At 32.0% G+C, this 57,671-nt stretch carries 50 protein-coding genes and 2 other RNA genes (1 of these 52 running past the window's edge); 19 read left to right on the forward strand and 33 right to left on the reverse strand.

Annotated elements, in window-relative coordinates:
* Positions 1-426: 426 nt before the first annotated feature.
* The 7 genes from rpmH to ffs form a co-directional block, all read right to left on the reverse strand.
* Positions 427-582, reverse strand: coding sequence for a 50S ribosomal protein L34 (gene rpmH, locus J3U20_RS09245; protein ID WP_055425699.1), 156 nt, complete (start codon positions 580-582; stop codon positions 427-429).
* 381 nt (positions 583-963) lie between these two features.
* Positions 964-1,974: a type I glyceraldehyde-3-phosphate dehydrogenase gene (gene gap, locus J3U20_RS09250; RefSeq protein WP_160543085.1), complete on the reverse strand. Its 1,011-nt coding sequence runs from the start codon at positions 1,972-1,974 to the stop codon at positions 964-966.
* 49 nt (positions 1,975-2,023) lie between these two features.
* Positions 2,024-3,016, reverse strand: a complete 993-nt coding sequence (gene pfkA, locus J3U20_RS09255) for a 6-phosphofructokinase (protein WP_160543084.1) — start codon at positions 3,014-3,016, stop codon at positions 2,024-2,026.
* Between the two features lie 361 nt (positions 3,017-3,377).
* The gene (gene fumC, locus J3U20_RS09260) at positions 3,378-4,772 is read right to left on the reverse strand and encodes a class II fumarate hydratase (RefSeq protein ID WP_160543083.1); all 1,395 of its coding nucleotides are present in this window, start codon (positions 4,770-4,772) and stop codon (positions 3,378-3,380) included.
* A 99-nt stretch (positions 4,773-4,871) separates the two neighbouring features.
* Complete coding sequence (gene yidC, locus J3U20_RS09265) at positions 4,872-6,725, reverse strand: membrane protein insertase YidC (RefSeq protein WP_160543082.1); 1,854 nt, start codon at positions 6,723-6,725, stop codon at positions 4,872-4,874.
* Positions 6,703-8,355 (reverse strand): CTP synthase, encoded by a 1,653-nt coding sequence (locus J3U20_RS09270; RefSeq protein WP_160543081.1) that lies wholly within the window; start codon positions 8,353-8,355, stop codon positions 6,703-6,705. The genes yidC and J3U20_RS09270 overlap by 23 nt, the downstream gene beginning before the upstream one ends.
* Before the next feature lie 64 nt (positions 8,356-8,419).
* An RNA gene (gene ffs / locus J3U20_RS09275) (signal recognition particle sRNA small type) lies at positions 8,420-8,517 on the reverse strand.
* A gap of 1,306 nt (positions 8,518-9,823) precedes the next feature.
* On the opposite strand from ffs, the gene J3U20_RS09280 reads away from it, so the two are divergent.
* Together J3U20_RS09280 and J3U20_RS09285 are read left to right on the forward strand one after the other, a co-directional pair.
* The gene (locus J3U20_RS09280) at positions 9,824-10,066 is read left to right on the forward strand and encodes a hypothetical protein (protein WP_160543080.1); all 243 of its coding nucleotides are present in this window, start codon (positions 9,824-9,826) and stop codon (positions 10,064-10,066) included.
* A gap of 1,140 nt (positions 10,067-11,206) precedes the next feature.
* Complete coding sequence (locus J3U20_RS09285; protein ID WP_160543079.1) at positions 11,207-12,439, forward strand: nucleoside permease; 1,233 nt, start codon at positions 11,207-11,209, stop codon at positions 12,437-12,439.
* A gap of 41 nt (positions 12,440-12,480) precedes the next feature.
* On the opposite strand, the gene J3U20_RS09290 is transcribed toward J3U20_RS09285, so the two are convergent.
* The 3 genes from J3U20_RS09290 to secD form a co-directional block, all read right to left on the reverse strand.
* Positions 12,481-13,032, reverse strand: a complete 552-nt coding sequence (locus J3U20_RS09290; protein ID WP_160543078.1) for a phosphatase PAP2 family protein — start codon at positions 13,030-13,032, stop codon at positions 12,481-12,483.
* A complete protein-coding gene (locus tag J3U20_RS09295) occupies positions 13,032-13,325 on the reverse strand; it encodes a Sec-independent protein translocase subunit TatA/TatB (protein ID WP_160543077.1) in 294 nt (97 codons plus the stop codon). The genes J3U20_RS09290 and J3U20_RS09295 overlap by 1 nt, the downstream gene beginning before the upstream one ends.
* Before the next feature lie 263 nt (positions 13,326-13,588).
* Positions 13,589-16,456 (reverse strand): protein translocase subunit SecD, encoded by a 2,868-nt coding sequence (secD, locus tag J3U20_RS09300; protein ID WP_160543076.1) that lies wholly within the window; start codon positions 16,454-16,456, stop codon positions 13,589-13,591.
* 226 nt (positions 16,457-16,682) lie between these two features.
* Between secD and J3U20_RS09305 the strand changes: the two genes are divergently transcribed.
* From J3U20_RS09305 to J3U20_RS09315, 3 genes are read left to right on the forward strand one after another with little or no spacing between them, the layout of a single operon-like run.
* On the forward strand, positions 16,683-17,231 hold the full coding sequence (locus tag J3U20_RS09305; RefSeq protein ID WP_160543093.1) for an L-threonylcarbamoyladenylate synthase: 549 nt from the start codon (positions 16,683-16,685) through the stop codon (positions 17,229-17,231).
* Positions 17,232-17,238: 7 nt separating this feature from the next.
* The gene (locus J3U20_RS09310; RefSeq protein WP_160543075.1) at positions 17,239-18,657 is read left to right on the forward strand and encodes a CCA tRNA nucleotidyltransferase; all 1,419 of its coding nucleotides are present in this window, start codon (positions 17,239-17,241) and stop codon (positions 18,655-18,657) included.
* A 5-nt stretch (positions 18,658-18,662) separates the two neighbouring features.
* Positions 18,663-19,220 carry an IS1096 element passenger TnpR family protein gene (locus J3U20_RS09315; protein WP_105296984.1) on the forward strand — a complete coding sequence of 186 codons (558 nt, stop codon included), beginning with the start codon at positions 18,663-18,665 and terminating at the stop codon, positions 19,218-19,220.
* A 103-nt stretch (positions 19,221-19,323) separates the two neighbouring features.
* On the opposite strand, the gene accC is transcribed toward J3U20_RS09315, so the two are convergent.
* The 4 genes from accC to J3U20_RS09335 all read right to left on the reverse strand — a co-directional run bounded on the left by accC (position 19,324) and on the right by J3U20_RS09335 (position 22,019).
* Complete coding sequence (gene accC / locus J3U20_RS09320) at positions 19,324-20,682, reverse strand: acetyl-CoA carboxylase biotin carboxylase subunit (protein ID WP_105296983.1); 1,359 nt, start codon at positions 20,680-20,682, stop codon at positions 19,324-19,326.
* A 26-nt stretch (positions 20,683-20,708) separates the two neighbouring features.
* Complete coding sequence (gene accB, locus J3U20_RS09325; RefSeq protein WP_160543074.1) at positions 20,709-21,182, reverse strand: acetyl-CoA carboxylase biotin carboxyl carrier protein; 474 nt, start codon at positions 21,180-21,182, stop codon at positions 20,709-20,711.
* A gap of 123 nt (positions 21,183-21,305) precedes the next feature.
* Positions 21,306-21,506: a 50S ribosomal protein L32 gene (rpmF, locus tag J3U20_RS09330; protein WP_055425712.1), complete on the reverse strand. Its 201-nt coding sequence runs from the start codon at positions 21,504-21,506 to the stop codon at positions 21,306-21,308.
* 33 nt (positions 21,507-21,539) lie between these two features.
* On the reverse strand, positions 21,540-22,019 hold the full coding sequence (locus J3U20_RS09335; protein ID WP_160543073.1) for a YceD family protein: 480 nt from the start codon (positions 22,017-22,019) through the stop codon (positions 21,540-21,542).
* Positions 22,020-22,213: 194 nt separating this feature from the next.
* On the opposite strand from J3U20_RS09335, the gene J3U20_RS09340 reads away from it, so the two are divergent.
* The 8 genes from J3U20_RS09340 (at position 22,214) to J3U20_RS09375 (ending at position 28,781) form a co-directional block, all read left to right on the forward strand.
* On the forward strand, positions 22,214-22,408 hold the full coding sequence (locus J3U20_RS09340; protein ID WP_105296980.1) for an AtpZ/AtpI family protein: 195 nt from the start codon (positions 22,214-22,216) through the stop codon (positions 22,406-22,408).
* Between the two features lie 108 nt (positions 22,409-22,516).
* The gene (gene atpB / locus J3U20_RS09345) at positions 22,517-23,623 is read left to right on the forward strand and encodes a F0F1 ATP synthase subunit A (RefSeq protein WP_160557888.1); all 1,107 of its coding nucleotides are present in this window, start codon (positions 22,517-22,519) and stop codon (positions 23,621-23,623) included.
* Positions 23,624-23,642: 19 nt separating this feature from the next.
* On the forward strand, positions 23,643-23,840 hold the full coding sequence (atpE, locus tag J3U20_RS09350; protein ID WP_055425716.1) for an ATP synthase F0 subunit C: 198 nt from the start codon (positions 23,643-23,645) through the stop codon (positions 23,838-23,840).
* A gap of 114 nt (positions 23,841-23,954) precedes the next feature.
* Positions 23,955-24,449 carry a F0F1 ATP synthase subunit B gene (locus tag J3U20_RS09355; RefSeq protein ID WP_160543071.1) on the forward strand — a complete coding sequence of 165 codons (495 nt, stop codon included), beginning with the start codon at positions 23,955-23,957 and terminating at the stop codon, positions 24,447-24,449.
* Between the two features lies 1 nt (position 24,450).
* Entirely contained in the window at positions 24,451-24,993 is a 543-nt protein-coding gene (atpH, locus tag J3U20_RS09360; protein WP_160543070.1) for an ATP synthase F1 subunit delta, read from the forward strand.
* 35 nt (positions 24,994-25,028) lie between these two features.
* Positions 25,029-26,606, forward strand: a complete 1,578-nt coding sequence (atpA, locus tag J3U20_RS09365) for a F0F1 ATP synthase subunit alpha (protein ID WP_160543069.1) — start codon at positions 25,029-25,031, stop codon at positions 26,604-26,606.
* 22 nt (positions 26,607-26,628) lie between these two features.
* Positions 26,629-27,498 (forward strand): ATP synthase F1 subunit gamma, encoded by an 870-nt coding sequence (atpG, locus tag J3U20_RS09370; protein WP_160543068.1) that lies wholly within the window; start codon positions 26,629-26,631, stop codon positions 27,496-27,498.
* Positions 27,499-27,623: 125 nt separating this feature from the next.
* On the forward strand, positions 27,624-28,781 hold the full coding sequence (locus tag J3U20_RS09375) for an iron-containing alcohol dehydrogenase (RefSeq protein ID WP_160543067.1): 1,158 nt from the start codon (positions 27,624-27,626) through the stop codon (positions 28,779-28,781).
* 103 nt (positions 28,782-28,884) lie between these two features.
* On the opposite strand, the gene miaA is transcribed toward J3U20_RS09375, so the two are convergent.
* Together miaA and J3U20_RS09385 are read right to left on the reverse strand one after the other, a co-directional pair.
* Positions 28,885-29,802: a tRNA (adenosine(37)-N6)-dimethylallyltransferase MiaA gene (gene miaA, locus J3U20_RS09380; protein WP_255448193.1), complete on the reverse strand. Its 918-nt coding sequence runs from the start codon at positions 29,800-29,802 to the stop codon at positions 28,885-28,887.
* Positions 29,789-30,100, reverse strand: a complete 312-nt coding sequence (locus J3U20_RS09385; RefSeq protein WP_160543066.1) for a YkvA family protein — start codon at positions 30,098-30,100, stop codon at positions 29,789-29,791. The genes miaA and J3U20_RS09385 overlap by 14 nt, the downstream gene beginning before the upstream one ends.
* A 340-nt stretch (positions 30,101-30,440) precedes the next feature.
* Between J3U20_RS09385 and folE the strand changes: the two genes are divergently transcribed.
* The 4 genes from folE to J3U20_RS09405 all read left to right on the forward strand — a co-directional run bounded on the left by folE (position 30,441) and on the right by J3U20_RS09405 (position 33,546).
* Positions 30,441-31,109: a GTP cyclohydrolase I FolE gene (gene folE / locus J3U20_RS09390; RefSeq protein WP_160543065.1), complete on the forward strand. Its 669-nt coding sequence runs from the start codon at positions 30,441-30,443 to the stop codon at positions 31,107-31,109.
* 2 nt (positions 31,110-31,111) lie between these two features.
* The gene (gene cysS / locus J3U20_RS09395; RefSeq protein WP_160543064.1) at positions 31,112-32,590 is read left to right on the forward strand and encodes a cysteine--tRNA ligase; all 1,479 of its coding nucleotides are present in this window, start codon (positions 31,112-31,114) and stop codon (positions 32,588-32,590) included.
* A gap of 17 nt (positions 32,591-32,607) precedes the next feature.
* Entirely contained in the window at positions 32,608-32,970 is a 363-nt protein-coding gene (locus J3U20_RS09400) for a hypothetical protein (protein WP_105296969.1), read from the forward strand.
* A gap of 66 nt (positions 32,971-33,036) precedes the next feature.
* Complete coding sequence (locus J3U20_RS09405) at positions 33,037-33,546, forward strand: TlpA disulfide reductase family protein (protein ID WP_160543063.1); 510 nt, start codon at positions 33,037-33,039, stop codon at positions 33,544-33,546.
* 229 nt (positions 33,547-33,775) lie between these two features.
* Here the strand turns inward: J3U20_RS09405 and J3U20_RS09410 are convergent, their stop codons facing one another.
* The 13 genes from J3U20_RS09410 to J3U20_RS09470 form a co-directional block, all read right to left on the reverse strand.
* Complete coding sequence (locus tag J3U20_RS09410) at positions 33,776-34,966, reverse strand: OprO/OprP family phosphate-selective porin (RefSeq protein WP_160543062.1); 1,191 nt, start codon at positions 34,964-34,966, stop codon at positions 33,776-33,778.
* Positions 34,967-35,046: 80 nt separating this feature from the next.
* Positions 35,047-36,720, reverse strand: a complete 1,674-nt coding sequence (pafA, locus tag J3U20_RS09415; protein ID WP_160543061.1) for an alkaline phosphatase PafA — start codon at positions 36,718-36,720, stop codon at positions 35,047-35,049.
* A gap of 589 nt (positions 36,721-37,309) precedes the next feature.
* Complete coding sequence (locus J3U20_RS09420) at positions 37,310-38,455, reverse strand: thiol-activated cytolysin family protein (RefSeq protein ID WP_160550024.1); 1,146 nt, start codon at positions 38,453-38,455, stop codon at positions 37,310-37,312.
* A gap of 26 nt (positions 38,456-38,481) precedes the next feature.
* Positions 38,482-39,339, reverse strand: coding sequence for a hypothetical protein (locus tag J3U20_RS09425; RefSeq protein ID WP_160543059.1), 858 nt, complete (start codon positions 39,337-39,339; stop codon positions 38,482-38,484).
* 351 nt (positions 39,340-39,690) lie between these two features.
* Positions 39,691-40,836, reverse strand: coding sequence for a thiol-activated cytolysin family protein (locus J3U20_RS09430; protein ID WP_160543058.1), 1,146 nt, complete (start codon positions 40,834-40,836; stop codon positions 39,691-39,693).
* A 382-nt stretch (positions 40,837-41,218) separates the two neighbouring features.
* Entirely contained in the window at positions 41,219-43,246 is a 2,028-nt protein-coding gene (locus J3U20_RS09435; protein WP_160543057.1) for a transketolase family protein, read from the reverse strand.
* Between the two features lie 184 nt (positions 43,247-43,430).
* Complete coding sequence (locus tag J3U20_RS09440) at positions 43,431-45,143, reverse strand: ribulokinase (RefSeq protein ID WP_221410894.1); 1,713 nt, start codon at positions 45,141-45,143, stop codon at positions 43,431-43,433.
* Between the two features lie 32 nt (positions 45,144-45,175).
* A complete protein-coding gene (locus tag J3U20_RS09445; protein ID WP_160543056.1) occupies positions 45,176-46,855 on the reverse strand; it encodes a ribulokinase in 1,680 nt (559 codons plus the stop codon).
* Positions 46,856-46,888: 33 nt separating this feature from the next.
* Entirely contained in the window at positions 46,889-47,599 is a 711-nt protein-coding gene (locus J3U20_RS09450) for an L-ribulose-5-phosphate 4-epimerase (RefSeq protein WP_160543055.1), read from the reverse strand.
* 4 nt (positions 47,600-47,603) lie between these two features.
* Positions 47,604-48,467, reverse strand: coding sequence for an HAD-IIA family hydrolase (locus J3U20_RS09455; RefSeq protein ID WP_160543054.1), 864 nt, complete (start codon positions 48,465-48,467; stop codon positions 47,604-47,606).
* Between the two features lie 68 nt (positions 48,468-48,535).
* A complete protein-coding gene (locus tag J3U20_RS09460) occupies positions 48,536-49,957 on the reverse strand; it encodes a sn-glycerol-1-phosphate dehydrogenase (protein ID WP_160543053.1) in 1,422 nt (473 codons plus the stop codon).
* Positions 49,958-50,008: 51 nt separating this feature from the next.
* Positions 50,009-50,659 carry a fructose-6-phosphate aldolase gene (gene fsa / locus J3U20_RS09465; protein WP_160543052.1) on the reverse strand — a complete coding sequence of 217 codons (651 nt, stop codon included), beginning with the start codon at positions 50,657-50,659 and terminating at the stop codon, positions 50,009-50,011.
* 65 nt (positions 50,660-50,724) lie between these two features.
* A complete protein-coding gene (locus J3U20_RS09470; protein WP_185150295.1) occupies positions 50,725-51,531 on the reverse strand; it encodes an MIP/aquaporin family protein in 807 nt (268 codons plus the stop codon).
* Positions 51,532-51,865: 334 nt separating this feature from the next.
* Between J3U20_RS09470 and J3U20_RS09475 the strand changes: the two genes are divergently transcribed.
* A complete protein-coding gene (locus J3U20_RS09475; protein ID WP_105296954.1) occupies positions 51,866-52,645 on the forward strand; it encodes a DeoR/GlpR family DNA-binding transcription regulator in 780 nt (259 codons plus the stop codon).
* 31 nt (positions 52,646-52,676) lie between these two features.
* On the opposite strand, the gene truB is transcribed toward J3U20_RS09475, so the two are convergent.
* Positions 52,677-53,351, reverse strand: a complete 675-nt coding sequence (gene truB, locus J3U20_RS09480) for a tRNA pseudouridine(55) synthase TruB (protein WP_160543051.1) — start codon at positions 53,349-53,351, stop codon at positions 52,677-52,679.
* Positions 53,352-53,434: 83 nt separating this feature from the next.
* Between truB and rnpB the strand changes: the two genes are divergently transcribed.
* Positions 53,435-53,747, forward strand: an RNA gene (rnpB, locus tag J3U20_RS09485) — RNase P RNA component class A.
* Between the two features lie 30 nt (positions 53,748-53,777).
* Here the strand turns inward: rnpB and tssD are convergent.
* The 3 genes from tssD to glmS form a co-directional block, all read right to left on the reverse strand.
* A complete protein-coding gene (gene tssD / locus J3U20_RS09490; protein ID WP_160543050.1) occupies positions 53,778-54,173 on the reverse strand; it encodes a type VI secretion system tube protein TssD in 396 nt (131 codons plus the stop codon).
* A gap of 249 nt (positions 54,174-54,422) precedes the next feature.
* Positions 54,423-55,946 (reverse strand): 2,3-bisphosphoglycerate-independent phosphoglycerate mutase, encoded by a 1,524-nt coding sequence (gene gpmI / locus J3U20_RS09495; RefSeq protein WP_160543049.1) that lies wholly within the window; start codon positions 55,944-55,946, stop codon positions 54,423-54,425.
* A gap of 171 nt (positions 55,947-56,117) precedes the next feature.
* On the reverse strand, positions 56,118-57,671 hold the 3' portion of the coding sequence (glmS, locus tag J3U20_RS09500) for a glutamine--fructose-6-phosphate transaminase (isomerizing) (RefSeq protein ID WP_160543048.1). 291 nt of this gene lie beyond the right edge of the window; 1,554 of the gene's 1,845 nt are visible here — the last part of the coding sequence; its start codon lies beyond the right edge, outside the window; the stop codon is at positions 56,118-56,120.

Genomic DNA, 57,671 nt, shown 5'->3' on the forward strand with positions numbered 1-57,671 from the left:
ATTGAATATCACCTATTTAACTTCCAAAAAAAATTTTAATTTTTTTTCTATTTATTCCTGCTTCTCTCCTGATCATTCGTATTGGACCTTATGGGCTCGTTCTTATTCTTTTCTATTTTATAATCTTTATAGGTATACCCTATATTTATATTGTTAGTTTTGTATTCCTATACTCTAATGTTTTTATTCAAGTACTTTTTTTATATATATGTATTGTTAGTACGCTTTACTGTTACTTTTACTGAATAGCTTTTTGTTTTGTAATTTATAATAATATATATCGAACAAGTTATTAAAGTCTTTTGCTAAATAAACTAATATATAAAATTAAACCTAAAAAGATATATAAACTATATATAATATAACAAAAAAGACTGCTTATTTATCATAGCAGTCTTTTTAATTTTTCAGATATGTTCTAGCAGATTATCTTTTAGCTCTGTATTCGCTAACAGTTAATTGCTTTCTTCCTTTTGCTCTACGTCTTGCTAAGACTTTTCTTCCGTTAGCTGATGCCATTCTTTCACGAAAACCATGCTTGTTTCTTTTCTTTCTTTCTGAAGGTTGAAATGTACGTTTCATCGGTTGTTATCTTATATCTTTATATTCGTTAATCTTTTTCGAGGTTGCAAAGATAGCATTTATTTTTTATATTCCTACTTTTAATTGTTTTTTTGTGTAAAAAATTTTAGGTGTAACCGTAAGGTAGTTATAGGTTTATAGTCATAAACAAGGTTATTGTAGGTTATTTCTTCACTTTACATGACAAATGTACTATATAATAAACTTCTTCTTAGTTGATATTTTTATATGTTCTGTCAAGAAAGAATAAATTTTGATTGATTATTTTATATTAAGGTAATTTATATTTAGTTTTCGTGAAATCAATTTTATATTTATCAATAAAAAAAGCTATCATTAATGATAGCTTTTTCAATTCATTATAAAGTAGTAATATGAATATTACCCGTTAATTTTAGCAATTCTTTGAATCAATTCAACAACTTTGTTAGAATATCCCCACTCATTATCATACCAGCTTACTACTTTAACAAATTTAGGGCTTAATTGTATCCCTGCTTTAGCATCAAATATTGATGTACGTGGGTCTGTAATAAAGTCAGAAGAAACAACTTCTTCATCGGTATATCCTAAAATTCCTTTTAATTCACCTTCTGATGCTTCTTTCATTGCTTTACAGATTTCATCATAAGTTGTTTCTTTAGCTAAATTTACTGTTAAGTCAACTACTGAAACGTCTAAGGTTGGTACACGGAATGCCATACCTGTTAATTTTCCGTTCAAAGAAGGAATTACTTTGCCAACTGCTTTAGCTGCTCCGGTTGAAGATGGAATTATATTTCCTGCTGCTGCTCTACCTCCTCTCCAATCTTTTGCTGATGGTCCGTCAACAGTTTTTTGAGTAGCAGTAGTAGCATGTACTGTAGTCATTAATCCTTCTAAAATACCAAATTTTTCATGTAATACTTTAACTACCGGAGATATACAGTTTGTTGTACAAGATGCATTAGAAATAAATTGAGTACCTTTTACATAGGTATTATCGTTTACTCCGCATACAAACATAGGGGTATCATCTTTAGATGGAGCAGACATAACTACATATTTTGCTCCGGCGTCGATATGACCTTGTGCTTTATCTTTTGTAAGGAATAAACCTGTTGATTCTACTATATATTCTGCTCCGATATCACCCCATTTAAGATCTGCAGGATTTTTTTCAGCAGTTACTCTAATTGCATTTCCATTTACTACTAATTTACCATCTTTAATTTCAATCGTTCCATCGAATTTACCATGAACAGTATCATATTTTAGCATATAAGCCATATATTCAACATCAATAAGGTCATTGATTCCTACAACTTCAATATTTTCATTATGTTGAGCCGCACGAAATACTAATCGTCCTATACGACCAAAACCATTGATACCAATTTTAATTTTTGACATAATACTTTACTTTTTTAAGTTTGTTTCTAAATTAATTTTTTTATTTTATCTATGTAGATAAGATATCTGCTACTTTTATAAGATCCTTATCTATTTCATTGTGTTTTTTAATTGCTTCTTCTATAGGAGTAAAAACGATCTTGCTTGATTGCATTCCTGCCATTACATTAGATTTACCCGCCATTAATCCTTCAACTGCAGCAACACCCAATCTTGATGCCAGCACTCTGTCGGCAACGGTAGGAGATCCTCCTCTTTGAATATGACCTAAAACAGTAACTTTAACGTCAAATTCAGGGTATTTCATTTTTGTAAATTTAGCCAAATCATATACTCCTCCTAATTTTTCTCCTTCAGCTACTACTACAATACTGGATGTTTTTCCTTTTTGTTTTGCATTGTCAAAAGAAGAAAATAAATCTTCAATACTATCTTTTTGTTCAGGTATAAGTATATCCAATGCTCCGGTAGCTATGCCGCTGTTTAAAGCAATAAATCCGGCATCCCTTCCCATAACTTCTACAAAGAAAACTCTATTATGCGAAGTTGCTGTATCTCGGATTTTATCGATTGCATCAACGACGGTATTTAATGCGGTATCATAACCTAAGGTAAAATCTGTACCGAATATATCGTTATCGATAGTTCCGGGAATTCCAATAAAGGGTACTCCTTGTTCTTTTTGGAAAATAGCTCCACCCGTAAATGATCCATCTCCTCCGATTACTACTAATGCATCTATATTATGTTTTTTTACTGTTTCTGCTGCTTTTTTTCTTCCTTCAATAGTTCTAAATTCATCGGAACGTGCAGATTTGAGCTCAGTTCCTCCTCTATTTATTAAATTTCTTACTGAACGAGGACCTAAATCAACAACCATATCATTAATCAACCCATCATATCCCATTCGTATTCCACAGCATTCTATTCCATAATAATTAGCTGCTCTTACAACTGATCTTATGGCAGCATTCATCCCCGGAGAATCTCCTCCTGAGGTTAAGACACCTATTTTCTTAATTTTATTTGTGTTTTTAGACATGTTTTTTTATATAGATTTTTACATTCTAAGATCATACAAATATACTAATCATTTGTGGATTATGCATTAAGAAAAGGACATATATAATAAAATATATATCATGTGATTTTATATTGATTTAAAATTAATTTTTTCTTAATTTTGTAGCTATCACCTTTAATTTTAAGGTAACCTATTTATTTTATATCCACATTTTAAATTAGATATATTAGGAAGTTTTTAGTATAATAAATTGTATTGATAATTTACAATTTTATACATCAAAAATAATACCATATTCCTTTATAATACAACATTTATACAGCTTCGTAGTCGTAAAATAAAAAATCATTTATGTTGATTTTCATAAATTTTTAATTTATTATTTTAAACTTCCTACCATGTCCTCCGGTCTAACCCATTGATCAAATTGTTCGGCAGTTACTAAACCTAAATTAATCGCTTCTTCTTTTAGTGTTGTTCCGTTTTTATGTGCGGTTTTTGCAATTTTAGCAGCATTTTCATACCCTATATGTGTATTTAAGGCTGTCACTAACATTAGGGAATTATTAACGAGTTCTTTTATTCTTGTATAATTAGGCTCAATTCCGATGGCACAATGATCGTTGAATGATTTACAAGCATCTCCCAATAGTTGGGCAGATTGTAAAAAATTATAGGCCATAACCGGTTTAAAAACATTGAGTTCATAGTTTCCTTGTGTACCGGAAAAAGAGATAGTTGTATCATTACCCAATACTTGAGCACATACCATCGTCATTGCTTCATTTTGTGTAGGGTTTACTTTGCCCGGCATAATGGAAGATCCGGGTTCATTTTCCGGTATAAACAATTCTCCTATTCCGCTTCTAGGTCCGGATGCTAATAGTCGTATGTCTTGAGCTATTTTAAACAGTGAAACGGCTAATTGTTTTAGTGCTCCGTGTGTTTCAACTATTGCATCATGAGCTGCTAATGCTTCAAATTTGTTGGGTGCAGTAACAAATGGCAATCCGGTAAATTTAGATATGTATTCTGCAACTTTGAAATCATAACCTTTAGGAGTGTTTAATCCTGTCCCTACAGCTGTTCCTCCTAAAGCTAATTCTGATAAATGCGTCAGGGTATTTTTTATAGCTTTAATAGCATGATTCAATTGAGCAACGTAACCGGAAAACTCTTGTCCTAAAGTTAAGGGGGTGGCATCCATTAAATGGGTCCTTCCTATTTTTACTACATCTTTAAATTTCTCTGATTTTTTTAACAACGTATCTCTTAATTTTTCAACTGCCGGTAAGGTATGTGTTACTACCTTTTTATAGGCTGCAATATGCATTGCTGTTGGGAAGGTATCGTTAGATGATTGGGATTTATTTACATCGTCATTAGGATGAATGGGACTCTTTTCACCTAGTTTACCTCCATCTAATACCAATGCTCGATTAGATATTACTTCATTGACATTCATATTGGATTGAGTTCCTGAACCGGTTTGCCATATAACAAGCGGGAATTGGTCATTTAATTCTCCTTTACTGATTTCATCACATACTTTGGCTATTAAATCTCTTTTTTCTGAAGGTAATACTCCTAAATCAGTATTAGCATATGCGGCCGCTTTTTTTAGATAGGCAAATGCTTCAATTATCTCTTTGGGCATTGATGCCTCCGGTCCAATCTTAAAATTATTTCTTGATCTTTCAGTTTGGGCACCCCAATATTTGTCAGCGGGAACTTGTACTTCTCCCATAGTATCTTTCTCTATACGGTAATTCATGGTTACGTTTTTTTATTTTATATGAATCTTTCAAAAATCATACAAAAATAAAAAATCAGCCAAAAAGGCTGATTTTATTACTTCTATTATAGGATTGATTTACTTTTTCTTATTTTTATTTTGATTCATTTTTTGTTCTTGAATCTGTTTTTGTTGCTCTTGGGCTTGTTCCAACATGGATTGCATTTTTTGCTGCCATTTACTTTTTTTCTTACCCGGCTTTGTTTTATTCTCTTGCATCTTAGCATGCAACTTTTCTTCATTGATCATAAAGTTTTTAATCAATAAGATTAAAAGTATATTTATAGCATTGGATACTAAATAATACCAAGAGAGACCTGATGCATATGAATTTAACCAAAATATAAACATAACCGGCATCAAATACATCATAAACCTCATATCCGGCATTCCTTCTTGTGTAGGTGCCTGCATGGTAGAGGTTGACATTTTAGTGTAAATTAATAATACTAAACAGTATAATATCGTAAACAGACTTATGTGATTTCCGTAAATACTTGATAAAATCGGAATATGAGTTGTCCATTCATAAATAGAATCATAAGCGGTCAGATCATCTGCCCAAAGGAAGGACTGTCCTCTTAAAGCTATATTATTCGGGAAAAATCTAAATAATGAATAGAAAATAGGTATTTGTATTAATGCCGGTAAGCATCCTGCTAATGGATTAACCCCTACCTTTCTATATAATTCCATCGTAGCTTGTTGCTTTTTAATCGGATCTGAATTTTTGTGTTTTTCGTTTAATTCGTCAATTTCCGGTTTTAAAATTCGCATTTTTGCTCCCTGAATGTATTGTTTATACATGATAGGTGAGGTAACTAATTTTACCACGATGGTCATCAAGAAAATTATCCACCCTGCTGCAATACCGAATTTTGATAAAAATTCATAAATCCATAAATAAAATATACAAAGCCATTTCATCCATCCAAATGGAATATTGTATGAAAACTGTTTACTTTCTCCGTTATCTGCTTTGTAAGATTTCAATAGATCATAATCTAAGGGTAGAAAATTCCAAGTATATTTTTGATTAATTTCTCCTAGTTGGATAGGAACTATACTTGTAAACGTAAAATTCTTAAGATAATCAGGGTTATCTCTTTCTGCTTCTTGTGTACCTTTGGATTTGTAAAATCCGTTCTGTGCTTCTAAAATAGTTGCAAAGAATTGTTGTTTAACACTAATCCAATCTATTTTGTCTTTATCTTCTGTAAATCCGTTTGTATCGTAATCAGTTTGTGAATAATCGTTTAAACTGTATCTAAATTCTGTATAAGTAGTTTCTTGAGATTTTCCTTTTTCAAGAGCGATCGCATTTTGATTCCAATATAATTCGGCATCTTGCTGGGAGGTAATTTTTGATAATCCTTTCGATACTACTTGAAAATCTAAGGAATATTTTCCTTTCAGTGCATAACGGAATTGAATAAAACTCGTATTATCTAAGTTCGCAGTTAAAACGGTTACATTTCCTTCCGTTGATGGTGTAAAAACCAAATCTCTGGTATTAATTATTTTACCAGCCTTATCTTTAAATGAAATATTGAAATCGGTATTTTCATTATTTACAAGATATAAGGGTTTTTTGTGAAGGGTTGTATCCTTATCATAAGCCGTCCATTTTTTTAAACGTACTTCACGTAGTTGAGCTCCTTGTGTGCTGACTTTAACTTCTATTTCATCATTTGAAAAAGGTAATAATTCTACCTTAGCCTGAGCAAGTGAATCTAACTTTACGGGTGCTGACTTATCATTGGTATTCTGAGAGATATTTTCAGATTTGATTTGTTGCTGTTCGGATTTTTGGGCTTCATCTATCGCCTGTTTTTGTTGATTATTAGAATAAATCAAAAATCCAATTAAAATAATCCCTATAAGAATAAAACCAATCAGCTGGTTTTTATCAAATTTGCTTTCCTGTTGCATTCTTTACTTTGTTTATCTGATAATTTTGAGATGCTTTAACTAATGCTAAAAATAATGGGTGGGGAGAAGCTACCGTACTTTTATATTCCGGATGGTATTGTACACCTATAAAGAATGGATGATCTTTTACTTGTATAACTTCCACCAACCCTGTATCAGGATTAGTTCCAATGGCTTCTAAACCATTGTTTTCAAACTCACTTATATATTCATTGTTAAGCTCGTATCTATGTCTGTGTCGTTCTTCTATATTTTGTGCATTGTAGATTTTTTCTGCTATAGAGCCTTTTTTAAGTTTACATGCCCATGCTCCCAGTCTCATAGTGCCTCCTTTATTGGTGACATTTTTTTGTTCTTCCATTAAACAGATAACCGGAGCTGAGGTATGCAAGTTAAATTCAACACTATCTGCATCTTTATATCCAAGCACATTTCTAGCAAATTCTATGACCGCAATTTGCATACCTAGACAGATTCCTAATACAGGTATTTTATTAACTCTAGCGTATTGACAGGCTATAATTTTTCCTTCAATTGCTCGATCTCCGAATCCGGGAGCTATTATAACTCCATCCACACCTTTTAAATAATCGGAAATATTCTCATAGGTAAGATCTCCGCTGTATATCCAACGAATATTTACTTTAGTTTCTAAAGTAGCTCCTGCATGTATTAAAGCTTCTACAATAGATTTATAGGAATCTTGAAGAGATACATATTTTCCTACTAAGGCTATTTCAACATTACTCTTTGGATTTTTATATTTATCCAGGAAATCATTCCATTGTTTTAAATCCGGTTTTTTATCTGTGGATAAACCTAGTTCTTTTAACACTAATGCATCAAAATTCTGATTTTGCAGATATAAAGGAACTTCATAGATGGTAGGAAGATCTTTACTTTCAATTACATTATCAATATTAAGGTTACAGAATAATGCTAATTTAGAGCGTACTTCTTTAGATATTGAGCATTCTGTCCTACATACCAGAAAATTAGTTTGTACTCCATATTCCATAAGTTGACGTACGGAATGTTGAGAAGGTTTAGTTTTTAACTCTCCACTGGCTGCTAAATATGGAATTAAAGTTAGGTGTACTACAATCGAATTTTGATATCCTAATTCCCAGCGTAATTGGCGTACGCTTTCAACATAAGGCAAGGATTCAATGTCTCCTACCGTTCCTCCTATTTCGGTGATAATGATGTCAAAATCTCCTTTTTTACCTAATATTTTAATTCTTCTTTTTATCTCATTAGTAATATGAGGGATTACCTGTACAGTTTTTCCTAAAAAGTCTCCTCTTCTTTCTTTATCAATAACTGTTTGGTAAATTTTTCCGGTAGTAACATTGTTGTCTTTGCTGGTAGGACTATTTAAGAATCTTTCATAGTGCCCTAAATCTAAATCAGTTTCAGCTCCATCTTCAGTAACATAGCATTCTCCATGCTCATAGGGATTTAGAGTTCCCGGATCAATATTAATATATGGATCGAGTTTTTGAATGGTTACTTTGTAACCTCTGGCTTTTAAAAGCATTCCTAAAGATGCAGCGACAATTCCCTTTCCAAGTGAAGAAGTAACACCACCTGTAACAAATATATACTTTGGAGAAGATTGGTCAGACATAATTTTAAAGTTTAGAAAAAATTTAGTTTATATAGTTTAGAATAGTTCAGTCAGTACCAATAAAAAAAGGCAAGCTACCTGCATCACACCGCTACAACCGTTTACCTTTGCTGCGTTCCCACCCTGGAGGATTCACAGGAGCTGGTTGTGCAGGACTTGCCGGTGCAAAAGTATAACTTTTTATAAATAATACAAAATTATAAGGCTTTTTTGAATAATATTTTTTCCTAAACCCGAACTTATAAATCAGGATAATGATAATTTGATGTCCGGATCTAAATATGTTAATTCGATATTGAGCCTTTTTTGCGAAAGTTCCTTACCTAAACTAAATATTCAATCCAGATATCCTCTTACTAACTCAGAAGATTATTTCTTTGATTAGCCAATGAGGAACAACGATATTACACGAGGACCTCAGTTTACTGGTAAAGATCCTTTTTATATTGATGGGCAGCAATTGTTTCGAATCAATCCCAACTACTTTGAAACTTTATTCTTTTCTAAAATTAAAATTTAAAAAAATAAAGAAAACAGCTATTGTTTTATTGTAAATTATCCTGACGGTAAAATTGGAAAATACTAAGAATTAGTGCATGTCCAACATTATATTTCAACATTTATTGATGCTATAGGAAATAAAATTCTTTATGAACATTCATTAAATTTTGGTACTCCTTATATTAAACGTGTTTCCTACGGAGGGAGAACATTTTTCGCAGATACATACTATTATACTAATTCAAATAGTTGTGTCTTCTTATTACACTGGTGATTATCACAAATATCATTTAACACATGATTTAATGAGCAATAAAAATGAGCGTCTACGTATTATTAAAGTGCAAAATGCTGAAGAAAAAAAAGTTAAAACCACTTACTTTTAAATTCAATGATTAGAATGATACTAAAACTGTTAAAAGAATAGTTTAAACAACGGATTAAAAATAATAATAAATTAACAGCTGGTTATGGATTTTAAAAAACTAATTAAAATATTACTATCATTTGGATTGTATTTATTAATGATACCCATTATAGTTTTCTTTTCAAAACATATTTATTATAAACCATATAGAATAAATACAGGATATAGTATTATTTCTCCAATAATTTATACCAAAAAATTATTATATATAATGAGTATTATATTTATATTATTTTATATATGGAGAATATTATTAAAAAAAAACTATTTTTATATAATAAATTTAATATTAATTATTACAATTTTAATTACTATGAATTATTACATAAACTTAATTTTATAATAATATAATATCATATTTAACATTTACTAAAATAATTAATAAACTAAGATTCTACGATTTTTCGCAAGCGTAAGCGGAGGCTTTGGAGCGGTATTGTCCGATGGGAATTTCTGGAAAGGTGGATTACAGGATTAACAGTATAAGAATTAAATCGCGTGGAGTTGTATTCGAGGTCCTAAATAATTAAATAAATTGATATGAAAAAAAAAATACTAATGATTGGACTATTTATTACAATATTATTGTCTGGCTTAAAATATCTTGATTTATGTGTTTCTGAAAAATATGAAACCCAATTGGAAGGATTAAACCCAACTGAAAATCAAATTAAAAAAGCCAAAGAATTAAAAGAAAAAATAGAAATTAATAAAAGGATAGCTCTTTATATAATTACTCTTTCATTAGTTTCGATTTATCCCATTTCGTTAATAAAAAAATAAGATAAAGGAAGGAACTTAGCCAAGATGACCAATAGCTTGGGGAGTTGCCGGACAATAAATTAATGGATATAATTCATATGATAAAACTAATATATTTATACACGGAGGAAGTTCTCCGTGTAGTGCAGACTATATAGACCTTAAGAGTAATGACAAGAATTTTTCAATGCACTAAGTAATTATAAAATACTTCCATTCCTGTACACGTTAATTTAAATAATATGAATAAATTTTTTAAATGGAAATCATATTTTTAGTAGGATTAAGTGTGATTTTGTTTATTATTATTTTAGCTGAGGTAATTAGTATTTGAACATACCCTGAAGAATACAAAAGAATTTACGAATTTTCTAAGACTCTATAAAATAGATATTTAAAAGTATTTTCAATTATATCTTTTCAGATATTATTGGGATATGTTTTTTAATTTTTTACATTATTTTAAACTTGATATTTATTATAAAAAATATAAGATTTATCAAATTTATTATATTAGTAGTAGATGTAACTCTATTGATATATATGATATTTAATTTTATACATCATATACAACAGCATTTTACCATTAAACTAAAAACTTCTCGCTTTGCGAGGAGTTTTTGTTTTACCGTGCAGCAGCGTTTTTCTGAAAAAAGTCTTTAAACTTTTTATTGGTTAACATTTTTTCCAAAAGCCGGAAAATGGTTTGCTTATCTTCTTCTTTCAACTGCTGTAAATCTTTACTCTGCGGGTAATTGAGGCCAAAAATATTGCAAAATATTATATATTTTACAGTTAGAGCGAAGCTTCAAAAAAGGAGAATTATTATGCAAAGAATGAATTAACAGCAGAATGCGGAATCTTCAAAAATATTTTGTCTATCTGTTGGAACTTGCAACTTTAAAGAATACGGAATGTTGCTCGAACAGGTGCAATGTTTTTAAGGACACAACCAAATAGAAACTAATAAAATTTACACACATATACTAAAATCAATAAAAAATTATAAATGATGAATGATGAAAATTTTTGAAAAAAAACGTTTCTGCTGTTGATAAAATTATTTTAAATAGTTTACATTAAATTTTAAATACTACTTATAATTATTTCATTCATAAAAATAATTACTATCTTAGCTACATATCAAAATACTAAAAAAAGATGAGCATAAAGTTACGGCTAATTATTCTTGTTTTTCTTCAATATTATATTTGGGGTTCTTGGTTAATATCTTTGGGAGGATATGCCGGATTACCTATAACTGAGGGTGGTTTAGGATTTACCGGAATCCAAATCGGAAGTTTATTTGCAACTATGGGATTTACTTCTCTTTTTATGCCCGGCTTATTGGGTATAGTTGCCGACCGATGGATAAATGCTGAAAAATTATTAGGTATAAGCCATATTCTAGCTGCCATATTTATTTTCATGGCTTCTCAAGTTAAAGAATACCATATATTTTATCTTTTGCTATTCCTGCATACATGCTTTTATATGCCAACCATATCATTGACTAATTCTGTTTCTTATAATGCTCTTGAAAAAAATGGTTTAAATTCAGTTACCGATTTTCCTCCTATACGAGTTTGGGGAACCATTGGTTTTATTGCAGCTATGTGGACGGTTGATTTCATAGGTTTTGCCAGAAGTTCTGTTCAACTTTTTATTAGCGCGGGAGCCGGAATTATTATGGCCTTATATTCCTTTACGATGCCGGCTACACCACCAACTAAAAATGTTGATAAGAAAGGATTAGTACATGCACTAGGCCTGGATGCTTTTGTTTTATTGAAAAATAGGAAAATGGCTATATTTTTCTTTTTTTGCATGCTGTTAGGTTGTTCACTTCAAATAACCAATGCTTTCGGAGGTCCTTTTTTAGATAGTTTTAAATCCACATATCCCGATTCATTTGGCGTTAAACACCCTAACTTATTACTATCTATATCACAAATTTCTGAAACTTTATGTATTTTGCTAATACCATTCTTTTTACAAAAATTTGGAATCAAAAAGGTGATTATGATAAGTATGTTTGCATGGTTTCTACGTTTCGGACTGTTTGGATTAGGAAATCCGGCTAATAAAATTTATCTTTTAATTTTATCCATGATTGTTTATGGAATGGCATTCGATTTTTTCAATATTTCAGGATCTTTGTTTGTAGATAAAGAAACTGATAAAAGTATGCGTTCCAGCGCTCAAGGGTTATTTATGATTATGACGAACGGACTGGGTGCTATTTTAGGAAGCTATGGTAGTGGATGGGTGGTTGAGCATTTTACAGTCAATGGCATTACCAATTGGCCATATGTTTGGTTTACTTTTGCAGCTTATTCTCTAACAATTTTTATCATTTTTCCATTTGTATTTAACCCTAAAAAATCTTCGTAAGAATTAAATATTTTAAAAATGTTCAATTAAAAATATTTTTATTAAAGAATATATTTTTGCGTTTTAGTAAATATCCAACCTATTAAAACTCCAACAAATGCTCCTGAAAGAACATCCAGAGGAAAATGTACTCCTACATATATTCTGCTATAAGATACCAAAATAGCCCAAGAGAATAATAAAATGGATGAATATTTATATTCTTTTTTAAAAAGAAAAGTTAAATAGGTAGCTAAACTAAAAGAATTGGCAGCATGTGCGGAAAAATAGCAATAGGATCCCCTACATTTTTCAATCACTAGCCTAAAAACCCCTTCTAATTCCGGATTTCTACAAGGTCTTGGTCGCTGAATCCAATTTTTAACTAATGAGGATAAAGAATCGGTTAAAGAAATCATTAAAGCAATACTTAAACCGACTAAAAGAACTTTTTTCCATCCATATTTTTCTAAAATAACTAAAAATATAAAAAAATAAGTAGGGATCCAATAGTATTCATTAGTTATAAATAACCAAAAAGCATCAAATTTTGGGCTTCCTAAATTATTTAAATATAAAAATAATTCTTCATCCCATTTTATAATTTTATCCATTAACTTCTTTTTACAGGACCATCGAACGTATCATCCATAAAATCATTTAAATGATCAGCAGCCTCATTTACCTTTTGATCCATACTTTTTTTTGCCTCATTTATTTCATCTTCTATTTCTTTAACTGATCCGTTGTCATCAACTTGAGACATGATTTCTCTTTTAATATTATCGGTGGCATCTTTCATGGCACGTACCCCCTGACCTAACCCTCTTGCTATTTCGGGAATCTTATCAGGGCCAAATAATAAGACCACTACTAAAAGTATAACTATAATTTCTCCAAAACTCACGGTATCTACATTTATTTTTTACAAATTTACAACTTTCTCATATGTATTGTCCGATTTTAAATGAATTTAACGTATTCATACTAATTAAATTCTAATAAGTGCTTGTAATAATTATTTTAAATAATAAATGAGAATTTTTATGTGTGAAATAACATTTTAAGCCTAACAATCCTGTAAAATTCAAAATTCACTAACCCTATACATATTGTTTATAAAAAAAGGTCTTGAAATTCAAGACCTTTTTTTATTACAACATAAAATATTTATTTTATAGTGGATACTTTCGTATTTGAATGTTCTTTATCATAATTATATTTAGTTAAATCATAAGATAAAGAAGATGCTATGTATATAGATGAATACATACCAAATGTAAATCCTAAAAATAGTGCAAACATAAATCCTTGTAAAGTTTCACCACCGAAGAAGAAGATAATAACTGTTACCATAATTGTAGAAACACCCGTATTAATAGTTCTTCCTAAAGTATGATTAATTGCATCGTTATATAATTCCTCTAAAGTCATTAAGTGGTGCGCATTATTTTTCTTATTTTCTCTAATCCTATCAAATACAATTACGGTATCATTAATTGAATAACCGATAATGGTTAAAATAGCAGCAATAAAGGATTGATCTATTTCCACGGAAAAAGGTATGATTTTTAGCCAACTTAACACGGAAAATGCACCCATTACCACTATCGAGTCATGTAATAAGGCTGCAACCGCACCGGTCGACATTTGCCAATTTCTAAATCGTACCAAAATGTAAATGAAAATACCTGCTAATGCAATAGATACGGCAATAACTCCATTTCTAACGATCCCACTGGCTACTGTAGGACCCACTTCTGAACTTGATTGAATTCCATAAGGAGTACCTTTTACAAAACTTTCTTTAGAATAATTAGCCGGAAGATAATTTTTTAATCCTGTATATAATTTTTCACGAATTACCACATCAATATTCGGATCATTACTATCCATTCCATATTTAGTAGTTATTCTTACTTGATTACCTTCTCCATATTTTTTAGCATTAATATTAGAAGATTCTCCGTCAGTAGTAAATAATTTTTCTAATGATTCGGTTACTTCTTCCGGATAAATATTTTTTTCCAGTTTAATTACATAAGTTTTTCCTCCCGTGTAATCTACCCCTTTATCAAAACCTTTAGTGAACATGGAAACCAAGGCAATAACCATTATAACCAATGAGAAAATATAAGCATATTTTCTTTTTTCCATCCATTTAAAATGAACATTGGTAAACCAGTTTTTAGTTATGCTTGTAGCTAAAGAAAAGTTTTTACCTTTTTCCATAGAACCATAAATAAGCATACTGGTTATAAATATTGCTGTAAATAAGGTACAGAAAATACCTATAACTAAGGTAACCGCAAAACCTTTAATCGGTCCGGTGCTAAATAAAAGCACAATACCCACAATTAATGTAGTTAAGTTACCATCAATAATTGCTGCCAAAGCATGTTTTTGTCCTTCAATAAATGCTTGTTTAAGAGGTCTTCCTCGTCTCAACTCTTCTTTAACTCTTTCAAAAATAATGATATTAGCATCAACAGCCATTGCCATAGAAAGTACTATACCTGCTATTCCGGGAAGAGTTAAAACAGCACCCGTGGAAGCCATAATACCTATTAAATAAAATAAATTTAATATAAGAGCTATATTCGCGTATAAACCTGCTTTTCCATAGTAAAAAATCATCCATCCTAAAATAAACAAGTAGGAAACAACTATAGATATTAATCCATTGTTTATAGATTGTTGACCCAAGGTTGGACCTACAATTTCTGATTGGATAATTTTTGCTTTTGCCGGTAGATTACCGGATTTTAAAACATCAACCAAATCGTTAGCTTCTCTTTCTGTAAAATTACCGCTAATAACTGATTGACCGTTTGGAATAACTGAATTGACATTAGGAGCAGTATAAACTACATCATCAAGAACAACTGCAATGGGTTTACCAATATTTTTTTCAGTCATATTTTTCCAAACCAAAGCACTTTCCGGTCCCATTTGCATACTTATTTGTATTCTGTTGAATTGGTCGAAAGTTAAACCTGCTTCAGTAACTGCTCCGACTAAAGGAGCTTTGTTATTTTTAGTTCCACGAATGGCATATAATTCTAACTCGTTGTTAGATTGGGAATCCGGTTTAGAAGCCCATAATAATTTTATATATCGTAAACCAATCGGTAATAATTTTTTAGCTTTATCTGAATATATAACTTTATTAATTGCTGCTGTATCAGATAATTTAGCAACTGCTAATGCATTGGATCTATTAGACGGTTTCAATAAGGGAGTTAATTTGTTATTAGCAACCTTTAGATTAACATCCATTAGATAGGACCATGCGGTAGGTTGATCATACACTTCCCAAAACTCTAATCTTGCAGAAGTCTGAAGTAATTTTTTTACACGATCAGCATCAGTAACTCCCGGTAATTCCACTAATATTCTACCGGTACCGGGTACTCGTGCAATATTGGGTTCATCAATATTTAGTTTTTTGATACGAGCCCTTATTACATCTATTGCTTTAGTAACTTTGGACTCAATAACTCCGGAGATATATTTTTCAACTTGCTCGTCGGTTGTGTTATGTTGAATTTGATTGGATAAATCTCTAGTACCAAAAACATCAGGACTGGATAATTTTAAATCCGGCTGATTTAATTCTGATTTAGCTGTTTGAAATGCTTTAAAAAAATTAGCTGTATAGGTATCCCTGGATTTCACTTCCTCCGAAGTAGCTATATCTAAAGCTTTTCTAAATACCGGATTTTCTGAATTATCTGCCAAATCCAACAATAGATCTTTTTCGGAAATTTCTAATAATAGATTTAATCCGCCTTTAAGATCCAATCCTAACTTCATTTCATTCTTCTTGGCATCATAATAATTCATCTTAACTATTCCGAGATTCAAAGTATCTTTAGCTAATTTATCAAGCTCAGCTTTTTTACTCGCCTCCGTTCCGTTAGATAAACTGTTTGCTTTAGATTCTATACGGTTAACATATAATGTTGGGAATAATTCCGCCAAACATATTAACCCAAGAACAATTGCAAAAAATTTAACAAGTCCTTTTCCTTTCATTGGTAAGTTTTAATTATAAATAATGTATTTTTATTTGGTTTGCAAATATAACAGTCTATTTGATGACTGGCAATTATTTATATATTTTTTTGCTCATTAAAATAAATACTTTCAATAATATGCATAAAATTTTAAAATAAACTTATAAATAAAAAGGGTAAAAATTATTTTTATAAAACCTTGCCGTTTTATATTTGTATTTTAAACAATTATGGAAAAGGAAGAAATTGAAAAAGCAGTTGAAATTTTAAAAAAAGGAGGAACTATTCTGTATCCCACCGATACCATCTGGGGTATTGGATGTGATGCAACCAATGAGGAAGCCATTGAAAAAGTTTTCAAATTAAAAAATAGGGATAAATCTAAAAATTTAATTATTTTAGTAGAATCTGAAAGAAGGCTTCAAGAATATGTTAATGTTTCTTCATTGGCTTGGGATTTGATTGATTTAGCAAACAAGCCATTAACCATAATATATGATAAACCACAAAACTTGCCTGCTTTATTGATTTCTGATGAAAATACTATAGGAATTCGTTTAACGCAGGATCCATTTTGTAAAAAATTAATTTCAAAACTTAATAAACCCTTGGTATCGACATCTGCAAACATCAGTGGTGAACCATCTCCGGAAAATTTTTCATCAATTTCTTGCAAAATTTTGGAAGGTGTGGATTATATAATAAATTTGCGCCACGAAGAAAATATGCAATTTGCATCTTCTTCCATAATACAACTATCTGAGGATGGACGAATTAAAGTAATTAGAGAATAGATACTAAATGAATTTAAGCCACGCAATACAAAATCCTATTTTTAAACTGATAACTCATGTTGTTTCGGACAAAAAACAACAAACTTTTGTTATCGGAGGCTTTGTTCGTGATCTCCTTTTGGAAAGACCGAAAGTTAAAGATATTGATATTGTAACTGAAGGTAGCGGTATTGAATTAGCTTTATCCGTTGCAGATAAACTACATTCCAAACCAAAAGTATCCGTTTTTAAACGTTTTGGTACCGCTATGATCCATGTTAAGGATTATGATGTTGAATTTGTGGGTGCGAGAAAAGAAAGTTATTCTTTCGATAGCCGGAAACCATTTGTTGAAACGGGTACTATAGAAGACGATCAGAATAGAAGGGATTTTACTATTAACACATTAGCGATAAGCTTAAATGAGGAAAGTTTTGGAGAATTGGTCGATCCATTTAATGGATTAGAAGATTTAAAAAGAAAAATCATTCGTACGCCTTTAGATCCTGAAATTACCTATTCAGACGATCCCTTACGAATGATTAGAGCCATACGATTTGCAACTCAGCTAAATTTTATCATTGAATCGTCTTCTTTTCTTGCGATTAAAGAAAATGCTGAACGATTTGATATTTTATCAAAGGAAAGAATTATGGATGAGTTTAATAAAATTATGATGTCTCCTCAACCTAGTATTGGTCTGAAATTGTTATATGAAGCAAATCTTTTACAACGATTTTTACCGGAACTAACCGATTTGCAGGGTATTGAAGAAGTTGAGGGACAAAAACATAAAGATAACTTTTTTCATACTCTTGAAGTAGTTGACAATATTAGTAAAACTACAAACAATTTATGGTTAAGATGGGCTGCTTTATTACATGATATCGGTAAAGCTCGAACTAAAAAATTTGATAAAAAAATAGGTTGGACATTTCATTCTCATGAATTTGTGGGTAGTAAGATGGTTCTTTCCCTATTTAAAAGATTAAAATTACCTCTGGGCGATCCCTTAAAATATGTTCAAAAACTAGTTCAGAATAGCTCGCGTCCCATATCACTTATTACAGATGATGCATCGGACAGTGCTTTGAGAAGATTATTATTTGATATGGGTGATGATTTGGAAGATTTATTTTTACTTTGCAAAGCTGACATCACAACAAAGAATATAAAGAAACAAACACGTTTCAAGCAAAATTTTGATTACGTTGAAGAAAAAATAAAGGAAGTAGAAGAAAAAGATAAAATAAGAAATTTTCAACCGCCTATTACCGGACATGATATTATGGAAGCTTTCGAAATTATAGAAGGAAAACAAATTGGAACAATTAAGGAAGCAATTAAAGAAGGTATATTAGAAGGCACTATTACAAACGACTATAAAAACTCATACAACTATATGTTACAATTAGGAAAAAAATTAAATTTAAAACGTAAAAACTAGACTATATGATTTATAAGATTAGAGTAATTCTTGAAACAGAAGGGGACGTTTTTCGAGACATTGAGATTAAGGATTTGCAAACATTGTGGAATTTATATGAAGGCATTAAAAGTGCTTTTAGTCTACAAGGTGACGAGTTAGCTTCATTTTATAAGTCTGATGATAATTGGACTCAAGGCACAGAGATTCCTTTAGAAGATATGGATGAAGATGGCGAAGGTGAGACCATGTCAGACGTATATATTAAAGAAGTTTTTACAAAAGTCGGAGATAAAATGTTATTTGTTTATGACTTTATGAAAATGTGGTCTTTTTACGTAGAATTGTTAGAAATTATTGATAGAAAAGCGATAGGTGTTTATCCGTTAACGGTGTATCGTTTTGGTAAAATGCCTTTAAAAGCACCTGATAAAAAGTTTACTTCACCATCAAATATTGACGATTTCAGTGATGTGGGTGATGTTGACATGAATATTAAATTTGACGACGATGACGATTCCTATGACGACGATGATGATGATTCGTATAATGATGACGAACTTTTAGACGAGGATGAATTATAGAAACAAAAAAAGGAAATTAAATAAAATTTAATTTCCTTTTTTTCATTTAAATTTATAAATTTTCACATATAAATTCCATATATAAATTTACTAATAATATAGCTTATAGATCGTATTCGTATTTTCTATCCAAAACAAAATCTTCCATAAATTTGGTCGTATAATCTCCCTTCAAGAAATTTGGATCATCCATAAGCTGTCTGTGTAAAGGAATAGTAGTTTTAACCCCCTCAATATAAAATTCATCTAATGCTCTCTTCATTTTAATAATAGCTTCACTTCGTGTAGGAGCTGTTACAATTAATTTAGCAATCATAGAATCATAAAAAGGTGGTATTGTATATCCTGAATAAACATGTGTATCAACTCTTACTCCATTACCTCCGGGAATATTCAAGGTAACTATTTTTCCGGGTGATGGACGAAAATCACTGTAAACATCTTCTGCATTAATTCTACATTCTATGGAGTGTCTTTGCGGATAAAAATTATTTTTAGGAACTTTAGCACCTGCTGCTAACTCTATTTGAAGTTTTAATAAGTCTAAGTCGGTAATTTGTTCAGTGATCGGATGTTCAACTTGAATCCTCGTATTCATTTCCATAAAATAGAAATTTCCATATTTATCAACTAAGAATTCAATTGTACCTACTCCTTCATATCCTATATATTCTGCTGCTTTTACAGCTGCTTCACCCATTTTTTTTCGTAATTCTTCTGAAACAAATGGAGAAGGCGTCTCTTCTGCTAATTTTTGATGACGTCTTTGAACTGAACAATCTCTTTCAGAAAGATGGATAGCCTTACCATATTTATCTCCGGCTATTTGAATTTCAATATGTCTAGGCTCTTCAATAAGCTTTTCCATATACATACCCCCATTTCCAAAAGCAGCTTCGGCTTCTTGAACTGCAGATTCCCAAGAACTTTTAAGGTTTTCCTCTTTCCAGATAGCTCTCATTCCTTTTCCGCCACCTCCGGCTGTTGCTTTAAGCATAACAGGATATCCTATTTCTTTAGCAATTTTAACAGCATCTTCATACGATTTTATTAAACCGTCTGAACCCGGTACAGTGGGAACTCCCGCCTCTTTCATGGTTGCTTTTGCAGAAGCCTTATCTCCCATTCTTTCTATATTTTCAGGAGTACCACCGATAAATTTAATTCCCATCTTTTGGCAAGATCTTGAAAAATTAGCATTTTCAGAAAGGAAACCATATCCCGGATGAATAGCGTCTGCGTTAGTAACTTCTGCAGCTGCTAAAATATTCAATTGTTTTAGGTAGGAGTCTTTACTTGATGAAGGTCCAATACATACTGCTTCATCGGCAAATCGTAAATGTAAGCTCTTAGCATCTGCCGTAGAGTAAACAGCAACCGTTTTTATACCCATTTCTTTTGCTGTTCTAAGAATTCGCATAGCGATTTCTCCTCTATTAGCAATCAAAATTTTTTTAAACATACACTTTAACTTTTAATTTTGATTATTTAAGATGGATCTACTAAGAATAAAGGTTGGTCAAATTCAACGGGTGAAGCATCATCAACTAAAAATTTAACAATTTTTCCTGAAACTTCTGATTCTATTTCATTGAATAATTTCATTGCTTCTATCACACAAACTATACTGCCTGCACTAACAGTGTCTCCTATATTAACAAATGCTTCTTTATCAGGGGAAGGTTTTCTGTAGAATGTACCAATCATTGGAGATTTTATAGTTACATACTTAGATGTATCTTCATCGTTCTGGGTAGCTACTGATTGGTTAGTTACAGTTGGCAAAGAAGCTACCGGATGATTTGTCACAGCTTGTATTGGTTGGGAAACTTCCGGTGTATATACTACTGAACCACTTTTGGTTTTAATGGAAATCTCAAATTCTTCTGTCTTATATGTTACTTCTGCAACATCTGATTTAGATACAAATTTAATTAAATTTTGAATGTCTTTAATGTCCATGAGCTAGAGCTTTTATTTAAATTTTCCCAAATGTAAAGGAAATAAATTAATTTTATACAGAAAAAAACCATTTAACTAATAAATTAAATGGTATTATATTTTTAGATTCTAACTAACTTAGATTTACTCTTCAACTTCTTCAACAGCCTTTTCCATAACTACTTTTCCTCTGTAGTATAATTTTCCTTCATGCCAGTATGCACGATGGAACAGGTGCAATTCTCCGGTTGTTGAACATTTAGCTAATTGAGGAACTGACGCTTTATAGTGAGTTCTTCTTTTATCTCTTCTTGTAGATGACTGACGTCTTTTAGGATGTGCCATAATTCTTCCTTAAATATTTTTTTATTTTATATTTTATTCGCCTTCTTCATCAGACAGGCCATACTTTTCAAGTAAATGGGTATGTTCGTCCTCATATCCTTCGGAATATTTAGGATGAACATGTTTCATAGGTATGGATAAAAGCACACTTTCATAAATTAATTGAGACACATTTATACTATGAGAACCTAAAGGTAAAATTAAAACTTCTTCATTACTATCATCATAAGATTCTCCAAACTTAACTAATGTTTTGATTTCATTTTTAACGGCTTGTTCATATTCTTCTCCGGAAATATCACATTCTAAAACTACAACACCTTCTGTTTTTACCTTTAATTCTAAAAAAGAAGAATGTTTTATAATTTCAATGTCAACCTCAATTTTAGGACTTTTAAACTCCTGTATGAAATCAAACAATTCAAAAAATGGTTGCTCAATACTCATCTTAAAGCTATGTGTTCCAAGCTTTAATGATGAAAATAAAATATCATAATTGCGTAACCTTTCCATAAATATGGTTTGCAAAGTTAAGTATTAGTTATTAAAACTACAAATTTTTAATTTATTTTTAATTGGATGTAAGATATTTAGTAAAACTGCCATATAATATATACATAAATAAATTTATCTAATTTATTTATTATTAGTATATATTTATAATTATTCTTTTGAAAATTTATAAATTTGTTAAAGAATAATTATCAATGAAAGATTATGCATTTTATTCAGGGTTAGGTTTTCAACTCATGGTAACCATATTAATTTTCACGGGAATTGGTTATTATCTAGATGAAAAATATCTTTCTATGAAACCTTTATTTATAATAATTTTCAGCTTATTAGGAATAGGAATCGGACTCATCAATATCATCCGCCAAGTATCAAGAAAACAAAAATAATATAAATCATATTTTCTTGAGTAGCAAACATTAAAATATGATAAAAATCATACACATGGAATGTGTTTTAAAAATATTTATATTTGCATATACATGAATCAGAAAAATATGATAAAATTTGCATTTAGCTTTTTAGTCTTAATTTTTACCTTTAATTTCACTTTTGCTGAGGGTACTACTAAAAGTAATGATTCAGAAACATTTAATCCTACTGAAACTGCCATGCACCATGTTAAGGATTCTCATCAATTTGAAATATGGGGCGATGATGTTACTCTCTATTTGCCTGTAATCCTCTGGACCGATAATGGATTAGTACTGTTTTCTTCTAAAGAATTTAAAGGAAATGATGATGGAGAAGTAGTGGTAGAGAAAAATGGAATGAGATTTATTAAATTTCATGAAAAAATATATTATGCTAATACCAAAAAAAATGCATCGGGGGAATATATAACAGAATCATCCCAAATTGTTCACTTGGACGATCAACATCATCCTATCAATAAAGCTCCTTGGGATTTTTCAATTACTAAAAATATATTTTCTATGTGGCTTTCCCTTGGGATTTTATTAATTGTATTTATTTCAGCAGCCAGATATTATAAATCGAAATCTTATACAGGAGTTCCTAAAGGTGTAGCTGCCGTTGTTGAACCTTTGATTGTATTTGTAAGAGATGAAATAGCTATACCAAATATCGGAGAAAAAAAATATAAAAAATATATGCCTTATTTGTTAACTGTATTTTTCTTTATATGGTTAAACAATGTTATGGGATTAATTCCATTTTTTCCATTTGGAGCTAACCTGACAGGAAATATAGCTGTTACTTTTACATTGGCTGTTATCACTTTTATAATTACTAATATTAGTGGAAATAAAAATTACTGGAAACATATATTTTGGACTCCCGGCGTACCTGTACCGATGAAATTATTCTTAGCACCCATTGAAGTTATCGGTATTTTTACCAAACCCTTTTCATTAATGGTTCGATTATTTGCTAATATAACCGCCGGACACATTATTATTATCAGTTTAGTTTCTTTAATTTTTATATTTAAATCTTATTTTGTAGCTCCTGTATCTATAATTGCAGTAGTCTTTATAAGTGTAATTGAAATTTTAGTAACTGCCTTACAAGCATATATATTTACAACTCTTTCTGCACTATATTTCGGTATGGCAACAGAAGATAATCACGAAGAACATTAATTTTTAATATATAGTAAACATGGGAATGTCAGTAATTGGAGCAGGTTTAGCTGCTATTGGAGCAGGAATTGGAATCGGTCTTATCGGTGGAAAAGCGATGGAGGCTATTGCAAGACAACCTGAAGCTCAAGGAAAAATTCAGGCTTCTGCATTAATCTTAGCTGCATTAGTTGAAGCAGTTGCTTTATTTGCAATTGTGGTATCTTTGATTAAATAAGAAGAAAAATAACAGAAAACTCGAAATGATAACGGTTGGTTATTCGAGTTTTCTTTTAATTAGAAAAGCATTTATTTAAACTCTTATCATAAAAAGTTAAAAAAGATATAAAATATGGATTTATTAACTCCTTCAATTGGTTTAATATTTTGGATGACTATTTCCTTTATAGTTTTATTAATAATTTTAGGAAAATATGCCTGGAAACCTATTTTAAAAGCTTTAGAAAATAGAGAAAACTCAATACAGAAATCTTTAGATGAAGCTAAAAATGCACGGGAAGAGATGGCTAAATTAACCTCTCAAAATGAGCAAATCTTAAAAGAAGCTCGTATGGAGCGCGAAGCCATTCTTAAAGAAGCCCGTGAAATTAAAGATAAAATTATCAACGATGCCAAAGATGCTGCTACTGCAGAAAGCAATAAAATTATTCAATCAGCTAAAGAAACCATTAATGCGGAAAGAATATCTGCGATCAATCAAATTAAAAGTGAAGTGGCAGATTTATCCGTTGATATCGCAAAAAAAGTTCTTCAAAAGGAACTATCTTCTCCTGAAGAACAAAAAAAGCTTATTGATTCATTAGTAAACCAAGCAAAATTAAACTAAAATGTCAGTAGTTAAACTTGCTAAGCGCTATGCAACGGGTTTATGGGAGTATGCCCTATCTTTACATGAAAATGAAACTATCGTTAAAGAAATGAAATCTTTAATTGATATAATCAATCAAAATAAAGATTTTCAATTCTTTTTAAAATCCCCTATAATTGAAACCCATAAAAAAATTAATATTGTAAACGAAATTTTCAAATCCTTCTCTCCTACTTCTCGTAATTTTATTACTTTAGTAGTAAGGCATAAGAGAGAAAATGATTTATTGGAAATAGCACAACAAGTCTTGGAATTATACGATGTATATAATGGCATACAACGCGTTGAAATTATTTCTGCTGTACCATTAGATCAAGAAACCGTAAGCAAAATTTTAAATTCATTCCCAAAAATTAACCAAGAAAAAGCAATTATTGAAAATAAAATTGATGCATCTCTTATTGGAGGATATATTTTACGTATGGGTGATCAACAAATCGATGCCAGCGTAAAATCCGAACTAACTAATATTCAAAAAAAATTAAGTAATAAAATATTTTAATTTTTTAGCTATAACTTATAAATAAAAAGACCACAATGGCAGATATAAAACCAGCAGAAGTTTCTGCAATTTTGAAACAGCAATTATCAAATTTCGATCAAAATATTTCCTTAGAAGAAGTGGGAACTGTTTTACAGGTTGGAGATGGTATTGCCCGTATATATGGACTAAGTAATGCAGAACAAGGAGAGCTTGTAAAGTTTTCCAATGGATTGGAAGGAATGGTTCAAAATTTAGAAGAAGATAATGTAGGTGTAATTCTTTTGGGTAAATCCAATGGCATAAAAGAAGGAGATATCGTTAAAAGAACTAAAACGATTGCATCTATCGATGTGGGTGAAGGAATGATAGGAAGAGTTGTCGATACTTTAGGTGCTCCAATAGACGGTAAAGGTCCGATTTCCGGAGAATTATTCAGAATGCCTTTGGAAAGAAAAGCACCCGGTGTATTATTTCGCCAACCCGTAAATGAACCTTTGCAAACCGGTATTATAGCAATAGACTCTATGATTCCTATCGGTAGAGGCCAAAGGGAATTAATTATTGGTGACCGTCAGACCGGAAAATCTACAGTAGCCATTGACACTATTCTAAATCAAAAAGAATTTTATGATCAAGGCAAACCCGTATATTGTATTTACGTAGCTATTGCCCAAAAAGCATCTACAGTTGCGCAAATTGTTAAAACATTAGAAGACAAAGGAGCAATGGCTTACACGATTGTGGTTGCCGCTAACGCTTCTGACCCTGCCCCTATGCAGGTTTATGCTCCATTTGCCGGAGCTTCCATCGGAGAATTTTTACGCGATACCGGTAGATCTGCATTAATTATTTACGACGATCTATCTAAACAAGCAGTTGCTTATCGTGAGGTTTCCTTATTATTAAGAAGACCTCCGGGACGTGAAGCGTATCCGGGTGACGTATTTTATTTGCACTCCCGTTTGTTAGAAAGAGCCGCTAAAATTATTGATAATGATGAAGTTGCTTCAACGATGAACGATTTACCGGAATCTTTAAAAGGTAAAGTTAAAGGAGGGGGATCATTAACAGCTCTGCCAATCATTGAAACTCAAGCAGGAGACGTTTCTGCGTATATTCCTACTAATGTAATATCTATTACAGACGGACAAATATTTTTAGAATCGGATTTATTTAATTCCGGGGTAAGACCTGCTATCAACGTTGGTATTTCTGTATCACGTGTAGGTGGAGCTGCTCAGATTAAACCTATGAAAAAGGTATCCGGAACACTTAAGATTGACCAAGCGCAATTCCGCGAATTGGAAGCATTTGCAAAATTTGGTTCCGATTTAGATCCGGCTACTGCCGCTGTTATTGCAAAAGGAGAGAGAAACGTTGAAATATTAAAACAGTCCGTTAACTCACCTATGCCTGTTGAAGAACAAATTGCTATTATATATGCCGGAACTCAAAATTTATTACGTGAAGTTCCTGTCAATAAAGTTCAAGATTTTAAAAGGAATTTAACAGAAACATTACGAACTCAACATGCCGATTTATTAAAAAGTTTAAAAGAAGGTAAAATAGATGATTCCATTACTTCTTCTTTAGATACGATAATAGCCGGGGTTGTAAAAAATTATTCATAAATAAAAAAGAATATTCTAGAAAATGGCAACATTAAAAGAAATACGAAACCGAATTGCCTCTGTAAATTCGACTATGCAAATTACAAGTGCAATGATGATGGTTTCTTCATCTAAACTGAAAAGAGCGCAAGATGCTATTGTAAGACTACGCCCCTATTCAGAAAAAATGCAAGAATTATTATCAAATGTTAGTCCTTTTCTTGACTCTGATTCCGGTGGTGCAGAATATGCTAAAAAGAGAGAACTTAAAAAGGTTTTATTAGTTGTCATTACTTCCAATAAAGGACTTGCCGGGGCCTTTAACTCTACTATAGTTAAAGCTGTTAAAAATCTATTGGAAAATGACTATAAAAATATTCAAGTTGACCTTTTAACAATAGGAAAAAATGGATATGAAAATTTAAAAAAATCTGTATCCATATATAAAAATTACAGTTCTCTATGGGATGCGCCAACCTATGAAAATTCTTCTAAAATATCTGAAGAACTTATGCAGTTGTTTTTAAATGGTGAATATGATCAAATTGAATTGGTATATAATCGATTTAAAAATGCGGTAGTTCAGCTTTTACAAGTCGAGCAATTTCTACCAATTGAACTTTCTAAAAATACCAATGATTCTTCCTTAGTTAGCGATTATATTTATGAACCCTCTAAGGAAAGTATTTTAACACATCTTATTCCTACTTCATTAAAAACTCAGCTTTTTAAAGCGATATTGGACTCAAATGCTGCAGAACATGGAGCAAGAATGTCTGCCATGCAGGCTGCCACAGACAATGCTAAAGCATTAAAAAATCAACTATCCATATCGTATAATAAAGCTCGTCAAGCATCCATAACCAATGAATTAATTGAAATTGTAAGTGGAGCTCAAGCCTTAGAAAATTAAGATTTTAAAATTATAATCTATATAAAAAAAGGTTACTATAAATGTAACCTTTTTTATTTTTATCCGGGTTTGGTTCAAATTTTGAGGGATAAAGAGCATTATTAAACCTATTAAAAAATTAAATAATGAATAATTTTGCCTTTGTAAATCCTGTAAAAATTTTATTCGGAAAAGGTATGATTTCCGAAATTACTAAAGAAATACCTTTACAAACTAACATATTAGTCATCTATGGTGGAGGGAGCATCAAAAAAAATGGAGTATATGAACAAGTAACGAATGCATTAAAAGGGTACCAATGGTTTGAATTTTCAGGCATTGAACCGAATCCTCACTATGAAACTTGTATGCGTGCCGTTGAATTTATTAAACAGAAAAATATTGAATATGTATTAGCTGTGGGAGGCGGTTCGGTTATTGATGCGACCAAATTTATTGTTGCAGCAGCTTGTTTCGATGAGGGAGATCCTTGGCGAATTCTTGCAGATCCTACTGTGGTTATAAAAAAAGCACTTCCTTTTGGTACTATTTTGACTATTTCTGCCACCGGATCAGAAATGAATACCTATTCTGTCATTACAAAAAATGAAACCCAAGAAAAATTATCTTTCAGCTCACCAATAGTCTATCCAAAATTTTCTGTATTAGATCCAAGTGTAACCTATAGTTTACCTCCGGTTCAAACCAGTAATGGGGTTATCGATGCCTTTGTGCATGTTATTGAACAATATCTAACGTATCCTGTAAACGGTTTATTACAAGATTTCATGTCTGAATCTATCCTAAAGACCTTAATCATTGAAGGACCTAAAGCTTTAAAAGATCCTAAAAATTATGATGTTCGAGCTAATCTGATGTGGGCTTCAACTTGGGCTTTAAATGGTTGGATTGCTTGCGGTGTACCTCAGGATTGGTCTACACATATGATAGGACATGAATTAACCGCTTTCTACGAAATAGATCATGCGCAAACACTGGCAATTGTATTGCCCGGAGTAATGGAAGTATTAAAAGAAGAGAAAAAAGATAAAATTCTTCGATTGGGAAGAGAGGTTTTTTCTTTACAAGCCGATTCTATTGACGAACTTATCAAAGATACTATTAGTGCTGTTGAATCCTTTTTCCATAGCATGAATTGTAAAACCAGACTTTCAGATTATAATTTAGGAGAGGAAGCTATAAACCGAATTTCTGAACGAATAGAAAAAAGAGGTTGGCAATTGGGTGAACATCAAAATATTAAATCCCAAGAGGTTAAGAAAATATTAGAATTAAGAAAATAGAAAATTAATTTAGAATTCCTTCTTATAAATCAGGATAAGAAACTATCCTGATTTTTTATTGCTTAAAAATTATATTTATTATAAACTTAATAGCGTATGATTATTACCTAATCTTTTCCGTAACAAAATCTACAATTTCCTGAGTGCTCTGATAATCGAACCAGTTAACTGACTCATCTCTCCGATACCAAGTTAATTGTCTTTTAGCATATCTGCGTGAATTCTTTTTGATTTCACTTACGGAAAATTCTAAGGAAGAATTTCCATCGAGATAGTCAAAAAGTTCTTTATACCCAACGGTCTGTAATGCGTTTTTATGTCTATATGATTGCAAAGAAATAACTTCCTCCAATAATCCTTTTTCCATCATTAAGTCCACTCGTTTATTTATCCTATCGTAAATAAGATCACGAGATGCTGTTAAACCGATTTTAACGGATGTAAAATTTCTTTTTTCTACCAGATTTTTTCTAAATGAACTGTAAGGTTTTCCGGTTCCTCTAAAAATTTCCAACGCTCTCATTACTCGCTGCGGATTATTATAATCCACTTGAGAATAATATTCGGGATCGTTCTTCTTTAGTTCTTCTTGTAAATAGGATAGTCCCTTTTCCTGTATTTCAACCATTAAATCTTCTCTGACTTTAGTATCTATATCGGGAAAATTATCTAACCCTTCATTAACCGCTTTTTCATATAGACCGGACCCTCCCACCATAATGAGTTGATCATATTTATTAAAAAGCTCGTTTATCTTTCTTAATGCGTCTTTTTCGAAATCGCCTACTGAATAATCTTGAGCAATACTTAAATTTCCTATAAAATGGTGAGGAACTAAAGATAATTCTTCCGATGAAGGAGCAGCAGTTCCAATCTTTAATTCTTTATAGAATTGTCTGCTGTCACAGGATATTATCTCTGTTTTTAAATTTTTAGCCAGTTCAATAGATAAAGCCGTCTTTCCTATTCCTGTAGGTCCTACTATAGACCATAAAATTTTTGGATTTTTATTCAATGACAATAGTATTATGTTTTTGCTTTTCCCATGCTACATACTTATCAACTTCTTTGAATAATTTGGAAAATGCAAAAAAGGCAATAGTTAAATCATCAAGAAAACCTATGCCTACTAAAAAGTCAGGGATGAGGTCAATGGGAGATAATACATAAATAATTAAAAAGGTGAAAATAAAAAGATTTTTAATTCCCGGTTTATATTGCCCCTTTAGAGAAGCCCTTAACATTCTAAATAAAACAGGAATTTTGGAAATAAATGATTTATCTTTAGATACTGCACCTACCAAATGTTTTACTTTCATTTTTTTAACTACTTGATTGATTAGCTAATTTCAATTTCTATTCCAAATATTACTCTCTGCCGCATTTGCAATTGACACCTCCTCCGCATTTTTTCTTTTTGGAAAAAAAAGTTTCCCTAAATAATTTAATCAAATACCACACAGCAACTAGTAAAGTTAAGGCTATAAACGCATATTGAAGATAAATATTCACAACTAGTTAACTATTTAGATTAATTCTATGCGAAGATACAATTTTATTTTAAAATATTCTTTTATAAATGATTATTTGCTTTTGAATATTGTAATGGTTTTCAACTAAAAAAAACTTATTTTTGTAGAAATTTAGATGTTTTTTATTATGTTTAATAAAGAAGACGAAGAACTAGACCATTTCACACATACAGAATATACTCCTATTCGATCGGATGCCTTTGTTTTATCTCCTGAAGAAAAACAAAAAGCGATTCAAGAGCATTTTACTAAAATTATGCATATTCTTGGATTAGATTTGAATGACGATAGTTTAAAAGATACTCCTAAAAGGGTTGCTAAAATGTATGTAAATGAAATTTTTGGAGGACTTCTTCCCGAAAATAAACCGGAAGTATCTACTTTCAAAAATAGTTACAAGTATCGTCAAATGCTGATTGAAAAAGATATTACGGTTTATTCAACTTGTGAACATCACTTTCTGCCTATAATCGGAAGGGCACACGTAGCTTACTTTTCAAATGGAAAAGTTATCGGATTATCTAAAATTAACCGAATCGTAAATTATTATTCCAGAAGGCCTCAGGTTCAAGAACGGCTCACCAGACAAATTGTTGAAGCTATTAAAGAAGTATTGAATACTGATGATGTTGCTTGTGTGATTGACGCTAAACATTTATGTGTTAATTCGAGAGGCATACAAGATACAGAAAGCAGCACGGTTACGGCTGAATTAAGTGGTTTGTTTTTAAACAATCCTACAACAAGAAAAGAATTTTTACATTATATTGGTATTGACTCCCATTTCAAAATTTAAATATGCGCAGCTATCTGAACAATCAAATAAAATTATATAATTCTTTACACGGTAAAAAAGAAGTATTTACCCCTTTGCATGAAGGTTTTGTAGGAATGTATGTATGCGGTCCAACAGTATATAACAAAGTGCATTTGGGTAATTGCCGAACTTTTTTATCTTTTGATGTTATCAACAGATACTTGCGTCATTTAGGATATAAAGTAAGATACGTTCGTAATATTACCGATGCCGGACATCTTACCGATGATAATTCTGAAGATAAAATTTCAACGCGGGCTCGCCTGGAAAGAATAGAGCCTATGGAAGTCGTACAAAAATATTCTCTTAATTTTCATAAGGTCTTAGATCTATTTAATATGCTCCCTCCCGATATCGAGCCTACAGCTACCGGCCATATTGTAGAGCAAATAGAGCTAATTAAGAAATTATTGCATAAAGGTCTGGCTTATGAAGTCAACGGGTCTGTTTATTTCGATGTAAATAAATTTGATTTAGAAGGAGGCAACTACGGTGAATTAAGCGGCAGAAAAATAGAAGATATGATTGCCAATACTCGTGATTTAGACGGACAAGGAGAAAAAAGGAATCCTCAAGATTTTGCATTGTGGAAAAAAGCGTCTCCTGAACATATCATGAGATGGCCTTCTCCTTGGGGAAACGGATTTCCGGGCTGGCATTTGGAGTGTACCGCAATGAGTACCAAATATTTAGGTAAAAAGTTTGATATTCATGGAGGGGGTATGGATCTTAAATTTCCGCATCATGAATGTGAAATTGCTCAAGCTAAAGGATCTTTTGGAGAAGAACCTGTAAATTATTGGGTTCATACGAATATGCTTACCTTAAACGGACAAAAAATGAGTAAATCTACGGGCAATACCATTTTACCTGAAGAATTATTTAGCGGTGAAAATAGTTTTATTGAAAAACCTTTTCATCCGATCATTGTTCGTTTTTTCTTTTTACAAGCTCATTATAGAAGTGTCTTAGATTTATCCAACGATGCTATTATTGCTGCCGAAAAAGGATATTTCCGCTTAACTTCCGCGATTGAAAAACTTCCACATATTGCTGCTTCTGAAACTTCAAGTTATAACATTCAGGAATGGATTGATACTTGTTATGAAGCATTAAACGATGATTTTAATACTCCGGTATTAATTTCACATTTATTTGATATAGTTAAACTTATAAATAATTTAGATTTAAAAAAAGAAACACTAACTGCTACTGATTTAAAAAAGTTAAATACTGCCATTCATGTTTTCTTCTATGATATTCTAGGATTGGAACTTTTATCTGACACTATGAAAGATACCGGTAAACTGGATCAAGCCATGAAAGTTCTTATTGATTTAAGAAATAAAGCAAGACTTGAGAAAGACTGGGCTCTTTCTGACGAGATTCGTAATCGTTTGTCGGAAGCCGGTATTAATCTTAAAGATGGAAAAGAAGGAACAACTTTTGAAATTGAATAATTAAATGATCACAAAAAATGAAAAAAATCAGTTATTTTACTATTATTTTAATTCTATTAGCTTGTTACAGCTGTTCAAAACTAAACAAAAAAGAATCGGCAACTATTATTGCACCTGAAAATGTAATGAATGTTGCTGCTTCAAAAAAAGCTAAGGCAGAAATTACCGGAGAACAAAGCGGTGTATCCATTGCTAACGAAAAAATTAATGTTTGGAATATCGTTTACAGAGACGACAAAGGTAATTTACATTCAACCATTATAAAGAAAATGCCTGAAGATAAAAGTAAGGTGGGTGATTCTTTGTCTATTTATTATGATGAAACTAATCCCATGTCTCTTCCTATTCATGAATCTCAATATGATGAAATGAATAAGTAAGTAACGTACTGAATGCAGATATAATTAAATTTGTAAAAGATATGTTACGTCTTTTCTAATAAATTTATGATAAAAAAAATATATATCTGCTTATTTTTACTAGTATTTACGATTATTGGTAAAGCCCAGCCTGCCACCTCGACTGAAATAATCAAGGATATTAAAGTAATCACTTTTTCAGATTTTAAAAATATTATTGAGAAAGAGAATGATAAATTTTTAGTCGTTAACTTTTGGGCTACATGGTGTATGCCTTGCGTTGTTGAAATTCCTTCCTTTATGAAAGTAAATGAAAGGTTTAAGGATAACGTCGGTTATAAAATGATCTTAATAAATTTAAATCCTGTTAAAAATATTGAATTTGTTAAAAAGTTTTTACGTAAATATTCCATTTCAACCGAAGTTTATCTTCTAAATGATCCTGAAAATATGGATAAATGGATTCCTGCTATTGACCCACTATGGGAAGGAAGTATACCTGCAACCGTTTTTTATAAAAATGGAAGTAAGGTTTTATTTAAAGAGCAATTACTTAATGAAAAAGATTTAGAATCTATAATTATTGCCAACTTATAAAGTTGGTAGAAGCTTTATTCATTCTCATTATGATTGTAATTGCTTTTTTTGTGGTATTAACTAGTTAGCTTTATACTTTATTCTATACTGATACTATTTTATCTAAAGATATATATTAGATTGATTTGTTTCAATTAATATTAAATATATTGGAAACCTTCAAGATTATGATTATATCATTAATATATTCAATCACAGTATTATCATTTGATAGTTTCTTAGGAAACATTTAAAACACAACCATAACCCTTCCTTGTATTAAGTTAATGTTTTCTTTATTGGTTCCATAATTGTTATAAGGTCCTAAATTAATGTAGGAATAATTAACTTTAAAACCTATGTATTTATTTAGATAGTAATTCACCGCTAATGATAAATCACTCATTCTCCCTCCTTTTAAAATTTCCGTATTATAGACCCCGTCATTAAGATCTGTATAATCATATCTAATAGCCATTTCCAAGGTTTTATCTCCCGGTTTTTTCAATCGTCTGTCTCCTAAATTATATTTATAGGTTTTGTCTCCAAGTATTAAAAATCCCGTTTGCACATAAAAACCATCGGCGTTATACGAATGATTATTTGCTTTTCTATTGATATGAATCGAATAATATTCGCCTTGCAAAAAAGCAGGGCCGGCAGTCGCTAATAATTCCGTAACCCATCTGTACTGATCTTTAACGTTAGTGATGGTTATGTCTAAGGGTTTCTTTTTTTCAACATTTGTATTTAAATTTCCGGAGTAACTCATAATCCTTTTGGTTTTTTTATTATCATCTAAACCATCACGATTACCGTTTCTATACTCTCCCGATATTCCTATATGAACTAATTTATCATTAGTACTGACAGGATCAACTGAAAATTTACCTACAAAAGCATATCCCTGATTTCCTTCTTTGTTGTTATTTATTGCATCGCTATCTGTATAAAAGCCACCGCTATAATATATTCTTTTATTCCATTTTACATAGGTAAAACCCAGCTGTCGCCCCGAACCAAAAACTTGTGAACTAGCTGCTGCCGTCATAAATTTTAGCCATGCAGAACTTTCCCAGTTTTCCAACCCGAGTTGCTCTCCGGCATATCCCAACTTAACCCATGAGTTTTCATTAATATTATAAATTAAATGGATGTCTTTGGTATTTACTTTTTTATCGGAAAAACCAAAATCTATTTTTGCATCCCATTTTTTATATCGCATTTTGGAGGTTAATCGCACATCAGATATAGTCATTCCATTACCCAATGGTGTTTTATCATCAAAATAAACAGCTCCGTCAAAAGCTATTCGACCTCCCATGGTTATTTTTATATTGTCCTCAGTATTCGTTCCTGTTTTTATTTCGAGTGTTTGAGCTTTAACAGAACTAACTAAAACGATAAGAAATAACAGACCAATTAAATTTTTTCTATTCATAATTGCAAGAACTTCAAAATATTTCCTCTGAACATTTTTAGAATGTTTAATTAATTCAGAGGAAATAAACTTAATTAATATTACTTCATTATGTAATCAACGGGTTTACCTATGGCACCGTTAGGCATTTGTATTTTTAATAATGCAGATATGGTAGGAGCAATATCTGTCATATAAACTTCTTCTGTAGTGCTTCCGTGAGGAATTTTCCAGCCCATTAAAATAAAAGGTATGTGCGCATCATCCGGTCCCCAAGTACCATGCGTACCTCCTTTGGTTGGATCATAGTATTCAAAATCATAAGATCCTCCATCTAAAATAATCTGTATTTCTCCGGAATATTCTCTGTTATACCCGTTAATGATTTTTTCTTTAATATATTGAGGAACTGTTGCTATGGATGCTTTTTTCATATCAACGGCATATAAGACCCCTTCCAGGGTTTGAAGATAATCAATACAGGTTTGTTTAAGATCTTCTAAATTTATTGAGGCTTGTTTGATTGCAGTATAGTTGAAATTTACTTGATAGTTATTAAAACTTCTAACTAAATCGTCTCTTCCGTATTTTGATTTCAAATATTCATTGATTTTCTTTTCGTACGGAGTTAATCTTCGAAGTGCACCGGCCATTTTATTATCATTCATAAAATTTGCATTAGGTATTCCTGCATGATCGGCACTTAAAAAAACAAGGTAATTTCCTTTTCCTACTTTACTGTCTAAATGGCTAAACAAATCTGCTAATTCTTGATCCAATTTTATATAGGAATCCTCCGTTAGTATTGAATTGATTGAATAATGGTGAGCCATTTTATCGGGTGAAGAATAACTTATTGCTAAAAAATCGGTATCTCCTGTTTTGTTATTTCCTAAATTTTCATGATCAATCGCCAACTTAGCTATATCTGTCGTGGTCGTGTTTCCATAGGGTGTGTATTGAATCAAGCTTACACCTAATGTTTTCATCATTTGGGAAGTTTTCATTGGAAAGGAAGGAGTTTCATACCCTTTAAATCCTACTTCATATTTTCCCAGCATTTTGATATCCGGACTTTGTATGTAAGTTGAAATGGGATACGTTGGATTCCAATCTTTACTTAAATATTTTTCCGGCATATTTTTAGAATTATATTCTTTTAACCATTTCGGTAATTCTTTCATATAGTAGGTACTGGTTATCCATCTTCCGCTTTTTGCATCAAACCAATAGGCGGCATCCGCTGCATGTCCTGCAGGTAATATACTTCCTCTGTCTTTTAAAGAAATACCTATTACTTTTGATCTTGAATTGGTAGCATATTTAAGCTGGTCGGTAACTGTTGATACTTTTAAATTATACGGAGACATTTTCCCTACTTTATTTTCCGGATCATCCAATCCTACCCCTTTTACTTTGGAGTCTTCTGTGCAATAAATGCTCCTGCCGGTGTTTTGCTCTATATAATCATTTCCTGCAATTCCATGTATGGAAGGAACTGATCCGGTATAAACCGTACTGTGTCCTATGGCTGTAAATGAAGGAACATAATTTACCATGCAATTCTCAAATGAAAATCCTTCATTTAAGAGTCTTTTAAAACCTGCATTTCCATATCTGTCATATAATCGATATAGGTAATCCCATCGCATTTGGTCTACAATGATACCAACTACTAACTTAGGTCTTTCAACCTGTGTTCTATTTTGTGCTTCTAATGATCCATATAGAGTCATCAAAGTCAGCAATGTGAGAGAAATTTTTTTTATTTTCATATGGTGTATATAGTTCAAAAAATTGGTTACAAAATAAAGATAATTTTATATGTATTATGTATTTATTTTATATAATTGTAGCTTTTCTTTAAATCTTTTATCAATTTTGTTATTATTTAAAGTAAAGGAACATAGATTACCATTAATTTAATATAATTAAATCTATAAATTAAATCAATTTATTAAAATTATCGTAATAAATCCTAATCATATTTATTATTTATATCTTGTTTTCAAATATAAAAAAATTTATCAATTAAATTAATAATAAATTTAATTTCAATAAAATTTCTTTTATATGGATTTTAAATCTATTAAAATGATTTAAGCTATAAATTTAACAAAGGTTTTTAAATTATATAATTTATCGGAAAAGATATTAAAATAGAGGTTTACCTATGTCGTATCTTTTAAGAAATACGCTTCTTTTTTAGTGATATAATTATCAATAGCTTAAATAGACTGAAGTAAAATGAAGAAAATTTTCAATAGGTAATTTTCTTTTAATTTGATAAAATGCTTTAAAAAAAATTTTAGCTTCAATACCCTAAACAGTATTGAAGCTAAACTTAAATGCTAATAAATTAATTTATCTGTATTCTTTTTTAACCTCTTCGTATGTATTTACAATATCCACTTGAGTATTGTCTTTTAAACGTCGGATGGTGTATGAAATAGGCGCAGATGAAGCTACCAGAGCTTTTTTTCCTAATAAATTCATATAATCCATAAATTGATCATAATTGGTTACAATTTCAGATGGTCCCCCTAATACTGAAACTTTTATTTTATTGGAATTAAACAACTTTTTAAATTCCTCATTCTTTTGATAATTCCCGCCAGCTGAAATTCTACCAATTTTAAAGTCTACAGCCCCTTTAACCATATTACCGGTTTCTTGTGATGACTTTTTAGTTTCAATCAGCAAATAGGCCACTCTACCATAATCAATACTGCTGATATATACCGGTTCGTAAGGACCGCTATCTAAAACACTAATATCACCTTGTACCCAATTTGACCAGTGCACCGGATCAATTCCTGCAGAATATACGGTCTGTCTTAACTTAACCAAAATATAGCTGGATGATTTCACATTTGACTTATTATAATCATAATCAAAAGAGGAATTTGCTATACCGGCAAAATTGGCTTTTATCTGCAGATTGATTGTCTTTTTAAAACTTTCCTCCGTTGTAACATGTTCACTTTCATATGTATAATTTGCAGGTATATAATCTTCTGGAAAATAACCAGTATTATTTAATTTTAAATCCGATAAGGCTTGAAAAACTTCACTCCCTTTAGGAACAACATCTTTTTTAACATGTACATTAACTCCTTGTATAGTAAGAAATAAAGTAACCGGATTAAATGAATTATGAAGTACAACCGGATCGTATTTTCCGTTTAAAAAAGATTCTCCTCTAAGTATACTTCCCGGGTATAAGATTGTTTTTTCTATATTTGCTTCACTCATAAGGTCTGCAACTGAAAATTCATTGTAACGACGCGTAACGATTTCGTATTCTTTACGAGGAACACCATCAGCATCTATACTTGTATTTCCTGTAAATTTTGTTGATATTTCCATATCCGGTTCGGAATGAAATTTCACTTCACGCAATCCCCTACTACCGGAAACCGCATCATCGTCGCTACTGCAAGAGCTAAATACATTACCCATGATAAATCCGAAAATCAGAACGGATACTAAATTTTTTTTCAAGATCATTTTTGTAGAGTTTTAGTTTATTTTTGTTAAAGATTATTATTTCCTTCTGTTCCCCAATCATCTTTCCTTCCATAGAAAACTACAGGAATATTTTTGTATTCGATATTGGTGGTTACCCCATTTACTTCTTTTTTAAAAACAATTTTATCAATAGTATTTACCGTATATGCTTTTTTACCTCCTTCAACTCTTTGTACTTCATAAAAATCTCTATTCTGCTTATTGCGAAAATTAGATTGCTCGAAACTTCGCGAATTATAATATACGTTATAGGTAAGATTCTCAAGATATTTATCATATTCTTCATTTCCTGTGTCAATATAAAGTTTATGAAATACTCCTCTCAAGGAATGTTGCCATGTCGATGATTTCCTAAGCCTGATTTCATAATTGTAAGCAACAATTCTGACAGAATTAAAATATAGATCACTTTTTGAAATTAGTTTATTAGGAATTTCATTGTTTTCAGTATTTACAATAAAAGCAGTATAGGCATGACTAAAATTACCTGCCTTTTTGATATAAAGCGTAAATTTACCTTGCTTTTCTAGCGTATTAATTTTATCAACCTTCTTATTTTTATAATAAAGATCATAATCTTCTCCTAAAATTTGATGTGAAACAGGACCTCCAAGTTGAGGCATGATGGTAAACGTTTCATGTGTGTTTATAGAGACACCATTAATTTCATAAGCTATTACAAGTGAATCCCCAACTTGAAGATTATTCATGGTTGATCCGCGAGATGTTCTAACAAATTTTAATGAAAATGTTGGATTTTCAATTAGGTTTTGATCTGTAATTAAATTTAAATCATCGGTATCAGAATCGCTGCAGGAATACATACCAACCATTAGCAAAAACAAAAGCATTAATTTTTTCATAGTTAGTTTTTATTTGTAATTATACTGTATTAACGTAGATTTAAATAAATTATTTTACAATTAATTAAAATTTATTTTGTTTTGTTCTGTTACCGTATCAAATATTCATTAAATCAATACATTTATTAAATATTGAACTATATTATATTTTTTATAAAAAAGAAAATGTTAATTTCAAATTTGATGTTCGGATATTCATTAAAACCATATCATCAAGTCAAAAATTATAACTTACTTGTAATTAATACGTAATTTACCTTATAACAAAACAAATAGTCCCCTTATTAAAACATTTAGCTTCAATACCACGAAAAGTATTGAAGCTAAAATTTAAAATAGGTGCTATGTTGTTTATCGGAGTTCTTTTCTGACTTCTTCGTAGGTATTCACAATTTCGACCTTTGTATTGTCTTTCAAACGACGAATGGTATATGAAATTGGTGCAGAAGAAGAAACGATGGCTTCTTTTCCATATAAATTCATATAATTAATAAATTCGTCATAGGAAGTAACTCTATTGGAAGGCCCACCCAACACGGAAACATTGATTTTTTTTGTATTAAACAGTTTTTTCAATTCTTCATTCTTCAAATAATTCTCTCCTGATGTTAATTTTCCTATCTTGTAATCAACTGCACCTTTTACCATTTTACCGGCATCCTTTGCCGACTTATTTGTTTCAATTAATAAATAAGCTACTCTACCATAATCTATGTTACTGATATATACCGGTTCATACAAACCAATTTCCGATGCTTTTATATTACCTTCTACCCAATTCGTCCAATTAGCAAGATCTATACCCGCTGAATAAACTGTTTGTCTTAGTTTTACCAAAACATAGTTGGATGATTTTACAGCGGAGTTATCATAATCGTAATCAAAAGAGGAATTTACAAGGGATGAAAAATTAGATTTTACATGTAAATTGATAATTTTCTTAAAACTTTCATCCGTAGTAACGACTTCACTATCATACGTATAATTAGTAGGAATATAATTATCAGGAAAATAACCGGAATTACCGGTTTTTAATTCGGTCAGAGTTTGTGAAACTTCATTTTCTTTAGGTAAAGCATCTTTTTTTATACTTACATTGACCCCATTGATCGTAAGATATAATGTAACCGGATTAAAAGAATTTGTTAGGATTAATGGCTCATAGTTTCCGTTAATAAACGACTCTCCTCTTAGTAAAGATCCGGGATATAAAATCGCTTTTTCAATAGTAGCTTCTTTCATTAAATCTGCTGTTGAAAACTCATTGGATCTGCGAATAATAACTTCATATTCATTACGTGGAACCCCGTTTTCGTCCACACCTTTATTACCTGTAGGCTTTGCAGATATTTCCTTATCCGACTCATTTAAAAATCGTACGGGACGAAAAAAATTAATATTTGAATCAGCATTATCATCACTGCTACATGAATAAAAAATACTACTAAGCATAAATCCGGAAAGAATACCGGATAATAAACGTTTTTTAAAAATCATTTTTTATAATTTAAGATTATTTATAAATATTACTTTTTTCATAAATAGCTGATATCTTGATTAAAAATATCTACATTAAAATCATTTCTAAAATTCATATAAACAATTGCAAACACCCAAAATATAAATCTTTTCATACCAAGATAATAATATTTGAAAATAAATATAATTATAATAACGTAAAAAAGAATATAATTATTTTATTATAATATATATTTTAATTTATTTTGTTCTATTATCACACATAAACCTTAATATTTAACCTGTTTACATAAATTATTCTGATTTTTTTTATATAAAAAAAAGGAGAATTAAAATATTAATTCTCCTTTCTTGAATTCATAGAGTTAGTATGATTACAACATAGGCACTAATTACCTAATTAACCCAAAATTTCTTTTACCTGTTTATATACATTTTCAGGGGTAAATCCTAATTTTTGATCTAAAACAGCAGCCGGAGCAGAATATCCAAATGAATTCATTCCCCAGATTTTTCCATTTTCTCCAACCAATCCTTCTAGAGTAACGGGAAGCCCCGCAGTTAATCCGAATTTCTTTTTATTTTTAGGTAAAACCAATTCTTGATAGTCTTTAGGTTGTGATCTGAATAATCCCTCTGATGGTACGGATACAACTCTTGTTTTTATACCGTCTTTTTTTAGTAATTCAGCCCCTTCCACTAATGTGGAAACTTCAGAACCGGAACCCAGTAAAATTATTTCATACCCCTCATCTTCCTGTACTATGTAAGCTCCTTTAGAAGTTTGTAAGGATTCATTAAATCGATCTTGTTTAGTCGGTAAATCCTTAATATTTTGTCTAGACAAAATCAAAGCTGTTGGAGTATGTGTATTCTCCATTGCTAATTTCCAAGAAACAGTTGTTTCCTGAACATCTGCCGGTCTTAAGACTAACATGGAATTTTTACCTTTATGGTTTTGCAGTTTTTCCATTAAACGTATTTGTGCTTCTTGCTCCACAGGTTCATGAGTGGGCCCATCCTCTCCCACTCTGAATGCATCGTGCGTCCAAATGAATTTAACCGGCTGTTCCATTAATGCAGCAACCCTAACTACAGGTTTCATATAATCAGAAAAAACGAAAAAGGTGGCACACGCAGGAATTACTCCTCCATGAAGACTCATTCCCACACATAAACAAGCCATAGTAAATTCAGCTACTCCTGCTTGTAAAAATGCTCCTGAAAAATCGTTTTTGGTAAATGGACGGGTATGCTTTAAGAAGCCATCCGTTTTATCAGAATTTGATAAGTCGGCAGAAGATACAATCATGTTGTCAACTTGTTTAGCTAAAGTTTCCAACACCGTTGAAGATGCTGCTCTTGTAGCGGCATTGGGTTTTTGTGAAATTTCAGACCAATTGATATTTGGTGCAGCACCTGAAAACCATTTTTCCATTTTTTCGGCTAATTCAGGATTTTCTTTTACCCATTGTTCTTTTATTTCTTTTTTATTTTTTACTATTTCTTCTAATTCTTTGGCTCTATTTGCATATAATGCCTGAACTTCAGGAAAAATAATAAATGGGTTATTCGAATCACCTCCTAAATTTTCGATGGTTTTTGCTAAGTTACCTCCGGCTTCCCCTAATGGTTGACCGTGTGTGGATACTTTATTTTCAAAGGATTGCCCATTGGCATCCACGGCTCCTTTTCCCATGATAGTATTTCCTATAATAAGAGTAGGCCTGTCGTTAACTGCTTTTGCTTCATGTAAGGCTTTACGTATTTCTGAAGGATCATTTCCTTTTATAGTAATTACTTTCCAACCCCAGGCTTCATATTTTGCTGCTACATTTTCTTGATTAACTTCTTTTACTTGAGTAGAAAGTTGTATTCCGTTGGAATCATAAAACATAATCAGATTATCCAACCCTAAATGTCCGGCTATCCTTCCTGCTCCTTGAGATACTTCTTCTTGAATCCCTCCGTCTGAAATAAAGGCATAAATGGTTTGATTCATTAAATTTCCTAATCGAGCTTTCAAAAACTTTGCAGCTATTGCCGCTCCCACAGCATAAGCATGACCTTGCCCTAAAGGTCCGGAAGTATTTTCAACTCCTCTTTCAACATCTAACTCAGGATGTCCCGGAGTAACGCTTCCCCATTGACGAAAATTTTTAAGGTCATCCATAGAGTATTTTCCGGCTAATGCCAAAACTGAATATAACATGGGCGACATATGTCCGGGATCCATAAAAAATCGGTCTCTTCCTTCCCATCTGGGATTTTTGGGATCGTATTCCAAAAACTCCGAATATAATATATTAATGAAATCAGCTCCCCCCATGGCTCCTCCCGGGTGGCCTGATTTTGCTTTTTCTACCATTGATGCAGCTAATATTCTAATATTGTCTGCTGCTCTATTTAATGTTTTAATATCAGTCATTGTACTTTATAAAATTTTGGATTTCAAATTTACGCTTTAATTGCATTTACTTCAATTATTCAGAGCAATATTGTGAAAAATTTGATTATTGAATTATTATTATTCTTTTATATAATTTTTTAAGGGCAAGTTCTGTCTCTATATGCTCATAGAGACAGATCCTCCAATACCCTTGAAAACTAATTTATATGATCTCTTTGATATTTTCTAAACTCAAGTATTTATTAAATTCCTGATTATAATGTTTATTATATTCTTGGTTAGGATAATAGATATTTGAAATTTCCATTCCCATTTTACTCTGTGCTTCGGGTAAATTTTTATATACTCCCGCAACTACAGCAGCACACATGGCAACTCCCAAAGCGCACGCCTCACGGGTTGCAATAACTTTAATAGGCATTCCGATAACATCCGACATGACTTGCATTACGTATGGTGATTTTTGAGATATCCCCCCAACGGCAATAATTTCTTTAAGCTTTATTCCGTTGTCAATAAAACGGTCAATAATATTTTTAGCCCCGTAAGCAGTTGCTTCCACTAAGGATTTATAAACTAAAGGAGCTACACTGGATAAAGCTATTCCTGTTATCGTTCCTTTTAATTCATAATCTACATTAGGAGATCTTCTGCCATTAATCCAATCGGTAGATACAATCTGACTGTCTTTGGGAGGTATGATTTTCGCTTGTCTGGCCAAATTAGGAATCATTTCAGCATATACCTCATCTCTTAAACTTTGCCGCGTCTCCGGATCTCCGATATTCGATTTTAGCATGATGTTATCTAAAGGCCACATTAACAATCTCTTAAACCAGGCATATAAATCTCCAAAAGCCGATTGACCTGCTTCAAATCCTACCATACCGGGAAGAATAATGTCATCAGCTTGTTGAGGAATCCCCGGAACTAATTTATTCCCTAAGCTCTTAGGTCCTACGGTAATGGCACAAGTGGAAGTTCCCACAATTTCCACCATAGCTTTATCTTTAACTCCCGCTCCAACCGCACCTGCATGACAATCCAAATTACCAACGGCAATAAGTACATGTTCCGGAAGACCTAATTTATTAGCCCACTCTTTGGTGATCGTTCCCGCGACTTGGTCGCAAGTATATGCTTCTTTGTTAAATGTATCTACTAAGCCATCTAAAGACGGATCCAATGATTTAAAGAATTCATTGGGAGGATATCCCCCCCATTCTTTATTCCACATCACTCGAGATCCGGCTATACCCATTCCTCTTTTTATCTCTTCGGGCTTAGTTAACCCACAAAGTAAGGCAGGCAGCCAATCACTGGACTCAACGAAAGAATAGGCGGCTTGTCTAATTTCGGGGATCTTAAATATATGTAAAGCTTTGGTCCAAAAGTGTTCTGTGGAATAATCTCCACAACCGGCAGACTTAGTATAGTCTATATGCCATTTTTTTGCAAAGTCATTCAGATATTCATTTTCTTTTTGCCCTGTGTGATCTTTCCATAAAATAAACATGGCATCAGGATTTTCGGCAAATTCCGGCAACAAAGACAAAGGGGTTCCTTCTTTATTTACCGCTACCGGCGTTGAACCGGTCATATCCGTACTGATGGCTTTCACGCGAGCGGCTGCTCCCGGCACTTTATATAAAACATCTTTAACGATATATTCGAGAACTTCAAGATAATCTAAAGGGTGTTGTCTAAATTGGGTCTTTACAGGATTACAATATAATCCTTTTTTCCATCTTGGATATTCTTTGATTGATAAGGCTAATTCTTTTCCGGTTTCTGCATCCATTAAAATTGCTCTTCCGGAATCTGTACCATAATCTAATCCTATTACTAAATTATTGGATAAATGCATTTTTTTGGGTTTAGTTTGAAGTTTTGTTTGATTGGAGACGGCGATCATTATTTTTTTTACTATCCTCCGTCTCCGAAATATTATGGTTTTCCGGTTAGCTCTTTTACTTTTTCTAACCGTTTGTATTTTTCATATTCAACATTGTAATGTTGGTGATTTTGTTCGTTAGGATAGTAAATTGTTGAAATTCCCATTCCCATTTTTTCTTGAGCATGTTCCAATTTAGAATAAATTCCGGCGGTTACAGCTGCACACATCGCCACTCCTAAGGCACATGCTTCCCTGGTTGCTATAACTTTTATGGGCTTTCCTAAAACATCTGATAAAATTTGCATAACATAAGGAGACTTTTGAGAAATTCCTCCTACTGCGATAATTTCCTCAATTTCAATTCCATTGTTTATAAATTGTTCTACAATAGCTCTTGAACCGTATGCGGTTGCTTCTACTATGGATTTATATAGTAATGGAGTACTGCTTGATAATGCCAACCCTGTGATAGTCCCTTTCAATTCATAGTCAACATTGGGCGTCCTTCTTCCATTAATCCAGTCAGTGGCTATAATATGGCTGTCTTTTGCCGGTATGAGTTTTGCTTGTCTGGCCAATTCAGGAATCATTTTATCATAAACTTCCTGAATTACTTTATCTTTGGTTTCTTTATCTATGTATTCGATTTTTGCAAATATTTCTCGCAATGGCCACATTAATACTCTTTTAAACCAAGCATAATAATCCCCGTAAACGGATTGTCCTGCTTCATAACCTACCATTCCGGGAATTATGGAATCATCTGCCTGACCGGATATCCCCGGAATTAACGGGTTATTTTCACTTTTAGGTCCTACAATAATATCGCATGTGGATGTCCCGATAATTTGAACGATAGCTTTATTTTTTACTCCCGCTCCAATTCCTCCTGCATGGGCATCTATGTTTCCGGCAGCTACTTTAACTGCTGTGGTTAATCCTAATCGGTTAGCCCATTCTTCTGATAAATTTCCTATCGTTTCTACACAGGTATACACTTTTTTTGAAAAGGTGTCTACAATTCCATCTAAAACGGGATCTAATTCTTTAAAAAATTCATTAGGTGGATATCCTCCCCATTCTTTATTCCACAACACTTTAAATCCGGCTGTACATATATTTCTTTTTAAATCTTCCGGTTTTTTTACCCCTATAATTAAATTGGAAAGCCAATCACAGGCATCTACAAAAGAATGCCCGATTTCTTTTATTTTGGGATCTTCTCTGAATATGTGAAGGGCTTTAGCCCAAAAATGCTCTGCAGAGTAATTTCCACCTCCTCCTGAATATCGGGTATAATCGGTATGCCATTTTTTGGAAAATTCGTTGATATGCTCGCAATCTTTTATTCCTGTATGATCTTTCCATAAGATAAACATCCCGTTGGGATCATCTAAAAAGTCTTCTCGTAAAGCTAAGGGAGTACCTTCTTTATCTACTACTACCGGAGTAGAGCAGGTAACATCTATTGCCAATGCTTTAACTCTTTCTTTTGCTACCGGAACTGTTCTAACTACTTCATTAATTATATATTCTAATACTTCAACATAGTCTAAGGGATGGTGCCTGAATTGGTAATTCACCGGATCGCAGAACATACCTTTTTTCCATCTCGGATATTCTTTTACTGAGAGTGCTAATTCTTCGCCGGTTTCAGCATCCATTAATATGGCTCTTGCTGAATCAGTTCCGTAATCAACACCGATTACTAAATTGTTTGAAATGCTCATCATTTTTTTGTTTATTCAGTTGGTTTATAGTAATTATTTGTTTTTTTCTTGTCCATAATAAGCATTTGCTCCATGTTTTCTTTCGTAATGTTTATGGATCAATGCTTCTTTCAATCTCGGGGCTTGGGGATTTATTTGCCTTGTCAAATAAGCCATTTTCGCTACATTTTCTAATACCGCGCTGTTATAAACTGCTTTTTCAGCTGTTTTACCCCAGGTGAAGGGCGCATGGCTTCCTACCAATACCATTTCCATTTCTTTATGACTTAATTTTTTTTCTTTGAGAATATTGAGAATCTGGAAACCTGTTTGGTATTCATAGTCTCCTTGGATCATCTCATCACTCATAGGCGGAGCACAAGGTATATCAGAAATGGTATGATCTGCATGGGTTGTACCGAATATGGGGATATCCAATAAAGATTGCGCCCAAGCGGTAGCATAGGTACTGTGCGTGTGTACAATTGAGTTTACGTCTTTCCAATGCTTGTATAAAACGGCATGGGTGGGTGTGTCTGATGAAGGTCTTAGTTTACCTTCGACCACTTTACCGTCAAAATCAACCAATACCATATCATCGACCTTTAACTTATCATAGGGCACTCCGCTAGGTTTAATAGCAAAAACTCCTTGATTGTGATCTGCGACACTTACGTTACCCCAGGTAAATAAAACTAAATTCAATTGGGGTAATAATTTATTGCCTTCGAATGCTTCTTCTTTTATTTGAGCATATTTTTTCATAGCTTTATTTTATATGTGAATATTCTATCAGGTTGCCTAATACCTCTATGCTCGGCAAGACAATATCCAATTCAGGATCAGCTTTTTCTGCATCTTCCAACGTAGCTTCTCCGGTTAGTACTAATACTCCAAAAGCTCCGGCATTATGAGCCATCATCATATCTGTGTAAATGCGATCTCCTACCATAGCCACTTCATCCGGCTCTAAATTTTTCGCTGACAATATCCCGTCTAACATTTCTTTTTGTGGTTTACCCAACACTATATCCGGTTTTCTTCCCGTAGCGGTTTCTATAGATGAACATATAGAAGCACAATCAACTAAAACTACCGGTTTGTCGGTCGGACAAACTTTATCGGGATTGGTTGCTATATAAATTTTTCCTTGTTTTGCCCACCAAGCTGCTCTGCATAATCTTTCATAATTTAAAGTCATGTCAAAAGCAACAATTAACGCATCGGGCTCATCTTGTGCCGAGTCTTCAGTAGATATATATCCTGCTTTATTGAATTGTTTGATCATACTGGGGGTTCCCAATATGAATAATTTTTTTATTTGGGGATGTTTGGCTTTTAAATAATCTATGGTTGCTACTGCGGATGAGTACATTTCTTCTTCTGAAGCATCAATTCCTAATCCTTCTAATTTTTGCAGGTAGTCTGAAATACTTTTAGACGGATTATTGGTAAGAAATGAATAGCTTATGCCTAATCTTTTAAGCTGATTTAAAAAGCTTACTGTATAGGGGAATAGGGTTGAGCCATTGTAAATAGTTCCATCCATATCTAGAGCTACATGCTTCAGCTTTTTTACTTTTTCTAAAAGAACATTTGAAGTCTTTTTTATATCTGTGATATAATTATTCATACAATTTATATTTAAAAGATATAAAGGATAAACATGTAATTTTTCTATTACATGAATATCCTTTTAATTTATTTTCCTTTTAATGCTCCTTTTTCGCTGAATAATTCTTCAATCCATTGATCAAAATATCCTGCTCTGTAAGCAAAGTCTAAAATTGTATATCTGCTTCGGATTTTATGTGCTCTGTAAAAACTATCTTTGAGTCTTTTTCTGGTAATACCGATTTCTTCCGGTTCAACAGGTGCTCCTACGGCTGCCAATCGTTTTTTTGTTTCCTCAAAAGGTATAACTTGATTTCTTAGTTTTTCTTTTAATTGCGGCCAATTCTTTTTAATTTTATTTAACTGCTCCCTTAATTCCTCTTTGGTAACGTATTTATCTGTAGTTTGGGCCACAGCAAAGGGATGTATTTCAGTCCCTGCAAACATTTCGTCTATCTCTTTTAATTGAGCTTCCAGGGTCGGCCATTTTTCAACTGCCGCTTCAACATCAAGCCGATCTATAGATTCTTTTAACATTACTTCATACAAAGCGGTAATTGCCAATGTGCCAATACCTACTTTAAATCCATGCGATGGGGCTTGTTCATCTTGATTAGGATATAAACCGAATTTTTTGGCCATTTCTCCTTTGAATGTGTGATGCTCCATATCCCAAAGATGGCTGAATTGATGTTCTGAACCGGATGCCGGACGGCTTACTCCTGCCCCCCATGATTCCATGGATTGCATGGCGAAACCGCCTAGCATTAAACCTTCTGTTAATAATTCAATAGCTTTTGGATTTCCATTTTTTGCTCCTGCCGGATCTTGCAATGCCTCAGCCAGTCCATCTTGTACTATATTCCATGCACTAGTCATGGGCTCAATACCTTTTTTAGGATGATTGGGATCGGCTAATTCTGCAGCTAAAATCCAATCTGCTCCGGATACTACTTTAGCATATAAATCGGCATATCCGGAAGCGGTCATCAAAGGGGGAGCAGCAGAAATAATATCAATATCAGCTACTAAGGCTTGGGGAGCTTCACAGGCATGAGTGATTTTTGCTCCTTTGTTGGTTATGGATGCTCCTGCCGAAGAATATCCATCCATGGATGCGGCAGTAGCAACACACATATACGGTCGTTTTAGTTCGGAACTTGCTCGTTTCGTAAGATCGTTTATAACTCCTGAACCAACCGCAATAGGTGTTACGTCTTTATCTTTTAAATAATCTCTTATTTTCTCTACAAATATATAATCTGCATATAAATTAGGATCATCTAAAATATACGGTTCTTCTCCTTCCAATCCGGCTTTTTGTAATGCTTCATGAACTTTTTTTCCTGCTACTCTATAGGTATTAGGATCTGCTATAATAATTGCTTTTTTTCCGGGAAATTGTTCCTTAAATATTTGCGGTACATCCTTTAAGATATTGGATTCTATTTCCAGAAACTTTGTTTCAGTAGCTTGTTTTAAAGCTGATTTAATGCTTTCTTTAGACATTTTATTTTTTATTTTTTGTGGTTTGTGATTGATATGGTCTCTTATTTAAGTTTAAAGTTTTTTAGAGTCTTCTAAAAACTTGGCTAATCCAATATCGGTTAATGGGTGTTTTAGTAAATCAAGTATGGGAGCTAAAGGAGAAGTAATTACATCAGCTCCTATTTTCGCACAATTGATAATGTGCATGGAAGATCGTATGGATGCGGCTAGTATTTGGGTAGAATAACCGTAGTTATCGTATATTTCTCTTATTTCAGCTATCAGGTTTAAACCGTCTGTTGATATATCATCTAATCTTCCTATAAAGGGAGATACATAAGTAGCTCCTGCTTTTGCCGCAAGAAGTGCCTGACCGGGTGAGAAAACTAAGGTACAATTAGTTTTAATTCCTTTACTTGAAAAATATTTAATGGCTCTTATCCCATCGTGGATCATGGGAACTTTAACAGTTATTTGCTTATCAATTTCTGCTAATTCTTTTCCTTCTTTAATGATTCCTTCGTAATCGGTTGAAAGTACTTCTGCACTTACATCTCCATTTACGATTTCACATATTGCTTTGTAATGAGCATATATGCTGTCCTTTCCGGTTATTCCAACTTTTGCCATAATGGAGGGATTTGTGGTAACTCCATCAAGAACTCCTAGATCCTGAGCTTTTTTAATTTGCTCTAAATCAGCTGTATCAATGAAAAATTTCATTTTTTTATTTTTTATGGTTTTATAATTGATTTGATTGTTTTAAAACATATTGTCCGGTTTTTATTTTAATTAAAATAACCTTTAACTAATACGTATAGTCCTGCAGCAAGTAATCCCCCTACTATTGGAGCAATGGAAGCGTACACAATTCCATATCCCCAATCACTATCTCCTTTGCCTTTCAAAGGGAGGATTTGATGAACTAATCTAGGCATTAGATCTCTGGCAGGGTTTAAAGACCATCCGGTAACCCCTCCGTAAGCCATACCGATTGCAAATATCATAAATCCGGCAGGTAATGCTCCTAAAGATCCGAATCCTACCATCGAATGAGTAAATTGAGGAATACCTGTTGAATTTTCAATAATTACTCCTCCATGATTGGCACTCATGGATAATCCTATAAATACTAAGAAAAAAGTACCTATTGCTTCAGCCGAGAAATTCTGAATTGAGTTATTTTTTCTAATAGACGCATTGGTTGCAAAAACGCTTAAAAGTTTACTTGAATCTGAAGAAGTAGCAGTTAAATGACCTCTATATACAAATGAAACAAGCAGAGCCCCTAAAAAACAACCGATAAATTGCGCTGTTATATACGGAAGAACAAATTTAGGATCTAAAACACCTGCAGCCCATTGTGCTATGGTAACTGCCGGATTGAAATGCCCACCCGTATCAAATGGAGAAGAAATAATTACCGACATAGCTACAGCAAAACCCCAGCCAAGTGGCCCGCTTAATGCTGCCTTATTACCTTCGCCGTATGATTTGTCCAAGGTAAGATTCATACTTATCCCACATCCTAAGGCAATTAATGAAAAAGAACCTAGTAATTCTCCTATAAATTTTGTTGCAATGACTGAATCCATAATCTTTGATTTAGTTTTGATTTATAATTTTATTTTTTTGAGCTTTGTGTTTTATATAATTAAAACGTAACAAATGTATTTACTAAATCGAAACTAAACAATAATAAAACAAAATTTTTTTTTATAAATATTAAAATAATTTTAATATAAAAATAGGTTAAATAGAATTAATTTATTATCTTTGTTATTGATTGACAATTATTTATATATTAATTTAATTATTTTCAATATCGAAACTAATTATGTTACATTCTTCTGACAATTCAAATATTTTCGTAAATTTGAATCATAAAGTATTACATTTAATTTCATCCATGTCATTATATATCTACCTATGAAGAACAATAACATAAATAATATAAGACAACAGGAAATTTTAGAAGAATTAAATTTCAATCATTATGTTTCTGTAACTGAATTATGTAAAAAATTAAATGTGTCTGCCGTTACCATTAGAAAAGATTTGACTCATCTGGAGAAGATCGGTAAATTATACAGAACCCACGGCGGAGCAACTCGAGAATCTTTTATTGTTAAGGAAAGACATGTTAATAAAAAGGAAACGCTACAGGTTGAAGAGAAATCAAAAATAGCCAAAGCGGCTCTTAATTTTATTGAAGATAATGATTTTATTACGATTTCATCAGGAACTACCACACAAATGGTTGCTCAGGTAATTGAAAATAATTATACTAAGTTAACCATTCTTACCTCTTCTTTAAAATCGGCTATGCTATTATATGGTAATCCAAATTTTGATGTAATACAACTGGGAGGAGATGTTCGAACTAAGTCCGGGTCTGTTATGGGTCCTTATGCTGAATTAATGATCAGTAATTATTCTTGCAGTAAACTTTTTATTGGCGGCGATGGAGTCGATTTTGATTTTGGACTTTCTACTTCAAGTACTATGGAGGCTAAAATGAATCAATTGATGATTCAAAATTCGGAAAAGGTTATTGTTTTAGCAGATTCTACTAAAATTAGTAAAAGGGGATTTGGTAAAATAACTGATTTAGATAAAATACATGTCTTAATTACCGATGAAGGCATTAAAAAAAGAGATGTTGAAAGATTCGAAGATTTAGGTATTGAAGTCGTTATTGCACGATAAAATAAATCGACTTTACTATCAAAAAGTTAAGTTAAGTTATTATGGAATTATCTGAATCTTTGACATCATAATCTCCAATTTTCTCTCTTCGCAATTTAGTCAAATACCCTCCAACTCCTAAGCTTTGTCCAAAATCGTGAGCTAATGAACGGATATAGGTCCCTTTACTGCAATGGACTAAAAATTCCACATAAGGCAGATTAATGTTAGTGATTTTAAAATCGTAAATGGAAATTTCACGAGAAGGAACTTCAATAGCTATTCCTTTCCTTGCAAATTCATACAATCTTTTCCCATCTTTTTTTAAAGCAGAAAATACCGGAGGTTTTTGACTAATGGATTCCCCTATGAAATCCTGTACTGCCTCTTCAATATCTTTTATTTGTAAATGATTGTATTTTTTGGGATTAAACTCTTCTGTTTCTAAGTCATAGGAAGGAGTTTCTACTCCTAATTTAATTTCTCCGGAATAGATCTTGGATGCATCTTGAATTTGTTGTATTTGTTTGGTTGCTTTACCAACGCATACAATTAATAAACCGGTTGCTTTGGGATCTAATGTTCCCGCATGACCTACTTTGATTTTCTTTAAATTAAATTGCTTTTTTATTTTCCATTTAATTTTATTTACTATATCAAATGAAGTCCAATCTAACGGCTTATCTATTAAAAATATTTTACCTTCCAGTAATTCGTCTAAATTCATTCATTCCTAAATTTAAAAGCAAATATAAACAACTAATATTTTAAGTCCATTTTTGAATATTGAAAAATATCGTAATTTTGCAAAAAGCAAATCAACCTTGTTGCTTCTATTTTTTATAGAAGAGGAAAGTCCGGACACCAAAGGATATCACAGCGGGTAATGCCCGTCCATCGTAAGATGAGGACCAGTGCAACAGAAAGGAAGTACAGTTCGGCTGTAGTGAAATCAGGTAAACTCTGTGAGGTGCAATGCTATGTATACCGGATTTATAAGGGCTATCCGTCCGATGCCGGGGGGTAAGCAGATTGAAATAAGGAGTAATTCTTATTCTAGATAAATAACAAGGCTTTTCAGTAATGAAAATGACAAAATCCGGCTTATTGATTTGCTTTTTTTATTTGTATATGTATAAAATAAGCATGGATTTTATCCTATCCATTCATTAACATGTTCTCCTAATCCCATACTTATAGCCTTTGCTGATATGGTAAATGTTTCTGTAATCGAGGATCTACCTAATCCTAAGGAATCAAATTTTTCTTTATATTTTACTACATAACCGTCTGTAAAATTTAATTCTTTTAAGGGGGTGTTAGAATCCTTTTTTGTAAAGACTACTTTGCCATTTTTCTTTTCATAGCTATTAGTCATCCATTCAAAAAAACGAGTTTCATTAGTTGATCTTAAAGTTATCTCAATTCTTCCTCCTCTAATTTGTGCTGATGGTCGCCCGGTTGGATCTGTTTCTTGCGCTAATGAATAATTTACATTGATAATATTATATTTTCTTCCGGCTACCTCTAATCGTGCTCTAAATGACATAATAATAATGATTTTTAGTGAATTTTTCAAATTTTACAAATTTACGTATTTGAAAGTAGATAGTATTTTTACATTAGTTAAATGCTTGTTAAAAATAAATAGTCCTATTTTGACAAACTTTATCTCTATTTAATAAAAATAAACAGAAATTAATTCTCATACTGTTCTATATTTTAGCAACTATTTATAACAATAAAAAAAAGAGATATTATAAATATCTCTTTTTTTTATAATTTAAATTTTTCCTAATTATTTCTCAATTAAAACATTTCCTGTCATTTCTGAAGGAATCGGTAAGCCCATTAATGTTAGAATAGTAGGTGCTATATCTCCCAGTTTACCTTGTTTTAAATTGTATTTTTGATTATCAACTACAATTAAAGGTACTAAATTAGTAGTATGTTGAGTATTAGGTGAGCCGTCTTCGTTCTTCATTTTATCAGAATTTCCGTGATCTGCAATAATCAGAGTTGTATATCCGTTTTCTAACGCTGCTTTACAAATATCTCCGGCACATTCATCTACTACTTCTGCCGCTTTAACTGCTGCTTCAAATACTCCGGTATGACCTACCATATCCGCATTAGCAAAATTGAGACATACAAAATCCACTTCTTTTTTTTCTAGTTCGGGAATAATAGCATCTCTTATATCATATGCAGCCATTTGTGGTTTTAAATCATATGTTGGGACATCTTTAGGAGATGGGGCTAAAATTCTTTTTTCATTTTCAAATACTTTTTCTTCTCCTCCTGAAAAAAAGAATGTCACATGTGGATACTTTTCGGTTTCGGCAATTCTGATTTGTTTTAGAGCAGCATTTGCTATCACTTCACCGATTGTATTTTTAATCGTATCTTCTTTGAATATGACATGAATGTTTTTGAATGTTTCATCATATTCCGTCATAGTAACGAAATATAAATCCAATTTTTTAATTCCAACTTCCGGATGGTCATGTTGAGATAAAACATCCACTATTTCTCTCGGTCTGTCGGTACGGAAATTAAAACAGATCACCACATCTCCTTCTTTTATTTTGGCTACCGGATTGTTATTTTCAGTTACCACGATAGGCATAAGAAACTCATCGGTAATTCCGTCTTCATACGATTGCTGTATAGCTTGTAAAGGATCTTCTGTTTTATTTCCTTCAGCATTTACCATTACATCATATGCTATTTTAACTCTTTCCCAACGTTTGTCTCTATCCATAGCATAGTATCTGCCTACAATAGAAGCTAATTTTGCATTGTTATCTTTGCAAAATTCGATCGTATCTTTTATAAAACCTTTACCACTTTGCGGATCGCAATCTCTCCCATCGGTAAAAGCGTGTACAAAAACATTAGGTACATTCGAGGAGTTTGCCGCTTCTACTAGTGCTTTTAAATGGCTTATATGTGAGTGAACACCTCCGTTGGATACTAACCCGATGAAGTGTACCGGTTTATTATTTTGTTTAGCGTACTCAAATGCTTTTTTTAATTCTTCTTCATTTCCTAAGGTTCCGTTTTCTACGGCTAAATTAATCTTCGTCAAATTTTGATAAACCACTCTTCCTGCACCTAAATTCATATGCCCAACTTCTGAATTTCCCATTTGACCTTTAGGTAATCCAACATCCAATCCATAAGTTACTAAAGTGGTATTGGAATATTTTTGAAAACAGCTGTCCATAAAAGGTGTATGAGCATGGTCAATAGCAGATACACTTTTATCTGTGGCTATTCCCCATCCATCCAGAATCATTAAGATTACTTTTTTATTCATAATTTATTATTTTTTGTAAAATTAATCTATTTTTATGCGTATTTTTAATTTTAAAGTTACTGAATTTTTATGATTTTTGTTGAATATATATTGATAATCCATTCTTTTTTCTAATAAAAAAAGACTTGGTAATCAAGTCTTTTATATATTTAATAATTCATGATCTAGTGTTTATTCAACGGTAACAGATTTTGCTAAATTTCTAGGCTGATCTACATTAACCCCTCGCAATACAGCTATGTAATACGCTAACAATTGTAAAGGTATAACGGATAATAGCGGTGTAAAGCATTCTGAAACATCAGGAATTTCAATGGATTCGGTTACCATATCTTTAACTACGGTATCGCCTTGGGTAACAATTGCAATTACTTTTCCTTTTCTTGAATTAATTTCCTGTATATTACTTACAATCTTTTCATAATATCCTTTTTTAGGTGCAATGACAACAACCGGCATATTTTCATCAATTAAAGCTATGGGCCCGTGTTTCATTTCTGCTGCCGGATATCCTTCTGCATGGATATAGGATATTTCTTTTAATTTTAAAGCACCTTCTAAGGCGATAGGATAATTATAACCTCTACCTAAATATAAGAAGTTTCCTGCTCCAACGTATTGCTCTGCAATCTTTTTAATTTGATTTTCTGTATTTTTGATTACTTCTGCTACCCTTTCCGGTATAGTTTCCAACTCTATGATTAGACTGTTGAATCGCTCTTTACTTATGGTACCTTTGTGCTTAGCTAATTTAAGTGCTATCATTGCCAATAGGGCAAGTTGAGCAGTAAATGCTTTGGTGGAAGCAACACCAATTTCAGGACCTGCATGAGTATAAGAACCGGCATCAGTTAAACGTGCTATTGAAGAGTCGATAACATTACAAATACCGTAGATGAATGCCCCTTTTTCTTTTGCTAATTTTAATGCAGCAATTGAATCTGCTGTTTCTCCTGATTGAGATATTGCAATAACGATATCTTTATCTGTTATTATCGGATTTCTGTATCTAAACTCAGAGGCATATTCTACTTCAACCGGTATTCTGGCTAAATCTTCAATAAGATATTCTCCAACCAAACCGGCATGCCAAGAAGTTCCACATGAAATAATTATTATTCTTTCTGCATTTAAAAATTTTTCTTGATAATCCCATATTCCCGCCATTTGAATTATGTCTTCATCTACTAATAGCCTTCCACGCATGGTATCCATAATAGATCGGGGTTGTTCGTGGATTTCTTTTAGCATGAAATGTTCATAACCTCCTTTTTCAATCTTCTCTAAACTTGTTTTTAGTTCATGAATTTGGGGATTTACTTTAGAATTATCTTTTATTTTATATACATCTACTCCTTTTAGAGTTATGGTCGCCATTTCTCCGTCTTCAAGATAAACAACCTCATTGGTAAACTCAATGAAAGGAGAGGCATCTGAAGCTATGAAATATTCATTTTCACCTATTCCTATTGCTAAAGGACTACTTAATCTTGCTACTACGATTTCTTGCGGTTGATCTACTTCCATAACTGCTATGGAATAAGCACCTACAACTTCATTTAAAGCATATCTGACAGCTGTTGATAAATCTACGTTTTGTGTCTCTTGCATATACTGTATCAAGTTCACTAATACTTCTGTATCGGTTTCACTTTTAAATGTATATCCTTTAGAGGTAAGCATTATTTTTAAAGTTCCATAATTCTCAATAATACCGTTGTGAAT

The sequence above is a fragment of the Apibacter sp. B3919 genome, assembly GCF_026537405.1.
Taxonomy (GTDB): domain Bacteria; phylum Bacteroidota; class Bacteroidia; order Flavobacteriales; family Weeksellaceae; genus Apibacter.

Excerpts from the sequence above, each read along its gene's own strand:
- rpmH (WP_055425699.1), bottom strand. The coding sequence starts at position 582 with ATGAAACGTACATTTCAACCTTCAGAAAGAAAGAAAAGAAACAAGCAT.
- gap (WP_160543085.1), bottom strand. The coding sequence starts at position 1,974 with ATGTCAAAAATTAAAATTGGTATCAATGGTTTTGGTCGTATAGGACGA.
- pfkA (WP_160543084.1), bottom strand. The coding sequence starts at position 3,016 with ATGTCTAAAAACACAAATAAAATTAAGAAAATAGGTGTCTTAACCTCA.
- fumC (WP_160543083.1), bottom strand. The coding sequence starts at position 4,772 with ATGAATTACCGTATAGAGAAAGATACTATGGGAGAAGTACAAGTTCCC.
- yidC (WP_160543082.1), bottom strand. The coding sequence starts at position 6,725 with ATGCAACAGGAAAGCAAATTTGATAAAAACCAGCTGATTGGTTTTATT.
- J3U20_RS09270 (WP_160543081.1), bottom strand. The coding sequence starts at position 8,355 with ATGTCTGACCAATCTTCTCCAAAGTATATATTTGTTACAGGTGGTGTT.
- J3U20_RS09280 (WP_160543080.1), top strand. The coding sequence starts at position 9,824 with ATGAAAAAAAAAATACTAATGATTGGACTATTTATTACAATATTATTG.
- J3U20_RS09285 (WP_160543079.1), top strand. The coding sequence starts at position 11,207 with ATGAGCATAAAGTTACGGCTAATTATTCTTGTTTTTCTTCAATATTAT.
- J3U20_RS09290 (WP_160543078.1), bottom strand. The coding sequence starts at position 13,032 with ATGGATAAAATTATAAAATGGGATGAAGAATTATTTTTATATTTAAAT.
- secD (WP_160543076.1), bottom strand. The coding sequence starts at position 16,456 with ATGAAAGGAAAAGGACTTGTTAAATTTTTTGCAATTGTTCTTGGGTTA.
- J3U20_RS09310 (WP_160543075.1), top strand. The coding sequence starts at position 17,239 with ATGAATTTAAGCCACGCAATACAAAATCCTATTTTTAAACTGATAACT.
- J3U20_RS09315 (WP_105296984.1), top strand. The coding sequence starts at position 18,663 with ATGATTTATAAGATTAGAGTAATTCTTGAAACAGAAGGGGACGTTTTT.
- accC (WP_105296983.1), bottom strand. The coding sequence starts at position 20,682 with ATGTTTAAAAAAATTTTGATTGCTAATAGAGGAGAAATCGCTATGCGA.
- accB (WP_160543074.1), bottom strand. The coding sequence starts at position 21,182 with ATGGACATTAAAGACATTCAAAATTTAATTAAATTTGTATCTAAATCA.
- rpmF (WP_055425712.1), bottom strand. The coding sequence starts at position 21,506 with ATGGCACATCCTAAAAGACGTCAGTCATCTACAAGAAGAGATAAAAGA.
- J3U20_RS09335 (WP_160543073.1), bottom strand. The coding sequence starts at position 22,019 with ATGGAAAGGTTACGCAATTATGATATTTTATTTTCATCATTAAAGCTT.
- J3U20_RS09340 (WP_105296980.1), top strand. The coding sequence starts at position 22,214 with ATGAAAGATTATGCATTTTATTCAGGGTTAGGTTTTCAACTCATGGTA.
- atpB (WP_160557888.1), top strand. The coding sequence starts at position 22,517 with ATGATAAAATTTGCATTTAGCTTTTTAGTCTTAATTTTTACCTTTAAT.
- atpE (WP_055425716.1), top strand. The coding sequence starts at position 23,643 with ATGGGAATGTCAGTAATTGGAGCAGGTTTAGCTGCTATTGGAGCAGGA.
- J3U20_RS09355 (WP_160543071.1), top strand. The coding sequence starts at position 23,955 with ATGGATTTATTAACTCCTTCAATTGGTTTAATATTTTGGATGACTATT.
- atpH (WP_160543070.1), top strand. The coding sequence starts at position 24,451 with ATGTCAGTAGTTAAACTTGCTAAGCGCTATGCAACGGGTTTATGGGAG.
- atpA (WP_160543069.1), top strand. The coding sequence starts at position 25,029 with ATGGCAGATATAAAACCAGCAGAAGTTTCTGCAATTTTGAAACAGCAA.
- atpG (WP_160543068.1), top strand. The coding sequence starts at position 26,629 with ATGGCAACATTAAAAGAAATACGAAACCGAATTGCCTCTGTAAATTCG.
- J3U20_RS09375 (WP_160543067.1), top strand. The coding sequence starts at position 27,624 with ATGAATAATTTTGCCTTTGTAAATCCTGTAAAAATTTTATTCGGAAAA.
- J3U20_RS09385 (WP_160543066.1), bottom strand. The coding sequence starts at position 30,100 with ATGAAAGTAAAACATTTGGTAGGTGCAGTATCTAAAGATAAATCATTT.
- folE (WP_160543065.1), top strand. The coding sequence starts at position 30,441 with ATGTTTAATAAAGAAGACGAAGAACTAGACCATTTCACACATACAGAA.
- cysS (WP_160543064.1), top strand. The coding sequence starts at position 31,112 with ATGCGCAGCTATCTGAACAATCAAATAAAATTATATAATTCTTTACAC.
- J3U20_RS09400 (WP_105296969.1), top strand. The coding sequence starts at position 32,608 with ATGAAAAAAATCAGTTATTTTACTATTATTTTAATTCTATTAGCTTGT.
- J3U20_RS09405 (WP_160543063.1), top strand. The coding sequence starts at position 33,037 with ATGATAAAAAAAATATATATCTGCTTATTTTTACTAGTATTTACGATT.
- J3U20_RS09410 (WP_160543062.1), bottom strand. The coding sequence starts at position 34,966 with ATGAATAGAAAAAATTTAATTGGTCTGTTATTTCTTATCGTTTTAGTT.
- pafA (WP_160543061.1), bottom strand. The coding sequence starts at position 36,720 with ATGAAAATAAAAAAAATTTCTCTCACATTGCTGACTTTGATGACTCTA.
- J3U20_RS09420 (WP_160550024.1), bottom strand. The coding sequence starts at position 38,455 with ATGATCTTGAAAAAAAATTTAGTATCCGTTCTGATTTTCGGATTTATC.
- J3U20_RS09425 (WP_160543059.1), bottom strand. The coding sequence starts at position 39,339 with ATGAAAAAATTAATGCTTTTGTTTTTGCTAATGGTTGGTATGTATTCC.
- J3U20_RS09430 (WP_160543058.1), bottom strand. The coding sequence starts at position 40,836 with ATGATTTTTAAAAAACGTTTATTATCCGGTATTCTTTCCGGATTTATG.
- J3U20_RS09435 (WP_160543057.1), bottom strand. The coding sequence starts at position 43,246 with ATGACTGATATTAAAACATTAAATAGAGCAGCAGACAATATTAGAATA.
- J3U20_RS09440 (WP_221410894.1), bottom strand. The coding sequence starts at position 45,143 with ATGATCGCCGTCTCCAATCAAACAAAACTTCAAACTAAACCCAAAAAA.
- J3U20_RS09445 (WP_160543056.1), bottom strand. The coding sequence starts at position 46,855 with ATGAGCATTTCAAACAATTTAGTAATCGGTGTTGATTACGGAACTGAT.
- J3U20_RS09450 (WP_160543055.1), bottom strand. The coding sequence starts at position 47,599 with ATGAAAAAATATGCTCAAATAAAAGAAGAAGCATTCGAAGGCAATAAA.
- J3U20_RS09455 (WP_160543054.1), bottom strand. The coding sequence starts at position 48,467 with ATGAATAATTATATCACAGATATAAAAAAGACTTCAAATGTTCTTTTA.
- J3U20_RS09460 (WP_160543053.1), bottom strand. The coding sequence starts at position 49,957 with ATGTCTAAAGAAAGCATTAAATCAGCTTTAAAACAAGCTACTGAAACA.
- fsa (WP_160543052.1), bottom strand. The coding sequence starts at position 50,659 with ATGAAATTTTTCATTGATACAGCTGATTTAGAGCAAATTAAAAAAGCT.
- J3U20_RS09470 (WP_185150295.1), bottom strand. The coding sequence starts at position 51,531 with ATGGATTCAGTCATTGCAACAAAATTTATAGGAGAATTACTAGGTTCT.
- J3U20_RS09475 (WP_105296954.1), top strand. The coding sequence starts at position 51,866 with ATGAAGAACAATAACATAAATAATATAAGACAACAGGAAATTTTAGAA.
- truB (WP_160543051.1), bottom strand. The coding sequence starts at position 53,351 with ATGAATTTAGACGAATTACTGGAAGGTAAAATATTTTTAATAGATAAG.
- tssD (WP_160543050.1), bottom strand. The coding sequence starts at position 54,173 with ATGTCATTTAGAGCACGATTAGAGGTAGCCGGAAGAAAATATAATATT.
- gpmI (WP_160543049.1), bottom strand. The coding sequence starts at position 55,946 with ATGAATAAAAAAGTAATCTTAATGATTCTGGATGGATGGGGAATAGCC.